This is a genomic window from Tritonibacter mobilis (assembly GCF_001681715.1).
Taxonomy (GTDB): Bacteria; Pseudomonadota; Alphaproteobacteria; order Rhodobacterales; family Rhodobacteraceae; genus Epibacterium; species Epibacterium mobile.
The window spans coordinates 1-52,509 of record NZ_LNWY01000032.1 but is presented as its reverse complement, the minus strand read 5'-3'; the positions used below and the strand labels follow the sequence as shown (position 1 = coordinate 52,509).

The window sequence follows — 52,509 nt, the reverse complement described above, 5'->3', positions numbered from 1 at the left end:
TTTTTTGGGGGGGCGCGGGACGGAATTTGGGGGGTTTTTCGCAAACGGCTGGGGTTGGCCCCCTTGAATTTTTGGCGCTGCGTTTGGCGCAGGGGGGGGGGGGGGGGCCGCCCCTCGGGCGCGGCCCCGCCCGGCCCAACGCTTCTTGTGATGCAGCCACAGGCTGCGTTGCAAAGGGGCGGGAGGACCCCGCTGTTTGTCGACCGGATCAAGGCGGCAGGGTGTTCAGGGCGCTGAAGCTGTGAAAATCACCCGTACAGTCCTCGCGTGTTTTGGTCGCGCCAAGTCGCCTGGGCATATTATTTACTGGCGTGTGCGGCAAAGATAGGCTATGCGCGCGGTTCACCAATCACGGAAAGTCCGGATCCATGTCCTTTACGCTCGCCATCGTGGGGCGCCCAAATGTGGGCAAGTCCACTTTGTTCAACCGTCTCGTCGGCAAGAAACTGGCGCTGGTCGATGACCAGCCCGGTGTCACGCGCGACCTGCGCGAGGGTGAGGCGCGGCTGGGTGATCTGCGCTTTACTGTCATCGACAGCGCCGGTCTGGAAGACGCCACCGACAACAGCCTGGAGGGACGCATGCGTCGCCTAACGGAGCGGGCGGTGGAAATGGCGGATGTCTGCCTGTTCATCATCGATGCGCGCGCTGGTGTGACCCCCACGGATGAGATGTTTGCCGAGATCCTGCGCAAGAAATCTGCGCATGTCATTCTCGCAGCCAATAAATCCGAAGGCTCCGCCGCCGATGCGGGTGTGATTGAGGCCTATGGTCTGGGGCTTGGTGAGCCGATCCGCATGTCGGGCGAACACGGCGAAGGCCTGAACGATCTTTATTCCGAACTTCTGCCCGTGTCGGAGAAATTCGAAAAACTCGCTGAAGAGACCGCGCCTGCCACCGACGTGGTGCTGGATGAGGACGAGAATGAGGCGTTCAACGAAGGCGAAGAGATCGCCGCAACACCCGTTCCGACCATGGAAAAACCGCTTCAGGTGGCCGTGGTGGGCCGTCCCAACGCCGGTAAGTCCACGCTGATCAATAAGATCCTTGGCGAAGACCGTCTGCTGACAGGTCCAGAGGCCGGGATCACCCGCGACGCCATCAGTCTTAAGATCGACTGGTCCGGAACACCGATGCGGATCTTTGATACCGCTGGTATGCGCAAAAAAGCCAAGGTGCAGGAAAAGCTGGAAAAACTCTCGGTCTCTGACGGTCTGCGCGCGGTAAAATTTGCCGAGGTCGTGGTGGTGCTGCTGGACGCAGCCATTCCGTTCGAGCAGCAAGATTTGCGTATCGCAGATCTGGCTGAACGCGAAGGCCGGGCGGTGGTTGTCGCCGTCAACAAATGGGATATTGAGGACGAAAAGCAGGAAAAGCTCAAGGCGCTCAAAGAAGCCTTTGAGCGGCTGCTGCCACAGTTGCGTGGCGCACCTCTGGTCACAGTTTCAGCAAAAACCGGCCGTGGTCTGGATCGATTGCATGCGGCGATTATGAAAGCCCATGATGTCTGGAACCGCCGTGTGCCGACCGCCGCACTCAACCGCTGGCTTGCGGGTATGCTTGAACAGCACCCGCCGCCGGCACCGCAAGGCAAACGCATCAAACTGCGCTACATGACCCAAGCCAAGACCCGTCCACCGGGCTTTGTGGTGATGTGCTCGCATCCTGATAAGATGCCTGCGAGCTACAATCGCTACCTCGTGAATGGCTTGCGCGAAGATTTTGATATGCCGGGCACCCCCATTCGCTTGACGCTGCGCGGGCAGGGCGACAAGAACCCCTACAAGGGGAAAAAGAAATCGACCCCATCGCGCCTGCGTAAACACATTGAGGGCCGTAAAAGCTGATCCCAGCTAGCGCGGCCCCACAGACAGGAGACCGCGCCACATGACATGGCCCTTTGTCTTTCAAGACCTCGTGCGGGAGTTCATCACGCTTTTTGTGGTGATCGACCCGGTTGGGACCATTCCTGTATTCTTGTTTGCCACGGCTGCAGTCCCCCAGCGGCTGCATCGCTCATTTGCACTGCGGGCGGTTTTGGTGTCGGCGCTGGTCTTGGGGCTGTTTCTGGTCTTGGGGCAGATCATTCTCGAAGGCATTGGGCTGCGCCTTGGTGCGTTTCAGATCGCGGGCGGGATCATCTTGTTCCTCTTTGCGCTCAGCATGATTTTTGGTGAAACCAAAGCCGCAAGCGAGATAAAAGAAGCCGAAAACGAGGATCTCTCTGGCGCTGTGTTTCCACTGGCGATCCCTTCGATTGCCTCACCCGGTGCAATTCTCGCCGTGGTGATCCTGACCGACAATCACTCCACCGGCGTGGTGGAGCAGGCGATGACGGCGGTTGTATTGCTCTTTGTACTGGCGATTACCTTTGTTTTGCTGTTGCTCGCCAGTAAGATACAAAAGCTGATCGGCCAGACCGGTGTCAGCGTGATCAGCCGGGTTATGGGGTTGATCCTTGCGACTGTGGCGGTGGATGCGGTACTGCAAGGGCTGGAGCAAATGGGCGTTCTTGCGCTGTCCACCCCTCCGGTCTGAGGAAACGACCCTACCGCACATACGGAGGGTGAGGCGCAGGCGGGCTTTTGCACAGCTGGTATTTATAGCTGTTCAAATACTTGTCATAGGGCGTATGCATATTAACTGATTGAAAGAGAATTTAATCCGATCCCGCCGTCACGCGGGCGTCACAGAGCGTATTTATGGGGTCAGGCATGGATCTGAGAGCCTACACACGCCAGTACACCGAGAAGGACAACCGGCTTGCCGCGTTGAGCTATTTCGGAACGTTCGCCGTTTATTTTGCGGCCCTTTATCTGGCGATTTCCTATTCACATCTTTGGTATGTGATGTGGCCTGCGGGCATTGTTTTTGCGTTCAGCGCAGTGCGTCTTTATGTGTTGCAGCATGACACTGGGCACCACTCGCTGTTTGAGACCCGTCGGCAGAATGAATGGGCGGGACATGGGCTTTCGCCTTTTACATTCGCCCCGTTTGAGGTGATGAAGCAGAACCACAACCTGCATCACGCCAATGTTGGCAACCTCGAACACCGCGAGACGGGTGAAATTCACACGATGACGGTTGGAGAATGGCAGCACGCCAATGTCTGGCAGCGGCTGCAATATCGTCTTTATCGCAACCCGTTTGTGCTGGTGCCGCTTGGGGCTGCCTTCACCTATTTTATCCGCTATCGCTGGCCGAAGAACACGCTTGAATTCGGTGTGATGCAGGTGGTTTTGCATAACCTCGCCATCATCGCGTGGCTCTACGCGCTCTATGCGATTGCGGGGGGCGAAGGGTTGTTGATCTGGCTCGGGTTTTCCTTCCTTGGCGGGATGATCGGGGTGTTTCTGGTATACCTGCAGCATAATTTCGAGGACACCTACTGGGACCGCCGCCCGGACCTCAACCCGCGTGTTGCGGCGCTTCAGGGCTCATCGTGTCTGGATTTCGGCTGGTTCTTTGATTTTGCCGTCGCCAATATCACGCTGCATGACATCCACCACTTTAACGCGCGTATCCCCAGCTATCGGCTACGCCAGTGCCATTACAACATGCCCGAGGAGATAGCTCCGCGTCGGATCAAATTCGGTGAAGCGATACGCGCGCTTGGGCTGAAACTCTGGGACGAGGATCAAAAGCGGCTGGTTCCTTTCCCGAGTTGAAGGGCGCGCGCCGCCTCGCAAGAGATGTTGGACATATCTCAAAAGCGAGTGCTAACCTCTGAAATTGATATTACTCAGGATGTTGCGAGGAATTACGAACGTATGACCCCAATTGTAAAACTCCCAGGCGTAGGACCTGCACTGGCAAAGGCGATGCAGGATCACGGTATTCGCTCTGTCGAGGATGTGGCCGCGCGATCCGAAGCAGAGTTGACGCAAGTGCCACGGTTGGGCGCTGCCCGCGCGGCGAGCCTCAAGGCAGCAGCGCAGAAGATGGCAACAGAGGGCGCGGCACCTGTGTCTGCGGCATCCAAACCGGCAGCCTCTCCAAGGCGCCAAACCACAGCCGCGAGAAAGCCACGCACAGCGCGTGCAAAACCCGCACCGGCCAAAGCCGTTGCTGCCGCCAAAGAGGCTGCGCAATCCGCCGTCAAAGCAGGTGCAAGTGCTGCCGCAGAGGATACGCGTGAAAGCGTGCACAGCGCTGTTGCCGCTGCCGAGGCTGCGCGCCTAGCGGCAGAAGAAAAAGCCGCCAAAGCTGAGGCCAAGGCCGCCAAAGCTGCCAAAAAGGCCAAAGCCTTGATGGCTGAATTTGCAGCCGCCAAAGAGAAAGCCTCCTCTAAAGCCGTAAAAGAGAAGAGCAAGGCGAAAAAGGAAATCGCCAAAGAAAAGGCGAAAGAGAAAAAGATCCTTTCTGAGAAGTCTGACGGTAAAAAGAAAAAGAGCAAAAACAAAAAGAACAAAAAGAAGAAAGACAAGTGATCGCGTGTTTGTCTCAAGCTCGGGCCTGATCCACTTGTTTTAAAAAGAAAAACCGGCGCTGTATGAGCGCCGGTTTTCTTGTTTGATGTATGCTTTGCCGCGCGAAGGTCAGGCCAGCGTGCCCTCAGCGGTGAGTGTCGATTTGCCGCCAAGGTAGGGCGCAAGTGCTGCGGGCAGTTTGACCGAGCCATCCGCTTGCTGGCCGTTTTCCAGTACCGCAATAAGACAACGCCCCACCGCAAGGCCAGAGCCATTGAGCGTGTGCAGAAACTCAGGTTTGCCGCCATCGGCGGGCTTGAAGCGCGCGTTCATGCGGCGGGCCTGGAAATCACCGGTGGTGGAGACCGACGAAATCTCACGGTAAGTGTTCTGACCGGGCACCCAGGCTTCGATGTCGAAAGTGCGGCGTGCGCCAAAGCCCATATCGCCAGTGCAGAGCACAACGGTGCGATAGGGAATGCCGAGTTTCTCAAGGATGCCTTCGGCACAGCCCAGCATGCGCTTTTGCTCGTCATCCGACGTCTCGGGATGCACGATCGACACCATCTCGACCTTCTCGAACTGGTGCTGGCGCAGCATGCCGGAGGTGTCTTTGCCAGCGGACCCGGCTTCCGACCGGAAGCACAGCGTATGTGCCGTGTAGCGGATCGGCAGCGTGCTTTCGTCGATGACGTCACCGGCGACCGAATAGGTCAACGGCACCTCAGAGGTCGGCACCAGCCACCAGCCGTTGGTGGTCTGATAGCTGTCGTCACCGAATTTCGGCAGTTTATCTGTGCCGTACATCGCCTCGTCACGCACCAATACGGGCGAGTTCACCTCGGTGAGGCCGTTTTCGTCCACATGGGTGTCGACCATGAACTGTGCCAATGCGCGGTGAATGCGGGCGACAGCGCCTTTCAGCACCACGAAGCGCGCGCCGGAGATCTTGGCGGCTGTCTCGAAATCCATCGCCTTGGCGACGCCTGCGATCTCGAAATGCTCCTTGGGTTCAAAATCGAACGCAGGCACATCGCCCCAGCGCTTCACCTCGACATTGTCGTCCTCGTCTGCGCCCTCGGGCACGTCCTCGGCCGGGCTGTTGGGGATGCGCGCCAGCATATCGGTGAGCTTTGCGTCCAGCTCCTTGGCCTCTGCCTGCATGGTGGCAACTTCGGCCTTTTTGTCGGCGACCTCGGCGCGCAGGCGTTCAAATTCCGCTTCATCGCCTTTGGCCTTTGCGGCGCCGATGGCTTTGGCGGCTTTGTTCTGATCGGCCTGCGCGGTTTCTGCCGCGAGGATCTTGGCGCGACGGGCTTCGTCCAGCTCCAGCACCTGAGAGGACAGGGCAGACTCTCCACGGCGGGCCAGGGCGGCGTCAAATGCGGCCGGGTTCTCGCGGATTGCACGGATGTCATGCATGGGTCTGCTCCTATGATGCAGTTTGAATCAGTGCCGTTAGCTATGCCCGAGCGGGGGGCGAAGGGGAAGGGGGCAGCGCCGACCCACGGTGATCTTGTGGCGGTTGCTGTGGCATAGGAGAGCGAAAAGCGCCCTGTGAGCAGTGAAAGCCTACCTGATCACGTCCGCCCCGCCTTGCAAAGCCCTGTGGCTGCGCATAGGTTCCACGCAAAATCCGGGGCCAAGATGGCCCCCAAAGACAGAAGGAAATACCCTATGGATGGTGGCGCAATCGCCCAGTTTCTCCCGCTGATCCTAATCTTTGCGATCATGTACTTCCTGCTCATTCGTCCGCAGCAGAAAAAGATGAAGCAGCATCAAAACATGGTTGAGGCCCTGCGTCGTGGCGATCAGGTGATCACCCAAGGCGGTGTGATCGGTAAGGTCTCCAAGGTCAAAGAAGACGGCGAGCTTGAAGTAGAGATCGCTGAGGGTGTGAAAGTTCGTGTGGTTAAATCCACCATTGCTCAGGTGCTGAACAAGACCGAGCCCGCATCCTGAGCCTCGCCTCGCACGCTACTGAAAAGGCAGGGTAATGCTGCAAATTGATACCTGGAAGAGGGTGCTCATCTGGCTGGTCTGCGTGGCCGGCCTTTTGGCTGCCCTGCCCAATGCGTTCTACACCCGTGTGGAACAATCCAATGACGCCTGGGCCCAAATTGAGGTTGAGGGCGAAACCCCTGAGCGTCTGACCGTGGCCGAGCAATGGCCCGAGTGGATGCCCTCGGGGCTTGTGAACCTCGGTCTTGACCTGCGCGGTGGCGCGCATCTTCTGGCCGAAGTTCAGGTCAGCGATGTCTACACCGCTCGGATGGATGCGCTCTGGCCCGAGGTGCGCAATGTCTTGCGTGATGAGCGCGGCACCATCGGCACGTTTCGCCGCATCCCCGAGGCACCCGCGGATCAGATTCGTCTGCGCCTGTCGGATGCTGCGGGCATGAGCCGCGCCCTTGAACTGGTGCGCGGTCTGGCCAATCCGGTGACCTCGCTCACCGGGGCGGGCGCTACCGACATTACCGTCAGCGGGCAGGGGGATGTGATCACCATTGCGCTTTCGGATGAGGAAAAACTCGCCTCTGACGATCGCACCGTGCGCCAGTCGCTTGAAATCATCCGCCGCCGGATCGACGAGGTTGGCACCCGTGAGCCCACCATCCAGCGCCAGGGCAGCGACCGGATCCTCATTCAGGTGCCGGGGATTGGGTCCGCCGCCGAGCTGAAAGAGATCATCGGCACCACCGCGCAACTGACGTTTAATCCGGTGGTGAGCCGTGGCTCTGACGCTGATGCCAGCGCGGGGATCGGCAATAAGTTGATCCCGTCGATTGATGAGCCGGGCACCTACTACACGGTAGAATCCGCGCCTGTGGTCACCGGCGAGGAATTGGTCGACGCGCAGCCTGCCTTTGATCAGAATGGCCAGCCTGCAGTGAATTTCCGCTTTAATACGGCGGGGGCCCGTAAATTTGGCGACTACACGGCGCAAAACATCGGCGCACCCTTTGCCATTGTGCTCGACGACGAGGTGATCTCCGCTCCGGTGATCCGCTCGCATATCCCCGGTGGCTCCGGCATTATCACCGGGAACTTCAGCGTTGAGGACAGCACCCAGCTTGCGGTGCTGCTGCGCGCGGGCGCGCTGCCTGCGGAGTTGCAATTCCTCGAAGAGCGCACCATCGGCCCGGAGCTTGGTCAGGACAGTATTGATGCGGGTAAGGTGGCGACTGTTGTCGCCTTTGCCGCCGTGCTGGTCTTTATGGTGCTGAGTTACGGTCTGTTTGGCTTCTTTGCCAATATCGCGCTGATTTTGAACATCGCGCTGATTTTCGGCGCGCTAAGCCTGATTGGCGGCACGCTGACCCTTCCGGGCATCGCCGGTATCGTTCTGACAGTGGGTATGGCGGTGGACGCCAATGTGCTGATCTTTGAACGCATCCGCGAAGAACTAAAGGCAGGGCGGGGTCCGGCGCGCGCGATTGACGAGGGCTACGCCAAGGCGCTCTCGGCGATCGTGGATGCCAATATCACCACCTTCATCACCGCCGTGATCCTCTTCGCAATCGGCTCCGGCCCGGTGCGTGGCTTTGCCATTACCCTTGGCCTCGGCATTCTGACCTCGGTCTTCACCGCGATTTTCGTCACCCGACTGATCATCGTGATGTGGTTCGAACGTCGCCGTCCCAAAACCATCGAGGTGTAACTGATGCGCTTGAAACTGGTACCCGAAGGAACCTCCTTCGATTTCTTCAGGCTGTGGAAGCTCTGGCTCGGCATCTCTGCCATGATGGTCGTGATCGGCTTTGCCTCCTTTGCGCTGCAGGGGCTGAACTTTGGCATCGACTTCCGGGGCGGCACCACCATCCGCACCGAGGCGACGCAGGATCTTGATATCGGGGTTTACCGCGATGCCATCGCGCCGCTGGAACTGGGCGACATCACTATCACTGAGGTGTTTGATCCGACGTTTGACGAAGATCAGCATGTCGCCATGATCCGCATTGAGGCGCAGGAAGACGGTGAGGCATTGTCCAGTACCGTTATCGCCGATGTGCAAGGCGCGCTGGATGCGGTTGCGCCGGGGATCAAGTTCATCTCGGTCGAAAGCGTCGGCCCGAAGGTTTCGGGCGAATTGGTACAGACGGCGATCATGGCGGTGGCTTTGGCCATCGGCGCGGTGCTTGTCTATATCTGGTTGCGGTTTGAGTGGCAGTTTGCCCTTGGTGCAGTGGCGGCGCTTGTGCACGATGTGATCCTGACCATCGGCGTGTTCTCCGAACTGCAGATCAAGTTCGACCTTGCGATCATCGCGGCCCTTCTGACCATTGTGGGCTATTCGTTGAACGATACTGTGGTGGTGTTTGACCGGGTACGAGAGAACCTGCGCCGCTACAAACAAAAGCCGCTGGCCGAGGTCCTGAACATCTCGATCAACGAGACACTGAGCCGGACAATGATGACCTCTGTGACAACATTGCTGGCGCTGATCTCGCTCTATGTTCTGGGCGGCGACGTGATCCGCGGGTTTGTCTTTGCGATGATCTGGGGCGTTGTGGTCGGGACCTATTCGTCGATCTTCGTGGCCTCCACCATCCTGCTGTGGCTGGGCGTAAAGCGCGACTGGACCAAGAACAACGACACCACAGGCAATCAGTTCGCCAATATCGACGCCTGATTGGCGCACTATGACCCTGAGACAGCCGCAGCGTGATGCTGCGGCTGTTTGCATTTCAGCAAGGTTCTATGTGCGGCGATGCGTGCTGGGGGCGCTGCCCCCAGACCCCCGGGATATTTGGGGTTAGAAGAAGCAGGGCTTCATCTTTTTCTAAATACCTCGGAGCGCGAGGCAGAGCCGCGCTTTCTCACTTGTTGGTTTCGAAGGTGGTATTGGCGTGATATTCAGAGGGGCGAACATGCTGACAGGAGATCCGCTATGCGCCTCAATGAAGTGGTCTATTCCGATGCCGTACCAATTGATGGATATGGTGCGGGATTCTTTCGCGTCGGTGGTGAGGTCAAGGACGGCGCTATCCTGACCGGGGCGAAGGGGACATCCACTTGGGGTGGGTATACCGATCAGGCGTCTTTGTTGGCGCTGGCGGGAGACGTGGATGTTCTGTTCATCGGCACCGGGGCTGAGATTGCGCATATCCCAAGTGAGCTGCGTCAGGTGCTGGAAGAGGCGGGATTGGGGGTTGAGGTGATGAACTCTCCCGCTGCCTGCCGTACCTATAATGTGCTTTTGTCCGAAGGCCGGCGTATTGCACTGGCAGCACTGCCGGTTTGATCTGGCGCAAGGCGGTGCGGGGCTATCGCTGCTTTTGCTGAGCCGTGATAAGGCGTTGGGCCAGAAGAGCAACAAATCGGAACAAACATGATTGCGGTCAGGGATCTTGGGGTAAGCCGGGGCGGGATGCCGGTGCTGGCAGGGGTGCAATTTGCGCTCTCGTCGGGCGAGGCGCTGGTGTTGCGCGGCCCTAACGGGATTGGCAAGACCACGCTGTTGCGCACGCTTGCGCGCCTGCAACCGCCGCTCTGTGGTGAAATCCTCGGGGACGTAGATGATATCGCTTATGCGGCCCATGCGGATGGGTTGAAGTTGACGCTGACGGTGGACGAAAACCTCGCCTTCTGGGCGCGGGTGTTTGGGGGCGGCGACCCTGAAGCTGCGATTAGGGCGTTTGATCTGGCTTCGCTGCGGGACCGTCCGGCTGGGGGGCTGTCTGCGGGGCAAAAGCGCCGCCTGTCCTTGGCGCGGCTGATGGTCACGGGGCGGCGGCTCTGGATTTTGGATGAACCCACCGTCAGTTTGGATGCAGCCTCCGTTCAATTATTTGCCTCGACCATTCGCAGCCATCTGGCGGCGGGCGGAGCGGCGATCATGGCGACCCATATTGATCTCGGGATCGAGGGGCGTGTTCTGGACCTTGCCCCGTTCAAGGCAAAGCTTCCGGCCTTTGATGCGGATGACGCGGGGGGCTTCTTGTGATCGCGCTGCTGGTTCGGGATTTGCGGCTGGCCTTTCGCGCCGGGGGCGGCTTTGGCTTAGGCCTTGCGTTCTTTTTGATCGTGACGGTGATGGTGCCGTTCTCAGTCGGGCCGAACTCCGACACGCTGTCGTTGATTGCGCCGGGGATCCTGTGGCTCGGAGCCTTGTTGGCGTGCCTGTTGTCGCTGGATCGCCTCTTGGCACTGGATTGGGAGGATGGCTCGCTCGATTTGCTGGCCACGGCCCCCTTGCCGCTCGAAGGTGTGTTGAGCATCAAGGCGTTGGCGCATTGGCTGACCACCGGGCTGCCGCTGGTTCTGGCTGCGCCTGTGCTGGGGGTGCTGCTGAACTTGCCTGCTGGCGGATATCTCTGGATCACGCTGTCGCTGTTGATTGGCACCCCGGCGCTGTCGGTGGTTGGCACCTTTGGCGCGGCGCTGACTGTGGGGCTGAAACGTGGCGGTTTGCTGTTGTCGCTTCTGGTGATGCCGCTTTATGTGCCGACCTTGATTTTTGGCGCCGAAGTCGCCCGCCGGGGAGCCTCAGGTATGAGCGTGGAAACTCCCCTGTTGATGTTGGCTGGGATTACTCTTGGCACCATCGCCCTTTTGCCCTTTGCCTCCGCTGCCGTGCTGCGCGTCAATTTGCGCTGATGGCGGTGATTGTGATGACCGGAAACAAGAGCTAGATAGCCACCATGTCGATCTGGGAATATGCCAATCCGAAGAAGTTCCTGCGCACCAGCGAGCGCGTGTTGCCAGCCCTCTGGGTGGCAGCAGGCGCATGTATTGTGGGCGGGTTGATCTGGGGATTCTTCTTCACGCCGGATGATTACCGGCAGGGCTCTACCGTCAAGATCATCTACCTGCATGTGCCCGCCGCACTGATGGCGATCAATGCATGGTTCATGATGCTGGTGGCCTCGCTGATCTGGGTGATCCGCCGCCATCACGTGAGCGCACTGGCCGCCAAGGCCGCCGCGCCCGTGGGCGTGGTGATGACGCTGATTGCTCTGATTACCGGCGCGATCTGGGGCCAACCGATGTGGGGCACGTGGTGGGCGTGGGATCCGCGACTTACCTCGTTCCTCGTGCTGTTCCTGTTCTACCTTGGCTATATCGCGCTGTGGGAGGCGATTGATAATCCCGACACTGCCGCAGATCTGACCTCGATTCTCTGCTTGGTGGGGTCGGTTTTTGCTGTCCTGTCGCGTTATGCGGTCAATTTCTGGAACCAGGGCCTGCATCAGGGGGCATCGCTGTCGCTTGATAAGGAAGAGAATGTCGCGGATGTTTTTGCCTTTCCGCTTTATGCCTGCATGGCCGGGTTCGGCTTGTTGTTTGTTGCGCTGGTGCTCTATCGCACTGGCACCGAAATTCGTGCGCGCCGGATGTCTGCACTGATCGCGCGGGAAAGGATGATGGATGCCTGATCTGGGGAAATATGCCGACACCGTGCTGTCCGCTTATGGGGTGTCGCTGCTGCTGTTGCTGGCGCTCTTGGTGATGACCTTGATGCGCGGCGCAAAAGTACGGGCAGACTTGAAACAGGTTGAGGAAAGGATGCGCCGCAATGGCTAAAATCTCGCCGATGATGGCTATTCCTGTCGTGGTGTTTGCAGCGTTTGTGGGCCTCGCCCTCGTGGGCATGGGACGTGAAGACCCCGAAAGCCTGCCCTCGGCGCGCGAAGGCAAAACCGCCCCGCCAGTGGCGCTGAATGAGTTCCCCGGCAAAGAGAATTTTGACGACGCCACACTGCGCGATGGTGAGGTCAAGCTGGTGAACTATTGGGCCAGCTGGTGTGGTCCTTGCCGCGCCGAACACCCCAGCCTGACGGCGCTCTCGGAAGAGGGCGTGCCGATTTACGGGGTGAACTACAAGGATCAGCTGGGCAACGCGCAGAGCTTCCTTGAGGAACTGGGCGATCCTTACGCTGCAGTCGGCCGGGACGAGCAGGGCCGGATGGCACTGGACTGGGGGCTGTACGGCGTGCCGGAAACCTATGTGATTGACGGCGAGGGCACCATCGTGCTGCGCTTTGCCGGGCCGATCACCAGCCGTGTGCTGGAAGAGACCATTCGCCCGGCGATGGAAAAGGCGGCGCAATAGGCGCGGTTACAACCTGTAACCGCCCGCGACAGTTAGGATCTCACCGGTGATGAAGCTGGCCTCGTCTGAGGCCAGAAAACGCACCGCCTTTGCGATGTCCTCCGGCGTGCCGGGGCGTCCAAGGGCGGTGTCCTTGACAAACAGTTGCGTTAAATCGTCGGAACGGGGCGCTTCGGGGACGTTGATCGCCCCCGGTGCCACCGCATTGACACGGATGCCCTGCGGGCCGAGCTCTTTTGCCATCGCCTTGGTCCAGAGATTGAGCGCAGCCTTGCTGGCCCCGTAGGTCGCCGCCCCGCGCGGTGGCAGATCCGCGTTCATCGAGGAGATATTGACGATCGCAGCCCCCGCACTCAGATGCGGCAATGCTGCCGTCAACAGCGCTTGGGGGGCGATGGCGTTTAACTCAAACACCTGCCGGTGTGCCTCGGCGTTAAAGCTCTCTATTGGGGTGCTACGAACAAGCCCGGCATTGTTAACGATGACATCAATGCGCCCAAAATGATCCATCGCTCGGGCCACCAGATTTTCGGCACTGCCATCCTGCAACAAATCACAAGAATAAGAGAGCACATTGCTCTGGGCCTCAAGATCGTCAGAGGGCTTTGTCTTTTGATAGGAACGCAGGACATTGTGGTCAGCGGCAAATTTTGCGGCAATTGCGCGTCCAATGCCATAGGTGCCACCCGTAATAAGGACCGTGCGTGTCATGAGGTACTCCTGCGTTGGGATAGACGCAGTGAACCCTCTACCGCTCAGTGATGCAAGCGGCCAACCGTGTTGATGCGTCAGGTGCCGAAGCGGCGCTGAAGTTCGGTGTCATGGGGCAACTGCCCGATGACCCCCATATCGACCGTATCATAGGACTGGGTGTCGATTTCACGACGCAGATAGCGGGACTGGAACTCCATCAAGGAGCCATCCGCGATAATCACATCCACATAGGCGTCAAAGATCTCTTTGTTTTCCCAGAGGCTTACGGATTTTATTTCACCGCCTTCCCGGTCGCAAAACAGCCGGGTTTCAAAGCAGCCCACGCGCTGGCGCTTCTCATCGCGCGCCAGAGCGGCTGCAAGTTCGAGAACTTCGTCGAAATTTTCCCGGTGCGGGTAATATCTGGTGAAGACAGCGATCATTTTGCGCCTCGCGTTTTGTCGCCTTAACTGACGGCATCCTAATACAATTTTCGTTATTCTTACATTACCAACGTAAACATAACGGAAAAGGGCGGCATCCTGTGCCGCCCTTTCAACATATCGCAAAGTCTGGATGCGTAGATCAGCTTTTTGCAAGCTTACGCAGCACGTAATGCAGCACGCCACCGTTCTCGATGTACTCGATTTCAGGCGCGGTATCGATGCGGCACTTAAGAGTGATGGTGGTCTTGGTGCCATCGCCATAGGTGATATCGCAGTCGACCTCTTGCAATGGTTTGACCGTTTCCAGACCGCGAATATCGACCGTTTCATCGCCCGTGAGTTTGAGCGATTTGCGTGTGTCACCACCTGTGAACTCGAACGGAATAACGCCCATACCCACGAGGTTGGAACGGTGAATACGCTCAAAGCTCTCTGCGATCACAGCCTTAACCCCCAAGAGCGCGGTGCCCTTGGCCGCCCAATCGCGTGAGGAGCCCGCGCCATATTGCTCGCCACCAAAGACCACCAGCGGGGTGCCCGCGTCCTGATGCGCCATCGATGCCTCATAGACCGAGGTCTGCGCACCATCGGGACCTTTGGTATAGCCGCCCTCAACACCGTCGAGCATCTCGTTCTTGATGCGGATATTGGCAAAAGTGCCGCGCATCATGATTTCGTGGTTGCCGCGACGCGAGCCATAGGAGTTGAACTCGCGCGGCTGCACCTGACGGTCCAGCAGGTATTTGCCCGCCGGTGTGGTGGTCGCAAACGAGCCCGCCGGAGAGATGTGGTCGGTGGTGACCATATCGCCAAGGATCAACAGGGGCTTGGCACCGACGACGTCCTGAATGGTGCCCGGCTCCGTGCCCATGCCCTGAAAATAGGGTGGGTTTTGGATATAGGTCGAGGCGGCGGGCCAGTCGTAGGTTTCGGCCTCGGTGGTCTCCACGCTCTGCCATTTCTCGTCGCCCTTGAAGACATCGGCGTATTTGGATTGGAACGCCTCGCGGGTTACGGTGGCTTCGACCAGATCGGCGATCTCCTTCTGGGTGGGCCAGATGTCCTTCAGGTAGACGTCATTGCCGTCCTTGTCCTGTCCCAGCGGATCACGCGCAAGATCGACATTCATGTCGCCCGCCAGCGCATAGGCGACCACCAGCGGCGGCGAGGCGAGGTAGTTGGCGCGCACATCCGGGCTGATGCGACCCTCAAAGTTGCGGTTGCCGGACAATACCGAGGTTGCGACCAGATCGCCCTCGGCAATTGCCTCGGAGAACTCTTTCTGGATCGGGCCGGAGTTGCCGATACAGGTGGTGCAGCCATAGCCCACCAGGTTGAACCCGATCGCATCCAGATGCTTTTGCAGCCCTGCGGCCTCCAGATAGTGAGAGACCACCTGCGAGCCCGGTGCCAGCGATGTTTTGACCCAAGGTTTGCGGTTGAGGCCCAGCTCATGCGCTTTTTTCGCCACCAGACCGGCACCGATCATCACATAGGGGTTCGAGGTGTTGGTGCAGGAGGTGATCGAGGCGATCACAACCGAGCCGTCACGCAGCGCGAATTCTTCGCCCTTAACGGGGTGGGACTTGCAGGGATCAATCGGCGCGGTCGGGGCAGGGCCCTCAGATGCCATGTCAACGGCATCCGCCGAGGCATCAACGCCGCGATAATCCGAAACCACTTTTTTGAAGGCCCCCGCTGCCGCATCAAGTGCGACATAATCCTGCGGACGTTTCGGGCCAGAGATCGCAGGCACGATGGTGCCCATGTCGAGGCTCAGCGTGTCGGTATAAATCGGCTCATAGTTTTCATCGCGCCAGAAACCGTTTTCCTTGGCATAGGCCTCGACCAGCGCGATGCGGTCCTCGTCGCGGCCGGTGTTGCGCAGGTAGCGAATGGTCTCATTGTCGATCGGGAAGAAGCCGCAAGTTGCACCATACTCGGGAGCCATATTGGCAATGGTCGCGCGATCCGCCAGCGGCAGATTGTCGAGACCCGAGCCGTAGAATTCGACGAATTTACCCACCACGCCCAGCTCGCGCAGCATCTCAACCACTTTCAGCACAAGGTCTGTGCCGGTGGTGCCTTCGACCATCTCGCCGGTCAGCTCAAAACCAACAACCTCGGGAATCAGCATGGAAATCGGCTGGCCAAGCATGGCGGCCTCGGCCTCGATACCGCCCACGCCCCAGCCAAGCACAGCAGCACCATTGACCATGGTGGTGTGGCTGTCTGTGCCCACCAAAGTATCCGGATACGCCACTTCCTCGCCGTTTTGATCCACATCGGACCACACGGTCTGGGCCAGGTATTCAAGGTTCACCTGATGGCAGATGCCGGTGCCGGGTGGCACCACGCGGAAGTTGTTGAATGCACCTTGGCCCCATTTCAGGAACTGGTAGCGCTCCATATTGCGCTCATATTCGCGGTCCACGTTCATCTGGAAGGCGCGCGGATTGCCGAATTCGTCGATCATCACCGAGTGGTCGATCACCAGATCAACGGGCACCAAGGGGTTGATTTTATTGGCATCACCGCCGAGGTTTTTGATCCCGTCGCGCATCGCGGCCAGGTCGACCACCGCAGGGACGCCGGTGAAATCCTGCATCAACACACGGGCCGGGCGATAAGCGATCTCGCGCGGGTTCTTACCGCCGTTTTTCGCCCACTCACCAAAGGCCTTGATGTCATCGGTGGAGACGGAAAAACCGCCGTCTTCAAATCGAAGCAGGTTTTCCAGCACCACCTTCAGTGCTGCGGGCAGTTTGGTAAAATCACCATATCCCGCATCTGTTGCTGCCGGGATGGAGTAGTATGAAATGGATTTTCCTTTCACGCTCAGCGTTTTGCGTGTCTTGGCTGTGTCCTGTCCGACGGTGATGGGCATGTTGGCCTCCCTCGTGAGTGCAATTAGGGACTTCGCTGCTGCTTGTCTGCATCATGCAGACATGTCGTTCAATAGTGATGACATAAGTGGATATAGTGTTGCATACCTCGGTATACAATAGGGTATTGGATTTGGTGACACCTCTTTCAAGAATGATTGATTGGCCATTGAGGCGGTCCGGGCGTACACCCGTAACCCTAACAATCTGATGGGCGACTCATGCGGCTTATTTCGCTTTCCTCTCTGATTTTCTCTGCAATTTGCGCAGTTTCCAGTCCCGTGGCTGCAGAACCGACGCCTGTGGTGGTAGAACTCTTTACCTCGCAGGGTTGTTCCTCCTGTCCGCCTGCGGATGAATTGGTCAAACGCCTGTCTGAACGTGAGGACATTCTGCCCTTGGCGTTTCATGTGGACTACTGGGACTATATCGGCTGGGCCGATGTTTTTGCAGACCCGGCCCACACCGACCGTCAGCGTGGCTATGCGCAGGTGGGGGGGCGCAACATGATCTACACGCCACAAATGATTGTTATGGGGCGCGAAGATGTTGTTGGGGCCGACGTGATGGAGGTCTCCGAGGTGCTGGGCAGTTATGTGGGTCAGAAACCCAAGATGCACCTGACGGTCGCACGCGACTCCGAAACACTGGCTGTGCGCGCGCCAGAACTTCCTGATGGGATGAGCGGGCAGTTTCGGGTGCAGTTGGTGCGCTACATGCCGCTCAAGCGGGTTGAGATCAAACGGGGGGAATTGGCAGGTAACACGGTTGATTATGCCAATATCGTAGAGAGCGTGCAGGTCCTTACGGATTGGACCGGAGCCGAGCCACTGGAGTTGTCCGTCGCATTGCCCGGAGATCTGCCAGCAGCGGTCTTGGTTCAGGAATGGCCCTTTGGCCCGATCCTTGCCGCAGCGCGGGCCGATTAACGCCTGTCGCGTTCACGCGATCGGCGCTGCCCGGTTGTTTCCTGAAAACCCGAGCCGCGCGAAACTGGCTTACTCTGTCGCGGAATGCTTTTGGCTGGTTTAGTCCTGATAGTCAGGGTGGGGCGTATCATGCATGGGTTTCCAGCGCCGATGTAGCCAGAACCACTGCCCCATATGATCGCGAATGCGCCGTTCCAGATCGTCGCAGACGGCTTGCGTCATTGTGATGGGGTCGGAATGTGCGATTTCTTCGGCCACAACCACATCGAAATCCATCCCGTTCTCGCGGCGGATGCCATAGATCGGGATAAAGGCAGCCTTGTATTTCAGCGCCAACTCCGCAGGAACTGTGGAGGTCAGCGCGGGGCGGCCGAAAAATGGCAGATATTGTCCGCCCATCGCGTGCATATCGGCGACAATGGCAATGTTTCCGCCCGCTTTCAGGTGCCGCACCATCTCGACCATGCCGCGTTTTCCCTGCTCAAACATCGGCTTACCGGTGGCGGAAATCGCTTTGACGTAATGGTCATTGAAATAGGGGTTGGCCATGCGGCGATAGAGCGACCCCATGTTGAATCCCATCTGCACCAGCTTTGAACGCGCGGCGTCATAATTGCCAAAATGACCGGTGACCAGAACCACCGGACGCCCCTCAGCACGGGCAGTTTCGAGCGCAGCAAGGCCGGGTCCGCTGATGTCAGCGGCCTTTGCCCGCTCCCAAAATGGGACCCCTGCATATAGCTCGGCCAATGTGCGCCCGACATTGTCCGCGACCTCATGGCAGAGACGGTCAACCTCCTGGCTGCTCAGATCGGGGCGGGTGTATTGCAGATTGCGGCGCACCCGTTTGTGAAACCCCACCAATGGTGCAAGTTTGCGCAGGGTCCAGCCCATGGCGGGCACCCGCCAGCGATAGGGGATGAGCTTGAGCGTGCCGATCAGCCCGCGCAACACCACATTACTGGCAAAGTACTTTGCACGCTGGGAAAAAGTCAGCTCTGACTGAGCTACAGGCATGGGGATTGGTGCTCCTGCTGGCGATATCGCAACGCCGGATCATAGTGGCCTCAGACTGGATGCACAAGAAACCGCAAATGAGAAACCCGCACCAAGGGGGCGCGGGTTTCAGGTAATCCGACCGAGGGAACAGACAGATTACTCTTCTTCTTCGTCCGACTTCAGTTCGATATCGCCGTTGACGACCATCTCGCGCAGCAGGTTGACGATGAGGCCAAAGGCAGCCTCGCCATCGGCGCGTTTCACGCGGCCCAGCTGATTTGCTTCTTCGCGCAGGTTGTTGGCCATGCGGGTCGACATGTTTTCCAACAGGAAGGTGACGGAGGCCACATCGTCTTCTTCGGTGGCAAAGGCGATGGCGGTGGTCAATTCCTGCGGTCCCAGCGCGCGCACCAGTTTCGGCACATCCATGGCCTCGACCTTTTGGGCGATGAGCGCGAAGGTGAAGATCGATTTGCGCACGTCGGTTGCAAATTCTTCATCCTCCTCATCAAGGGCGGTCAGCACCTCCTCGCGTTTGGCGGCGGCGGATTGTGTCAGGATCGCACCAACACGTTGGCCGGGCGTTTGCTCAAACGCCACCTGCGGCCGGGCCTCGATTTGAGACGCCAGCGACAGACCGATGCGATCCACCGTGTCGGGGGTGACATTGCTGGTCTGGCTCACCGCATAGGTAATGCGGCGCGCGAGGGGGCCAGGCAGGTGCTGCAGCATCTGAGCGGCCTTGGCGGTGTCGATCTTCGACAGCAGCACGGCCGCGACCTCGGTGCTTTCGGCCTTGGCCAGATCGGCGAGTTCCTCCGGAGGCAGCTTGCGCAGCCGCTCCCAAGGATCGCCAAACTGACGCACGCCGGCTTCTTTGCGCAGGCGGCTGTGGGTATGGCGGCTGATCTTACCTTCCATCGCGGTCAGCGCACCGGCGAGACCGTTAGGGAAGGAAAGCCCAATGTTTTCCAACTGTTCTGCAAATTCTGCGGCCACCGCATGCAACGTCTGGCGATCCACCAGACGCATTTTGCCCATCTGCTGCGTCAGTTCGAGCTGCAGATCGTCTGGCAATTCTTCAAGCGGTACGTCTGCGCCTTCGTTGAGAAGAAGGCGCACGACGATTGCGGCTTTGGCTTTGCCGCTCAAACCAGGGAGACCCCCGGAAAGAGCAGGTGCCGGTGCGGCTGGCGCGAAATCGCCAAGCCCCATATCCGGAGATGCCATGGGGAGCGCTAAGGCTGATGATTGTTCCATTCTTGAACCTTGACCCGAAAAGATTCTCTTTCTGTCAGATCACAAGATAGACCGTTAGCCGTAAAGAAAGCCTGAAGCTTAGTAGTTAACGGTGACTCCTGTTTGAATTGCTTGTCTCAGCGAGGTCTCAGCCCATGTTCCCTCGCCCCCGCGGGCCTTGATTTCTTTCCACTGAGCCAGCGCTTGCGCATATTGTCCTGTCTCAACAAAGCCTTGCGCCATATAGCTGCGGGCCAGGATATTGTCGGGGTCCTGCGCAATCGCGCGGGTGTAATACTCCGAAGCAAGGTCACTGCGACCCAATTTGCGATTTGTGAACCCCCAATAGGTCAGGACGCGGCTATCCGTCTGCTCTGGGTGGGCGGCCAGTACCGCCTGTGCGTCCTCAAAGCGGTCGAGATAGGCCAGCTCGCGCGCGGTCTCCAGAAGTTGCTGACCGTTCAGGGATGATTCTTCGGGTTTCACGCATTTCTTGGCCTCATCGTCCCAAACCCGCTTGCCCCAGCATTTCTTTGTGGTTTCTGAGGGTGTCGGCGGGGTGGTCGTGTCCCCGCCAGCCGCGAACCCAGCGATCGGCATGGAAAAGGGCAGGGCGAGAGCAAGGGCAATAGCAGTAAAGCGCATGAGGACCTCCTGTGGTTTCTATCAATGACTACGTCGAAAACCCGGGTGCTGCGCAAAATAAGTGATCACGATGGCGTGAAAACTCAGCGACGATTGTCACGGTGGCATCATGCGCAGTCTGAAAGATCGACAGAAGGAAATTTTTGATCAAATTATAGTGCCGGGAGGAGTGCTGAATGGATTTATCAATAGTGCGGGCGTCACCGCAGGATTTCAAAACCGTTGCGTGCCTTGTTCATGCGTTGCTGCAAGAACTCTCTGGAGGCAAGGCAACACCTATCGGTGAGCTTGAAGAGACCGCACAGGTCGTCCTGAGCAAACACGGGGTTTTCGCGCTTCTGGCAGTGTCCGAGGGGCAGCCGCTTGGGGTTGTGGTGCTAAATGAATGCGCGGCGATCTACGCGGGTGGAGAATTTGGCGAGATCACGGAGCTTTATGTACGCCCCGAGGCGCGCTCGCTTGGGGTGGCTGCGCGATTGGTAGAGGCGGCAATCGTGGAGGCAACGCGCCATGGTTGGCACCGGATTGAGGTCGGCGCGCCGCCGCAGCCTGAGTGGGCGCGCACGATGCAGTTCTATTTGCGCAACGGATTTGAAGAGGTCGGCCCGCGCCTGCGCCGCCGTCTGTAAGCCAATGAAAAACCCCGCCGGTAAGGGCGGGGGTTCAGATGCGCACGGGAGGACGGGGTTATTCGCCAAACACCCGCTTGAAGATCGTGTCGACATGTTTGGTGTGATAGCCCATGTCGAATTTCTCGTTGATGCCGTCCTCGCCCAAGGCGGCAACAACCTCAGTGTCGGCCAGCAGAAGCTCACGGAAATCGACGCGATCTTCCCAGACCTTGAGCGCGTTGCGCTGCACCATGGAATAGGCATCCTCGCGGCTGACACCGGCCTGTGTCAGGGCCAGCAGCACGCGCTGGGACATCACCAGACCCGGGAATTTGTTCATATTGTCGAGCATGTTTTCCGGGAATACCAGCATCTTGTCGATGACGCCCGCCAAACGGTGCAGCGCGAAATCGAGCGTCACGGTGGCGTCAGGGCCGATGCCGCGCTCCACCGAGGAATGCGAGATGTCACGCTCGTGCCAGAGCGCCACGTTTTCCATCGCCGGGATCACCGACATGCGCACCAGACGGGCGAGACCGGTGAGGTTTTCGGTAAGAACCGGGTTCTTCTTGTGCGGCATCGCCGAGGAGCCCTTTTGGCCCATGGAGAAGAACTCGGCCCCTTCGAGCACCTCAGTCCGCTGCATGTGGCGGATCTCGATCGCGATGTTTTCAATCGAGGAGGCAATCACGCCGAGAGTGGCAAAGAACATGGCGTGGCGGTCGCGCGGGATCACCTGCGTAGAAATCGGCTCCGGGTTCAGGCCCAGTTGTTCGCAGACGTGTTCTTCGACGCGCGGATCGATATTGGCAAAGGTGCCCACAGCGCCGGAGATCGCACCGGTGGCAATTTCCTCGCGTGCGGCGATCAGGCGTTTCTTGTTGCGGTCCATTTCCGCATAGAAACGCGCAAAGGTCAGACCCATGGTGGTGGGTTCGGCGTGGATGCCGTGGCTGCGGCCAACGCGCACGGTGTCCTTGTGTTCCAGCGCGCGTTTCTTCAGCGCCTCCAAGAGCTTGTCCATGCCGACCATCAACAGGTCCGCAGCGCGCGTCAGCTGCACATTGAAGCAGGTATCAAGCACATCCGAGGAGGTCATGCCCTGATGCACAAAACGCGCTTCTTCCGATCCGACATGCTCTGCCAGATGGGTCAGAAAGGCGATGACGTCATGTTTGGTAACGGCTTCGATCTCGTCGATGCGGGCGACGTCAAACTCGACGTCCTTGGCTTTCCAGACCGCCTCCGCGTTTTCGCGCGGGATCACGCCGAGGTTCGCCATGGCGTCGCAGGCGTGCGCCTCAATCTCGTACCAGATGCGGAACTTGGTCTCGGGAGACCAGACGGCAACCATATCGGGGCGGGCGTAGCGGGGGATCATAGGCAGCAGCACCTTTCAAAGACGGTGGAAGAGATGGCGCTCTCATAGACGAGCGATGCCCCGGCGGCAAGCGCCGCGCCGCCGCAGCGCGGCACCGCTGTCCAAAATCCCCGTCAGAGGCGTGGTGTGAGTCCGTCAAAGCAGGCTTTGTTCTCGCAATAGACCGGACAGGTCGCCAGTTGGTCATGGCGGGCCTGAAGATCACCGCAAGCCCCCTGCGCGAGGCAGCTTGCGCAGCGCGACACCATCTGCATCAGGCGGCGCGCCTCGCCTTCGGGGTCACGCGCCAGACGCGCGGCCTGATCTATGCCGAGCCGCTGGCTCATTCCATTGACGAGATCGGCGCTGTCACTCAGCTTGCGCATCAGTCCCATGGTGGGCATCCTCCTGTTGCTGGCTGTGGCAACCCTAATGAGGAACGCGCGCCGCGCCTTGATGTCGATCAAATGGCTGCGGCGTCGATGTCCTGACCTTCCTGAGACATATCGGGGAGCTTTGGCGCATCTTCCAGCCGTGTCTCGACCCGAGAGCTTTGTTCAAGGGTGCGATGCACCGGGCATTTGTCGGCAATCTCCAACAGTTTGGCGCGTTGCTCCTGATCCAGATCGCCCTGCAAATGGATCACCCGCATAAACCGGTCGATCTTGGCAGGACCAGAAGGGATCGCGTCCTGCGCGTGGACCTTGTCGTGACAGACCTCAACGCTGATCCCTTCCAGCAGCCAGCCCTTGCGCCGTGCATACATCCTCAGCGTCATCGACGTACAGGCCCCAAGCCCCGCCGCCACAAACCCATAAGGCGACAGTCCGCGATTGGTGCCGCCATAGGCTTCGGGCTCATCTGCCAACACATGATGGTAGGGGCCGTTTTGCACATCCTGCAAGAACCCCTCCGGGTCGGCCTCGGTGACGCGGATGACGCCTTCGGGTGCGCCGGGCGGGGGTGCTGGGGGCTTCATATCCACATAGCGCGTGGCCCATGTGGCGATCATGTCTGCGGCATATTCCGCATCGCAAGGATCGGTGATCAGATGGTCGGCGTCATCCAAGGTGACAAAGCTCTTGGGGTGGCGCGCGGCCTGAAAGATCTCGGCGGCATTGTCGATGCCAACGGTGGCATCGCGTGGCGCATGCATCACCAGCAGTGCGGCCCCAAGGTCTGCCACCGCTTCGCCAAGCTCTGTCTGGCGGATGTCATCGACAAACTCCTTACCGATCACAAAAGGACGCCCGCCGAGGTTCACCTCTGCCTGCCCGTCGCGATTGATCGCCTCAAGCGCGTCTTCGAAGTGATGCGCCACATGACCCGGATCAAAGGGGGCGCCCAGCGTCACCACGCTCTTGACCGATGGGATGCCTGCGCGTGCCCGCAAGACTGCGGCTCCCCCCAGCGAGTGACCGATCAGCATGTCGGGCGCCATGTTGCGGCTGGCCAGATAGCGCGCCGCCGCGATCAGATCCGCAACATTGGAGGTAAAGCTGGTATTGGCAAACTCTCCCCCGGAATGACCAAGGCCCGTGAAATCGAACCGCAACACTGCGATCCCCATGGCCGACAGTCGCGCGGCAATCCGCCGGGCGGCGGGGATGTCCTTGGAACAGGTGAAGCAATGGGCAAAAAGGGCGGTGGCCAGCACCGGCCCCTCGGGCAGGTCGAGGCGCGCGGCAAGGTCATGTCCGGCGTGGCCGGTGAAACTGATGCGTTCGGTGGGCATGGGCGTGGCTTTCGGGGCTTGGCTTTTATGGGTCGGCTTTCCTAAGGTGCGCCGACGTCAGGGTTACGGCAAGGCGGCTGTCACAACCGTCACGGGAAGGTGAAGGAGCGTCAAATGAATGTGCATGATGTGTCAGGCCAAGCGATTGCCGGCATTGGACGGTTTACGCCCTTGGATGCGCGCGACCGGGACATGTGGGCGCGCCTCGTGAGGTTCTGCGCAAATGAACCCCGCGCGTTTGAGCGCGACCCGCAGGTTGGCCATGTCACCGCATCTGCCTTCGTGCTGTCGCCGGACCTTACGTCGGTGTTGTTGACCCATCACGCGAAACTTGACCGCTGGCTGCAATTGGGTGGGCACTGCGATGGTATTCAGGATGCCTGTTTCAACGCCACCAAAGAGGCCTATGAAGAAAGCGGACTGTCCCACATTCGGCTGCTGACGCCCGAGGTCTTTGACGTCGATGTGCATGAGATCCCGGCCTCGGCCAAAGAACCGGCACATCTGCATTACGATGTGCGCTATCTTTTTGTGGCGGAGGCGGGGGAGCCTTTGGTGAGCGAGGAATCTCATGCGCTGGCTTGGGTGCCACTGGACCAGCTGGGCGAGGAGGCCGAAAGCGTTGCGGTTTTGGCGCGCAAATGGCCGCTCTGGCGGGAGCGGCTGGACCTGTGAAAGCCGTATTGAAACTGTGCCGCGTCGGGACTTGGGCGCTGTTGATCCTCAGCAGCCTCTCTCTGGCGGGCGGATTTCTGGGCGAGTTGCATCCGCTTGGCGATAGCCTTGCGGTCTTTCGCGTACCCTTTGCCGGGCTTGCGATGATCTGTGCCTTTATCCTGCGCCGCGATGCGCGCGCGGCCTTGCTGGGGGCGGTGGCGACAGGGGTGATGCTGGTCAATTGGCTGAACCATTCTCCCACAGCAGAGAACCCGACCGCGCAACAATTGACCCTCTATCAGAAAAACATGCTGTGGCGGAATGACGGCAACGAGAGCCTGATGGAGGCCATTCGCACCTCGGGCGCGGATATCGTCACGCTGGAGGAAATCTCTCGCGAAAATATGCCGATCCTTGGTGATTTGCGAACCGACTATCCGGTACAGCAGTTCTGCCCGTTTCGCCGGGTCGGAGGTGTCGCGGTGCTGGCGCGCGGCGTCACGGCGACCAACAGGCTCGCCTGTGCAGAGGACCTCGGGCTGGCCGCGATGGAGGTCGAGGGGCCAACAGGGCGGTTCTGGGTGGCGGCGCTGCATCTGCCGTGGCCATGGCCGCATGAGCAGGCCGAGCATGTGGACAGGGTGGTAAAGCGGCTGGAGACCCTAGACGGGCCGGTGATCCTCGCCGGGGATTTCAACGCCGTGGGCTGGTCCACTGCGGTGGCGCAGATCGGCGCGGCAGGCGGCATGGCGCGGGTCGGCCCCTTTGCGGCGACGTTTGATCTGCCGCCGCTGGGTTACCCCATCGGCATTGACCATGTACTGGCCCCGGGAGGCAAAGGCGAGATCGAGATACAGCCGAAACTCGCCTCTGACCATCACGGGGTTCTGGCCCATCTGCCATGGCCAGACGCGCCGCAGTGAGGCGCAGACATTATATCTGCCCCATGAGCGCGGGATCAAAGGGGTAGGTGGTCAGGTTCTCATATCCATCCTCGGTGATCAGAACCTGATCTTCGAGCTTGATAGAGAAATCGCCGCCGACCTCGCCCACCAATGCCTCCACGCAGAGCACCATCCCCGGCTCTAGCGGATAGTCAAACGCACCTACCACCGCTTGATCCGGGTAAGCCACCAAGGGCCATTCGTCACACAGCCCCACACCATGCATCAGGCAGCCGTATTTCTGCGCCTGATATTTCGCATCCAACACATGGGTGCCTGCCGTGAGCTCCGGGATCATTACGCCTGGTTTCAGCATTTCCATATTGGTCATGATGTGTTCATGCGCGTGCTGCATCGCATAGATCATGTCCGGGCGCGGCTTTTGATCACCGATCCACCAACTGCGCGAAATATCGACACAAATCCCGTAGCTGCCGACCAGATCGGTATCAAAGGAAATGATCTCGTTGCGCTGGGTGATGCGCGGGCCGCATTCCTGAAACCACGGGTTCGTGCGTGGCCCTGAAGCCAGCAGCCGCGTCTCGATCCATTCGCCCCCCCGGCGGATGTTTTCCGCATGCAAAACCGCCCAGATGTCATCCTCCGAGGTCTTGCCATCGCCCACATTGGCGCGGGCAAAATCCTCCATCGCCTTCACGGCGGTCTCGCAGGCATGGGACGCACAGCGCATGGCAAGGATCTCGTCTTTGCCCTTGATTGCGCGGGCCTTTTCGGTGACTTCCTCACCTTCCATGACCTCGAACCCCTGCGCCTCAAGTGCGCGCAGCCCGTGCAGCATGACCTTGTCCACCGCCAGACGCATATTGCCGCCGCCGTGTTCGCCAATCAGCACGCGGATCTCATTCGAGAGCGCATCGGCGGCCACATCAACCTTGTCGCCGCGGTCAAAGTAGAACAGATCCGCGCCGGAACGCTGTTCGCGCACCAAGGGGTTGAACGTCGACAGGAACGGCGAGTTCTTATAGTCCCAGATCGCCATGTAGCCATCCGCGCACAGTAGCAGCGCACGAAATGGGTTATGGGTGTTCCACAGCTGCATATTGGTGCTGTCGGTGGCGTAGCGGATGTTGAGCGGGTCAAACATCAGCAGACCGCCGTAGCCGCGCTCCACAATCGCCTGTGTCAGCCGCTGCCAGCGGTAGTGGCGCATGGCTTCCAGATTGGGCAGCTCCAGCCCCGCAGCGGCCCATTCCGAAAACGCCAACTGTGTGGGGCCAATTTCGATCCGGTCATTGTCATTGGCGCTGCCATCGCCCAACACGGACCCACGGCTGGGGTCGATCTTTCGACGATCACGGAAGTGTTCGTTCATCTTCGCCTCCCTGGCTCTTTGACCTCAGCCTGCCGGGGCTTGCGCGGCGTGGCGTTTCCAAATGCGACCCGGAGCATGTCCGTTTTGGCCGAATTCGCGGGACTGGCGTGTTTGATACAGCGGATGCGCTCGGAAACTGTACAGTCGTGCACAGTTTTGACAGCGGTGCTATGGCTAGCGCATGACAGAGATTCTCCAGACCTCCATTCCCTATAATCCGCTTGCCCCGCGCCCATTGCCCGGCATTCAGCCACTCAAGCCGGAGGATTGGCTTCGCTTTGACGCCGGGTTTGCCGCGCAGTTGGCGGAGCGGGAGCGGCTGTTGTGCGATCACCCCGATGCGGTATTGGCGATGGATGCAGGCGCCGCGCCCGCCGCGCAAGAGTTGCTCGATCATGTGCTGGCGGTGCGCTATGGCGCAGGCTCTGATGCGGACCATGTCATCCGGCCAGATGGTGTGAAGGTTGCGATCAATCGCGCCCAGCCGATGGAGACTTTGGGCCGGATTGCGCAGCAGGATTTCTGTATCTTGGAGAGGCCCGAAGACGGCGCAGAACATTTGCTGACGGCGGCCGTATTGTGTTTTCCCGCCAGTTGGACGCTGGCGGAGAAATTCATGAAACCGCTGCTGGCGATCCATGAGCCAGTCAAAGACTATGACGCGGGGATCGCACGCCGCGTGCAGCGGTTGTTTGACGGGGTGCAGGTGGGGCGGCCACTCTGGCGTTTCAACGCGCTGTGGTATGCGGACCCAAGCCTGCATCAACCAAGGTTGGAGCGTGATCCGCGCCCAACTTCCACGCCTGAAACCCAAAATTACATGCGCAGCGAATTGCAGGCGATTTACCGTCTACCAGAGACGCGCGCCGTGGTTTTTTCCATCCATACAACTGTGATGTCGCGTGCAGAGGTCCTGGCACAATGGGGCGCACGCTCTGAGGTGGAATCAAAACACCCGTAACCTGAGGGTGTTACGGGTGTTTTGCATGTTGTAATGGGTGTTTAGTTCACCGCAGCATTGAGCAGAACAGAAGATTCCAGAAACATCAGCGCTGCAAGCACAGCCATCATCTGCACGCTAAAGCGCATATCGCCGCCCCGGATCAAATTCACCGCAGCCGCAGTGATCCCGATCGGCAGGGAAAAGATCGCCATGATCGCGGTCAGCACCCATGCGCTTGCTGTGTTGGGATTGCAATTCTTGAAAGACAGGACGCCGGACACTTTGCGGCAAGCGGCAGAGAGATCGCTTTGCTTTGCCGGGGCACGTCGCTCGATCACGCGGTCACAGGCTACGGTCAGGCTGCCAAAGGTCTCATCAACCGGTGCAAAACGAGCGGCCCCGCGTGGGCAAGTCTCTGGCGTTTGCACAACATCCTCGCAAGCATCGCGTGCGGCATAACTGTCAAAGGCGGCAATCGGCTGCGCAATATACTGCACCGCACCAACCGGCGTTGCGCTCTGATCATCAACGGGCAGTTGAATATCACAGGCGATATCCATTTCAGCCACAGGTTCCGGGGCAAAGGCGGACAAGAAGGCCTCGCGCTCCAGCATGATGCCGGTATCGAGCCATTCGACCGTGGTGGCCTCCAGATCCGCAAGCAACGCCTGCATGGCGCGTGCGAGGATCATCTCGGTCAGTTCCGCGTCCACATGTTCGGGAAAGCGCGGGGTAAAGATCAGATCCAGATGACTGCGGCAGGGGGCACCATCGCTTTGACGCATGGGGTGCGGGCTGCGGCGGTGGCGAATGTCGACGATATAGTGGTCACATTCCAGACGGACGCGATGCGCGCGTTTGGTGTGAAACTGTTCCACCTCGTGACCAAATTCTTCGAGTGTTTGAACCACAAGTACCGAAGCCTTGGACAGTGCCGTCTCGTCACGCTCGCCAAAGCCGAGTTTGCCGCGATAGGCCGAAGCCGACACATTCTGTGTAGTCTGATCGAGCACCGTGAAATCCTCCATCGGTTGTGTTCACCAACAAAGGTAGACTCCGAAAACGTAGAAAATTGGGCGCGTTCGACAGTTAATTTGGCGTAAAATCAGAATCCCATATCGGAGGAGGCGGACGGTGTAAGTTGTTTCAAAACAATGGTTTATTTTGTGGTGTTTTCATGAGGTACGGGAAATGCGGCAGGAAATTGACGGCTCCCAGCCACATTGATGCCCAAGCCCTTACAATCTGACGACCTTGCTGTTGATTGTTCTTAACGCCCAGCGGTGAACAATCTCAGCCGTCGATCTGGCGTCCCATGATGGCGAGAGACTGTTGGTAAACGGTAGCGGCGTTCCATTGTTTCAGAACTTTGTAGTTGGGTTCGCCTTGTTGGTAGCCTTTGCCGGGTCTCCAGCCCTTTTGACGCAGGAAGTTTGCGGTTGAGGCAAGCGCATCGCCCATATTGTAGAAATCAACCCGCCCGTCACCGTTCCAGTCCTGACCATATTCTAGCGCATTGCCGGGCAGGAACTGCGTATGCCCCAGCTCGCCGTGCTTGGCGCCTTTGGTTGCCATGCTGATCGCGCCCTGATCCACCAGTTTCAGCGCGCCAATCGCGTGAGGTTCAAAGAACTTTGAGCGGCGGCAATCATAAGTCAGGGTCACGATGGACGAGACCACCTGACTGTCGCCCATATAGTTGCCAAAGGCGGTTTCCATGCCGTGAATGGCAATGAGCAACCCGGCAGGCACGCCATATTTGCGTTCCAGGGCTGCAAAAAACTCGGCATTGCGGGCCTTATGCTTGCGCCCTTGTGCGACGATGGTCGTGGCCCCGCGCACCTGCATGAATTTTTCCAGACTATAGCGAAAGCTCTTTTGGTTGCGGTCGGCGGCGATGGTGCCGGTGGCATAGTGCGTCTGCGCCAGCGCATTGAGCCCCGCCTGACGAACGCCCGCGCGTTTGGCGGTGCGGGCAAAATCCGCTTTCCACGCTTCAAACCCCGCTGACGTATTGCCGCAGCTGGCCGCAAGACCGGCGATGGGTGTTGCGATGGCGAGGCTGGCGGCAAGGCCAAAGGCCGCGAGACGGGAAGACAGCATAAAAGAACCCTCTGAAAATGACGGATGTCTAAAGCGAACTTACGTGGCAAAGGCGGGGCTTTCACCCTTTATTTGCGGGGAGCTTTGTTTAGAAGGCAGCATCTTGCGCAGCCAGCGCCAGCCCGTCGGCCACAGCCGTCATTGCGCGCTCTGTCTCGATCAATGCGGTGGGGCAGAGATCCTGAAGTGCTGCGCGGACCGCCATCAGCAACGCAGACCCGCCCACCATGACGCAGCGGTTGACGTTGCTAGGGGACACGCCGGCCAGACGCAGGGTCTCGGCGGCCTCATCCTGAATGTCCTGCACCATCTGCGCCAGCGACTGTTCGAGTGCGGCGCGGGGCAGGGCGGCGGAAAGCCCTGGCTCGACAATGCGCAAATCGATCTGCGCGGTCTCCTCGGTGGCGCCATTGGCGCGGATCTTCCCGGCCTCAGTCGCAAAGGCCAGATCATGGCCCAGCTCATCCTCCAGCACTTGCAGCAGACGGTTCAGGCCGCTGGGATCTTCGGCGTTCTGCGCCAGATCGCGCGCCGCGCGGCGGGTGTCGGGCCCATAGAGGAAGGGGATCATCTGCCATGTGGCAAGATCATTGAAGATCCGGTTGGGCGCTGGCAGGCTGCCCCCGCCAAAGCTGTTACGGATCATCGCACCACGCCCCAGATGCGGCATCACGTGGTCAATGCTAATCTGGCGGTCAAAATCGGTGCCGCCCAGACGCAGGCCATGGCTCGCTAGGATACGGGTGCCGCCGCTGTCGTCCTGCTCAAAGCAGGTGAAATCCGATGTACCACCGCCGATATCCACCACAAGACCGATGCCCGGATGCGGACGCGCGGCGCGCAGGGCGGCTTCGGGTTCATACATGAATTCCACATCCTGAAACCCGGCCTTTTGATAACAATGGCGCAGGTCTTCTTCGGCGCGGGCATTGCGGGCCTCGTCCTTGGAGTGAAATTTTACCGGCCGCCCCGAAAGCGCATGGGTGAACTCCAGTCGTGTTGCCGTCTCGGCGCGGGTTTTCACCTCGCGCAGGAAATGCGCGATGACATCGGAGAAATCCATCATCTCACCGCCCAAGCGGCGCTTTTCATAAAGGAGCGAGGTGCCCAGCAGGCTCTTCAGCGCACGCATGAACCGGCCCTCGTCGCCCTCAATCAGGGCGCGGGTGGCGCTGCGTCCGATCCGGCGTGTCTTGGTGTCGCTGTCAAAGAATACGGCGGTGGGCAGAGTGGTTTCTCCCGGCTCCAGTTCCACCAGCCACGGACGCCCTGCAACGGCCAGTCCTGCGGCGGAGTTGGAGGTGCCAAAGTCGATCCCCAACGTATGGGGGCGCGTTGTGCTGTTTGGATTTGTCTCAGTCATCTGCCGGGCCTCGCGATGGTCAAGGCGCGCAGACCTACAGCAAGGGTCGAGGCGTCTCAACCGTCAATTGATGATTTGACGAAGCACATAGCCCGGCGTGCGATCCGTGGGTGCAGCCCGTCCCTCAAAATGAAAAGAGCGCCCCGGTTTGGGGCGCTCTCTCGATCACTATGTCAGCCGGATCAGCAGCTGTAGTACATCTGATATTCAACCGGATGCGGGGTGTGTTCGTAGGTTTCCACTTCGTCCATCTTGAGGGCGATATAGCCTTCGATCTGGTCTTTGGTGAACACATCGCCTTGCAACAGGAAGTCGTGATCCGCCGCGAGGCATTCCAGCGCTTCGCGCAGGGAGCCACAGACGGTCGGGATGCCAGCCAGTTCCTCTGCGGGCAGATCGTAGAGGTTCTTGTCCATGGCTTCGCCGGGATCGATCTTGTTCTTGATGCCGTCCAGACCGGCCATCAGCAGGGCTGCAAACGCCAGATAGGGGTTTGCCGCCGGATCGGGAAAGCGGGCTTCGACGCGCTTTGCCTTCGGGGATTCGGTCCACGGAATACGCACGCAGCCAGAGCGGTTACGGGCGGAGTACGCGCGCAGAACGGGGGCTTCAAAGCCCGGGATCAGACGCTTGTAGGAGTTGGTGGACGGGTTGGTGAAGGCATTGAGCGTTTTGGCGTGCTTCAGGATACCGCCGATGAACCACAGGGCCTCGTCGGAGAGATCCGCGTATTTGTCACCTGCAAAGAGCGGCTTGCCGTCTTTCCAGATCGACATGTTGACGTGCATGCCGGTGCCGTTGTCGCCTGCGATGGGCTTGGGCATGAAGGTTGCGGATTTGCCGTAGGCGTGGGCCACATTGTGGATCACGTATTTGTATTTCTGCAGCTCGTCGGCCTGTTTGGTCAGGCTGTCAAAGATCAGACCCAGCTCGTGCTGGCAGGACGCAACCTCGTGGTGGTGCTTGTCCACTTTCATGCCCAGACGCTTCATGGTGGAGAGCATCTCGGAGCGCAGGTCTTGTGCTTCGTCAATCGGGTTTACCGGGAAGTAGCCACCTTTGACGCCCGGACGGTGACCCATGTTGCCGGTTTCATATTCGGCATCAGAGTTCCAGGAGGCGTCGGTTGCATCGACCTCGTAGGAGACTTTGTTGATGGTGTTGGAGAACCGCACATCGTCAAAGAGGAAGAATTCCGCCTCAGGACCCATATAGGCCACATCACCGATGCCGGAAGACTTGAGGTAAGCTTCGGCTTTTTCGGCAGTGCCACGCGGGTCGCGCTCATAGGCTTCGCCGGTGTCGGGCTCAACCACGGAGCAGTGAATGCAGATGGTTTTTTCCGCGTAGAAGGGATCCACATAGGCGGACTCGGTGTCCGGGATCAGCTTCATGTCGGAGGCTTCAATGGATTTCCAGCCTGCGATGGAAGAGCCGTCGAACATGAAGCCTTCCTCAAGGAAGTCCTCATCAATCTGATCTGAGATCAGAGTGACGTGCTGCAGTTTGCCACGCGGGTCGGTGAAACGGATGTCGACATATTCTGCCTCTTCATCCTTGATCAGCTTGAGAACTGCGTCTTTGCTCATTTGAAGTTATTCCTCCGTGAGAAACTTGGGTATTTCGGGATGTTCGTATGTGCCTTTCGCCGCAGATCCGGGCGAAAGGCAGATGATCAGAGCGCGTCGGAACCGGATTCGCCGGTCCGGATGCGGATCGCCTGTTCAATCGGGCTGACAAAGATCTTGCCGTCGCCGATCTTGTCGGTCTTGGCTGCGGCAACGATGGCCTCAATGGCGGCGTCGACTTGATCGTCGTCCAGAACCACCTCGATCTTTACCTTGGGCAGAAAGTCTACGACATATTCCGCACCACGATAGAGTTCCGTGTGGCCTTTTTGGCGACCAAAGCCCTTTACTTCGATGACAGAGAGACCTTGAACGCCGACGTCCTGCAGCGCTTCTTTCACCTCGTCGAGCTTGAACGGCTTGATGATGGCTTCGATCTTTTTCATGTCCGGGCTCCTCGCAACCTTGTCGAATGTGGTCAGATCATCTTCAAGTGATGGCCACAATGCGTAAGCCGAAGCAGATGCCACCGGAACCAGCAGATTTCGGCGGGTGCGCTTAAAATTTAAGCGGTGCGCTTAAAATATGTGCATATGTGAAACGGAGGGGTGAGATGACCGAAGTACTGACCGCAGAACAGATGCGCGCGATTGAACAGGCTGCGATTAAGAGCGGTGCAGTGAGCGGTCTGGAATTGATGGAGCGCGCCGGGCGCGGGGTGGTTGAGGCCATATGTGATAAATGGCCTGAGTTTTCCGTAGGATCTGTCGCAGGGGGCGCTGCCCCCCGGCCTGCGGCCGTCCCCCGGGATATTTCTGAAAAGCTGAAGCGGGCGGCCGTTCTCTGCGGGCCGGGCAACAATGGCGGCGACGGGTTCGTGGTGGCGCGGCTGCTGAAAGAGCGCGGCTGGGCGGTGAAGGTGTTCCTCTATGGTGACGCGGCGAAACTGCCAGCAGATGCCAAGGTGAATTACCAGCGCTGGTGTGAGTTGGGGGCGGTTCAGGCTTTATCCACGGTGACATTTGAGGGGGATCAGATCTGGCTGTTGACGGATCTGGTGGTGGATGCGCTCTTTGGCACAGGGTTGACGCGTGCGGTGGATCTGCCGCTCGTCGCGTTGGATGCGGAGCCTGCGGTGGGGCATACGCATCAGGTGGTGGCGATTGATCTGCCCTCGGGACTTTGTAGTGATAGCGGGCGGGTGATTGGAGAAGGTGCCGTTCAGGCGGATCTGACGGTCACCTTTCACAGAAGGAAATGCGGGCATGTCTTGGCAGATGGGCCAGAGTATTGCGGTTCGGTTGTGATCAAGGACATCGGGTTGGCGCCCACTGCGGAGGTGGGAGGCCAATCGCGCCCGGTCTGGAGGGATGCGCCCGATGCGGGTGTGCTGGCGAAGGGACAGGGGGCGCATAAATTCACCCACGGTCATGCGCTGATCTTATCGGGTGGGGCAGGGCGCACTGGGGCGGCGCGGTTGGCGGCGCGGGGCGCGCTGCGGATTGGCGCGGGGCTGGTCACGCTGGGGGTTCCGCCTTCGGTACAGATGGAGGTTGCGTGCCAGATCACCGCCTTGATGCTGCAACGCGTCGGGGAGGCTGGGGCACTGAGGGAGATCCTTTCGGACGATCGTATCAATGCGGTGTGTCTTGGTCCGGGCCTTGGGCAGGAGCGCGCGCGTGAGTTGGTTCCAATCGCGCTGCAAAATCATGAACGCGCGGTGGTTCTGGATGCGGACGCGCTCTCGGCGTTTGGAGACGACCCTCAGGCGCTGTTTGATATGCTGCACAACAAGTGCGTGCTGACCCCGCATGGCGGAGAGTTCGCGCGTTTGTTTCCTGATATTGCCCAGCGATTGGCGGAACCTGCCCTCTGCGGTCCGGCCTATTCCAAGCTCGACGCGACCCGTGAGGCGGCGCGCCGGGCGGGAGCAACGGTTTTGTTCAAAGGTGCGGATACGGTTATCGCGGAGCCTGACGGAGCCTGTTCGGTCTCGGCGGCAATCTACGACCGATCAGCTCCGTGGCTTGCAACGGCTGGGGCGGGGGATGTTCTGGCGGGGTTTATCACCGGACTGTTGGCGCGTGGGGTTGCCCCTCATGAGGCCGCCGCGACGGCTGCGTGGTTGCATGTGGGATGTGCGCGCAGCTTTGGCGCGGGACTGATTGCGGAGGATTTGCCAGAGCAACTGCCGAAGGTGTTCAGCGATCTGGGGATCTAAGCCTGCGGCTGCAGGGCCGCGTCGAACCCATGCGCTGAGAGCACCTCCATACCGCGTACATAGAGGACAGAAGGTGCCTCCAGCCAGATCTGCACGCAGTTGATCTGATGCATGCCATCATCAGTGATGTATTGATCGTCGATCAAGGCTGCGGCCTGCACATATGCCTCGTGGCGGCCAAAGAGCGCCTCTGCACGCCAGTCCCGCACAAGCACCAACTGGCGAGCGGGCAGCACCAGATCCTGTTCCGGGCGATCCGTTCCCAGGGCTTCGGCGGCAAAGCGTACCATGCGGCTACGCTCCGTGCGGCGTGTGATGTCGCGGATCGACAGGATACCCTTGTCGCGGGTTATGACATCGTCGCAGCTGCTCAATTGGGCTGCGGCCTTATAACCCTTGCGCGTCAACACCTCTGCCGTCGCCTCAACGCCGCTGAGTGGGCGCAGACCAGAAGGCATGCCCAGATCAGACCCTCCGAGAGGAGACTGCAATTTGGCATATGACATGGGTGGACCTCCGGTCGCGATGCATCTTTCATCACCTGAGCCATAAATATGGCGAAAGAACGTCGCAGATGAGGTGCATCTTGGCGCGGGTATGGTAAACTCTGCGCGAGTAAACCATGCATGTCGGAACGTCTTGCAAGTCATTCTGCATTGGTATACTGCCGCATACAGCAAGCTTGACGCGGCTCGCCAAGAGTGTTTGCGAACCCGTTTCAGGCTTTTTCTTACACAGAATCGTCGGGACCGTCATGAGCTTGTACACAGACTACCTAAAAGAGATCGAAACGCGTAAGGGCGAAGGGTTGCACCCCAAACCCATTGACGATGGCGCGCTGGTTGCGGAGCTGATTTCGCAGATCAGGGACTCTGGCAGCGAGCATCGTGAAGACTCTCTGAAGTTCTTTATCTACAACACCTTGCCCGGCACAACGAGTGCAGCAGGGGTGAAGGCTGCCTTCCTTAAGGAGATCATTCTCGGCGAGGTCGAGGTGGCGGAGATCACGCCCGAGTTTGCGTTTGAGCTGCTGTCGCACATGAAAGGAGGCCCCTCGGTTGAGGTGCTGCTGGATCTGGCGCTTGGTGATGATGCAGCCATCGCGGCGCAGGCGGCGGATGTGCTGAAGACACAAGTCTTCCTTTATGAGGCGGACACCGACCGGCTTGAGGCGGCGTTCAAGGCCGGCAACGCGATCGCGCGTGAGATCCTTGAAAGCTACGCAAAGGCTGAGTTCTTTACCAAGCTTCCCGACGTCGATGAAGAAATCAAGGTCGTGACCTATATCGCGGCCGAAGGCGATATCTCTACCGACCTTCTGTCCCCCGGCAATCAGGCGCACTCGCGCTCGGACCGTGAATTGCACGGCAAATGCATGATTTCTGAGGCGGCGCAAAAGGAAATCGAGGCGCTGAAACTGCAGCACCCCGACAAGCGTGTGATGCTGATCGCGGAAAAAGGCACCATGGGCGTGGGCTCGTCCCGTATGTCCGGCGTGAACAACGTGGCACTCTGGACCGGCAAACAAGCCAGCCCCTATGTGCCGTTTGTGAACTTTGCGCCCGTGGTTGCGGGCACCAATGGCATTTCGCCAATCTTCCTCACCACCGTGGGCGTGACCGGCGGCATTGGTCTCGACCTCAAGAACTGGGTCAAGAAGGTCGACAGCGACGGCAAGGCGATCCTCAACAATGACGGCAACCCGGTGCTGGAGCAGAAGTATTCGGTTGAAACCGGCACCGTTTTGAAAATCGACACCAAGAACAAGATGCTCTTGGACGAAGACGGCAAAGAACTGGTGGATGTCTCCTCTGCGTTTACTCCGCAGAAGGTCGAATTCATGAAGGCGGGTAGCTCTTATGCCATCGTCTTTGGCAAGAAGTTGCAGACATTTGCGGCTGAAACCCTCGGCATCGAGGCACCGCTGGTCTTTGCACCGGCCAAAGAAGTCAGCCATGAGGGCCAAGGCCTGACTGCGGTTGAGAAAATCTTTAACCGTAATGCGGTGGGCAGCACGCCCGGCAAGACCCTGCATGCGGGCTCTGACGTGCGCGTGAAGGTCAACATCGTCGGCTCTCAGGACACCACTGGCCTGATGACGTCGCAAGAGCTGGAGGCCATGGCGGCCACCGTGATCTCGCCAACCGTGGATGGGGCCTATCAGTCCGGCTGTCACACCGCGTCGGTCTGGGACAAGAAGGCACAGGCCAATATTCCGCGCCTGATGCAGTTCATGAACAACTTTGGCCTGATTACAGCGCGTGACCCCAAGGGCGAATATCACGCGATGACCGACGTGATCCACAAGGTGCTCAACGACATCACCGTGGATGACTGGGACATCATCATTGGCGGCGACAGCCACACCCGTATGTCCAAAGGCGTGGCCTTTGGGGCGGACTCCGGCACCGTGGCGCTGGCGCTGGCAACCGGTGAGGCGACCATGCCGATCCCCGAGTCGGTCAAGGTGACCTTCAAGGGTAAAATGGCCGATCACATGGACTTCCGCGATGTGGTGCACGCCACGCAGGCGCAGATGCTGAAACAGCACGGCGACAACGTGTTCCAAGGCCGCATCATAGAGGTCCACATCGGCACGCTGCTGGCGGATCAGGCGTTCACCTTCACCGACTGGACCGCAGAGATGAAGGCCAAGGCGTCGATCTGTATCTCCAATGACGACACCCTGATCGGTTCGCTGGAACTCGCCAAGAGCCGTATCCAGATTATGATCGACAAGGGCATGGAGAATGAGGCCGGCACCTTGCAGGGTCTGATCGACAAGGCCGACAAGCGCATTGCCGAAATCCGCTCTGGCGAGAAACCGGCCCTGTCGCCGGACGATAGCGCCAAGTATTTTGCAGAAGTGGTGGTTGACCTTGATCTGATCGACGAGCCGATGATCGCGGACCCGGACGTCAACAACGAGGACGTCTCCAAGCGCTACACCCATGACACCATCCGTCCGATCTCTTTCTATAAGGCGGAGAAAAAGGTGGATCTGGGCTTTGTGGGCTCCTGCATGGTGCATAAGGGCGACATGAAGATCGTGGCTCAGATGCTCAAGAACCTTGAGAAAGCCAACGGCAAGGTGGAGTTCAAAGCCCCGCTGGTGGTGGCAGCGCCGACCTACAACATCATCGACGAGATGAAAGCCGAGGGCGATTGGGAAATCCTGCAGAAGTATTCGGGCTTTGAGTTCGACGATTTGTTCCCCAAAGCGCAGGCGCGGACCGAGTATGAAAACATCCTCTATCTGGAGCGTCCGGGCTGTAACCTCTGCATGGGCAACCAGGAAAAGGCTGCCAAGGGCGACACCGTTCTGGCCACCTCAACCCGCCTGTTCCAGGGCCGGGTCGTAGAAGACGCCGCGGAAAAGAAAGGCGAGAGCCTTCTGGCCTCGACCCCGGTTGTGGTGCTCTCGGCCATCCTGGGCCGCACACCCACCATCGAGGAATATAAAACCGCTGTGGAGGGCATCGACCTGACCAAATTTGCGCCTCCCGTAGAGAAACCGGCAGGCACGCGCTCAGCGCATTTCTAAGACGCATCCCGCAGCGGTACAGATCTATGCCCCGCTGCACCCCTGTTGGTGCAAAATAAAATAAGAGATGGGCGGCTTCCTCAGTAAGCCGCCCGTTTTGCATTTTGCCACCACCCGAAACCGATCTGCGGTTCAAGAACGAAATCGAGCGAAAATTGTTCGATATGTGAAAGTCTCTGCTGTAATCGTAAATATACCGATATGCTGCCGTTAAATGGCGGGATATCGATGGATTCATGAAGTCTAAAGGCATTTCCGCTTAGTTTTTGAGCGAAAGTTAGGTGTGCCGCTCTGTTTTGCTGTCTTGGGCGGGTTGATAACGAGGGACCAAGAATGTTGCGTTTGAGTAATCTCAAGCTTGGCTTGAAGCTGCCAATTTTGATCGCTTTGCCAGTGGTGGTAATTGTTCTGGCTTCTGGGGCGATGCAGCTATCGCAGATGAGTACCACGGTTGATAAGCAGCTTAAGACTGCATACTCCGGTTTTGTGTCGGGCCGCAAAAATGCGTTGGAATGGTGGCTTGAGGAGATCAAGGCCGAGGTGACTGCGCTCTCCAGCAGCTATGCCATTCAGGCCGCCACAGCGGATTTTTCACGCGCCTGGCAAGAGTTCGAGGGCGACCCGGCCGAGGCACTGCGCAATCTCTATATTTCTGATAACCCCAACCCGTTGGGCAAGAAGGATGAGTTGGTCTCTGCAAAAGATGGCTCCACTTGGACCCAATCGCATCAGCGCCATCACGTGGGGCTGCGGTCTCATCTGCGCGCGCACGGCTATTACGATTTGTTCCTCTTCGATCTTGAGGGCAACCTGATCTACTCGGTCTTCAAAGAAGATGATTTTGGCCTGAATTTTGAGACTGGAAAATACAAGGACAGCGGGCTGGGTGAGGTTTTTCGCAAAGGGCGCAGCTTGGAAGCTGGTGAGTTCTACATGACCTCGCTTGCGCCATATGCTCCCAGCGCGGGCGCTCAGGCGATGTTCATGTCGACCCCGGTTTTTGAAAATGGCGAGATGCTGGGCGTGTTGGCGGTGCAATTCCCACTGGATGGCATCATGCGCCTTCTGTCTCAGTCCGAGCAACTCGGAGAGACCGGTTTTGTCTATCTGGTGAACGAACAAGGGCTGTCACTGACGGAATCACCTCGGGAAGGTGGGTTTGCCGCCTATGAGCAACTCCCTGCGCGCGAGCAAATCACAACCGCACTGTCTGGTGAGGCGGGCTACTTCGATCCAGCAACCGGTGTTCTTGGCGAAACTGTTATTGCCGCTTCCGATAGCGTGTCCATTCCCAATGGCACCCAGTGGGGGCTGGTGTTTGAGATTGACCGTTCAGAGGCCATGGCCGTGGTCAACGCAACAACACGTAACGCATTGATAGAACTGGCTATTACCCTCGCACTGGTGGTCATCGCGTCCTATGTCGCGGTGCGCGGAGTCGTGAAACGGCTGGAGCGTCTTGCAGCCCATGTGCAGGAGCTTGCGGATCAGAACTACAACGAGGACATTTCCGGCTGCGATCAAGGCGACGAGGTTGGTTTCATTTCCAAAACGCTCGTGCATCTGCAAGAGCGCTTGCAGGAAGGTGCTGCCGCCAAGGATCGCGAGAAGGTGATCCAAGAAGGCAACGAGATGGTTGTCCGCACCCTGAGCAAGGCACTGATGAACCTCGCCAAAGGCGACTTCCGCAACAAAATCCTCGAGTTCTTTCCGGTTGAACATAAAAAGCTGCGCTACAGCATCAATGACGCGATGACTGAGCTGAGCGATGTGATCGAATCCGTGCGTGACATCGCTGAGAACATCTCCAAAGGGGCCGTCGAGGTGAGCGCATCGGCAGATGATCTGTCTTCGCGCACAGAAAGTCAGGCCGCGACACTGGAGCAGACCGCCGCCGCGCTCGAAGAGGTCACCTCAAGCGTGAAATCTGCCAATGAAAATGTCATGAGCGTCGAATATACAGTACGCGAGGCGCGCGGCATGGCTGAGGGCAGTGGCGCTATCGTGCAAGAGACCATCGATGCAATGAACGGTATTGAGGAATCTTCGCAAAAAATCAGCCAAATCATTGGCGTGATTGACGATATTTCCTTCCAAACCAACCTCTTGGCGCTCAATGCTGGGGTTGAGGCCGCTCGTGCAGGAGAGGCCGGTCGTGGCTTTGCCGTGGTGGCGTCTGAGGTGCGCGGCCTGGCGCAGCGCTCCTCTGAGGCCGCGTTGGAGATCAAGGCCCTGATTGAAACCAGCGGGCAGCAGGTTGGGCGCGGTGTGCAGATGGTGGGAAAGACCGGCGATGCCCTCACGCAGATTGTGGATCAGGTGAAACATATTTCTGGTCTGATCGAAGAGATCTCCAAGTCTTCGCAGGAACAATCCACGGCGCTGACAGAGATCAATATCGGCATGTCTCAGCTGGACCAGGTGACCCAAGCCAATGCGGCCATGGTTGAGGAGAACACAGCCGCCGCGCATACGCTGCGTCAGGATTCGGATCGCTTGGCTGAATTTGTTGGCCGTTTCCGCACCCAGAACCAGTCCGGCGAAGGCGAGGCGCCGCCAGCACTGCCCGCTCCCGCGTCCGCTGCACCTGTCTCAGCGACGGATGCAGGCGGCTGGGATGATGGTGAGATCATCGATGCGCACGCAGAGCCGGGCAGCGCAGCAGAGGACCACGACACCGCGCCCGAACCCATGCGCGCAAATGATAAATGGACAGACTTCTAGCGCGTGTTGAGCGTTATCATCCGACCTTTCCCATTTGACTTCGTTCCAATGGGAAAGGTCGGTTTCGGTCGCGTGGATGCGAAATACGATCGCTTTGAAACGGTGGGCGGCGGAGTGGGGGGCCGTTTTCCAAAGAGAAGCCATTCCGGGGTGGCGTAATTGCCGCAGGTTGAAAATCCAAAAAAATCGATGAAGCATAAAAACGCATTCAATACCCGCTGCCCCGGACGAGGAAAATGTCGGATAAGCGCGACCAGTTATTTCTGACCTATCGATCAAGACAAGATGTCTATTTCCGATAACCTTATGAATAATATACGTTAAAATGGATAGCACACCATGGCGATGTGGAGCCGTACTTTACCTTCCCTCAAAGAGGGCGCCTCACATCGCCTAAGCCTGAGGTTTGCTCACCGTGAAATCGAGTCGCAGCAAAAGCGACAGTCCTTGGCGGGCTTTTGAAATGCATCGGCATCACAATAAACAACGGTGATGCACGCTGGACGTGCGTTGTGACAAAGGCTAATCTTTGGCGGACCTTATGGGGCACCGGAGTGTTAACAGAACGCTCGAATTCACCGGCCAGAGCGTTTCATGCGCTCGTAAGTGCTGGTTTCAGTCAAACGAGAATTGGACGGGCGGTTCAACGTAGACCATGACAGAAAATAACATCACGCCGCTTACGCCTGCGGTCAAAGATCCTCAGCGCAAAATCGGTAAGGTAGATGAAAGATTCTACATTGTCGGTGTGGGGGCCTCTGCGGGGGGACTTGACGCGATTAAGCAATTGCTCTCGCGGGTTCCGGCAAATTTCCCGCATAGCTTCGTGGTGATCCAGCATCTGTCGCCGGATTACAAATCGCTGATGACTGAAATTCTTGGCCGCGAAACTCAGCATAAGGTGGTCGAAGTCGAAGATAATATGCGCGTCGAGCCGCATCATATCTATGTCATCCCGCCGGGCGCCAATATCGTTATTCAGGGCACCGAAGGCGACGTCGATGAGCGTGCCGTGATCCAAGATACCGAAGCATCGATAACCGAGGCAGAGGTGGAGGGGCTTCGATTTTCGTTGGTGTCACCGCAACCCAGACCGGCGCTCAACCTGCCTGTCGACATCTTCTTTTTGTCGTTGGCGGAGGCGGTGGGCGAGCGGGCCATCGGGGTGGTTTTGTCGGGTACGGGGTCGGACGGAAGTCGTGGGCTGCGCTCGATCAAGGATCGCGAAGGGCTGGTGATCGCACAGGAGCCTGCAACCTGCGGGTTTGACGGTATGCCCCGTCAGGCGATTGGTACGGGATTGGTGGATCAGGTTCTTCAACCAGATGATATCGTTGAGGAAATCGCAAGGTTCATTGAGCTGCGCAACCACGGTATCTCTGACGTTGACGAGATGTTTGTCGGCGCGCAGGACACCTTTCGGCTGATTTTAGAGACGGTCAGCAAACAGGCAGAGATAGATTTTGCCCTTTATAAGGAACCGACCCTCAAGCGACGTATCGCGCGGCGGATGGGGTTTTTGGGCCTCTCGAAAATCCGCGATTATTTGGATTACCTCGGCGAACACCCCGGCGAAGTGGAGCTTCTGTACCGGGAGTTTCTGGTCGGTGTGACAAATTTCTTTCGCGATCTGCATGTCTGGCAGGCTATGGAGACGCGGGTTCTCAAACGTCTGTTTGAGGAAGGCGACACAACTGCGCCCCTGCGGGTCTGGTCGGTGGGCTGCTCCACCGGGGAGGAGGCCTATACGCTTGCGATGTTGCTGCAGAAATTCCGGGATGATCACAAGATCGAACGAGATTTCCGCGTCTATGCAACGGACGTCAACGAAAACTCCGTCAACACGGCAAAGCAGGGGATCTATCCGGACCACACGCTTGAAGAGATTCCGCTCATTTATCGTGAAGCGGGCTATGTGACGCATCATCCCGGCACCTTTGCCATCGCGCCCAAAATCCGCGCGCAGATCGTTTTTGCGGTGCATGACATCACCCTTGATCCGCCCTACACGCGCACCGATTTAATCGTTTGCCGTAACCTGTTGATTTACCTCAGCCCTGATGTTCAGGCCAAGGTCATGGTCAATTTCTCCATGTCGCTCAGGATGGACGGTTACCTGCTCTTGGGCGCGGCAGAGACACCGGGCACCGACGGGGTTCGGTTTGATTTCTTCATGGGGAAGGAGCGGATCTATAAAAACAAACGTGTTGCACAATCGGGGATCGGTCGTGGCAAGCTAACAGCGCAATTGCCTGCGCTTGGCATGTTGCCGCGGGCGCGTCGAATGCTGTCGGCGGGGCATACGTTTCAGGATGATCTGAGCTCGCTCTTTCAGTTCTCTCTGGAGGCCAGCCAGACCTCCGTATGTATCGTCGACCCAACGGCCACATTGCTGAAAACATTCGGGAATATGCAATCTATCCTGCAAATCCCCGAAAGTGGTTTTTCGACCAATATCTTTGAGCTTTGCGATGACAGGTTGCGCAGTTCTGTGGCCCTGGTGATGCGCGGCGCTGAGGATAAAACCACCGCCCAAGCGGCGGACATGCGCCTGATTGAAGAGGATCAAGTGCGCACGGTTTCGATTTCCGGGCGCAAGATCATGTGGGAGGGGCATACCTCTGCCATCGCGCTGTTCATTCGTCAAACGCTACAGAGCCTGCCGAAAACCGATGTTGATATTGATCGCGAGCAACCCCGAGAAGAAACCCGCGCCTATATCCAGCATCTTGAGGGCGAAGTGCGCTCCCTGCAGGAAATGCTGGGGGTGACGGCGCAGGATCTTGGTGCCTCGAACGAGGAACTGCAGACCGCAAACGAGGAGCTGATCGCCGCCAACGAAGAACTGCAGGCCAACAACGAAGAAACCCAGAGCATCAACGAAGAACTGCACACGGTGAATACCGAAAACATCGAGCGGATCGCCGAGTTGGAGCAGGTCAATGCGGATGTCGACAACCTCCTTGAGACGGCTGCGCTTGGGATTTTGCTCTTGGACAATGACATGTGCATCCGGCGGTTCAGTGCCGGGGTGACCCGGTATCTTGATCTCAAGCACAGCGATGTGGGCCGCCCGCTAGAGAGCTTTGCGACCTCGCTCTTGCCCGAGGCGGTAAGCCTTCTTGTGGATGATGCGAGCCTTGCCCGCGATCAGGGTGAAGAGACAGAACGCGAATTGCGCCGCCGCGATGGTGGGTTTGTGCAAACACGTGTGCGCCGGTTTACTCGCCAGCGTGGCGAGTCTGATGGCGTGGTGATCACACTGTTGGATATCACCGACAGCAAACTGCTCGAGCAAGAAGCGCGGCGCCAGAGCGAAATCCTCGCCAGCGTGCTGGAAAGCGAAGAGGCGGGCTATTGGGATTGGAATATCCCTGATGAACAACTCTACATAAGTCGCCGTTTTGTCGAGCTTTTGGGCTTTGCAGCCGGGGAGCTGGCCCCCAAGCCAGAAGCATGGTTCGCCCTGATCCATGACGAGGATCGCTCGCGGTTTCATGAGGCTTTTGATGTTCATGTGCGTTCGCGCGGACAGGTACCTTTCTCGGTCGAGGTGCGCTATCTGACCAAGGATGGCGGGGTGATCTGGGTCAAGAGCCGGGGGCAGGTGACGGATTGGAGCGTTGATCACCGTCCGTTGCGCATGATTGGCGTGCATCAAAACGTCACCGATCTGCGCGAACGCGAGGACGACATTCAAAAGCGGGCCAATGAAATCCGCCGTTTTGCCTTTATATCAGCGCATGATCTGAAACAGCCGCTCAACACGGTTGAGAGCAGCATTGAGGCGTTGCTGGAAGAATTGCCCGACACGCTGGACGCCGATGCCCAAGAGCTTGTCGAGTTCCTGACCCAAGGCACACGCCGCCTGAAGGGGCGGGTGGATGCCATTCTGGATTACGCCCGTTTGCAGGATCGCACCTTGGAGTTTGAGCCATGCGAACTCACCGGTCTTGCAGAGGCCAGTGTTACTGATCTCAAACACCTCGTGAGCGAAGCGGAAGCAGAGGTGCAGATTGAGCCGCTGCCAGCCGCCCTATGTGCGCCGGAGCTGATTTCACGGGTGTTGCAGAACCTGTTGAGCAATGCGCTCAAATACCGTGATCCGGCGCGCCCCTGTCGCATTACCATTGCGCCCTTCGCGGCCCCTGATGGCAAGGTTGGCGTGCGGGTGGACGACACCGGTATCGGCATCGCACCCAAAGACCGTGGCAGTGTTTTCGAACTCTTTACCCGTCTGCACGTAGAATCAGAGATCGAAGGCAGCGGCCTTGGTCTGGCAATGTGCGAAAAGATCATTTCCATGCATGGTGGCACGATCGAGGTGACTGACACGGAAACGGGGGGCGCAAGCTTCCGCTTTACCCTCTCTGCAACATGAGCCGGACGGAGCACATGAGCACCTCAAAGCCTAAGATCCTTTTGATCGATGATTGCGACGCGGATCGGTATTTTTTCAAACGCAACCTGCGCAAGGTTGCGCCGGATGCCGAGGTGGTTGAGTTTGTCTATGCCGAGGATGCGCTGCGGTATCTGAAAACGCCGGGTCGTGATCCGGTGGATATCGTATTTGTCGACATCAACATGCCCCGGTTGGATGGGTTTCAGTTTGCGGATGCCTATCATGCGCTCTATCCGGAACTGAAGGGACATGCCCGCCTGTTCGTTTGCTCATCCTCCATCAACCCTGCCGACCGGCAGCGCACCGATGACCACCCGGTCATCGATGGATTTTGCGAAAAGCCGGTGACGCGCGGGGTTCTTGGCGAGCTGCTCTGAGATGCGGGGCGCGGGTGGTTTGAAACAAGCGCTGCTCCTCTTATTCGTTTGGGTGTCGAGCATTTTCTGGGTGCTCCCTGTTCAGGCCCAGCCTCAGTATGACAAAGTTGTAGTGCCCTGGGGCAATGTTCCTCCATTGTCGATGATGGGGGACGATGGGGAGCCTACCGGGTTCGCCATTGAACTTGCACGACTATTGGCTGAGGAGGTTGGCTTCGAACTGGAGTTCCAGTTCTATGGGCCGATACCCAAAATCGCCGCAGCGCAAGCGACTGGCGAGACTGACATGCTGGTTGGAGTTGGGCACGGCCCGGCGTTTCGCGAGACCAACCTTGCGTCACAGACGATTTCAGAGGTTCAGGTCCGGCTGGCCGTTCCAGTTGAAAACGCCGATGATTTCGACCCCAACAATCTGAGTGGCGTTCGCATTGCTGCGGTGCCGCCAACAATTGCCTCCAATCCCGATCTGTTTCCCGACGCAACCGTGGTCGAGCAACCCGGTTTGGAAGCTGCGTTGGTGACTTTGCTGAGCGGCGAAGTGGATGCTCTGTCTTATCCGGTCAACGTTCTTTTTGCCCTGACCCGTGCAACGCGCACCGATGGTCGGATTGCCTATGTCGGTGATCCTTTGGTCAGGATCGACCGTGTGGTTATTGTGCACGAAAGCCGCGCAGAACTGCTGGAGCCGATCAATAGGGCTCTGCAGAAGTTTGAAGAAAACGGGACGCTGGAAGAACTGCGGATCAAGTATCTTATTTCTAACCCAGAACCGGTGCCAGATGTGCTGACCGTTGGTGTTCATCATGTGCCGCCATTTGTGTCGATCGGGGATGATGGCACGCCCGGCGGTTTTGGGATTGAGGTGCTAGAAGATCTGGTGGATCTGGCGGGGTTGCAAATTCGCTACCAGCGCATCACGGACGAGGAATTCGGGCAGGGCCCGCGTGAGGGCTCAGTGGATCTGATCCCGATGATGGCGGTCAATCCTACGCGTGCGGAACGGATGGATTTCACCTTCCCGGTGCACCGTGTCCCCTTCAACATATTTACTCTGCGGGAGGTATCGCTTGAGCCGCAGGTCTTGGACGATCTGGTCGGGCTGCGTGTTGGCGTCGAAAGCGGCAAGAACGCAGCACAGCTGGCAGAACGCCACGGGTGGCTCGATATTGTCTATGCGGATGGCAAAGATGGCATCATGAACCTGCTCCTGCAGGGGCAGGCCGATGCGGTGCTGACAACCGGAAGAGCCTTTTGGACCCATCTGGAGGCCGAGGGCCAAGAGGAGAAGTTCCGCAGCAGCACAGAGCCGTTTTATGTCTCAGAATCCGGCCCGGCCCTGCGATTGGGTCTGGGGGAGGTCCGTGAACGGCTGAATGCGGTGATCCCGGCCTACCTGATCTCAGAGGAATATGAGGCCCTGCAGGCCAAATGGTTTGGGCGCGCGCCGTTCTGGACGCCAATGCGCCTCAGGCTGGTCGGGGCGGCGGTCTTGGTGCTGGTGCTTACGGCACTGGGTTTTGGCATCTGGCAAAAATTGCAGCGCTCCCGCGCGCAGGAACGCCAGGCTCGGCTGCTGCAACACTCCCGCCAGCTTGAGGTGCTGGTGGATGAGCTGGAGCGTTCGAACCGTGAACTGGACAGCTTTGCCGATATTGCATCCCATGATCTCAAACAGCCGCTGCGGGGTATTCACTGGCAGGTGCAGGCCCTGCAAGAGCGCGCAGCCCATGCCCTGCCTGAAGAAGTCAGCAGAATTCAGCAACTCTGCGCGCAGATGGAGGCCACGATCTCTGCTCTGCTGGCCTCGGCGCAACATCGGGGCAAGGGCAGCGACCGCGCCGATATTGATACAGGCGTTCTGGTCGATGAAATTTGCACTGACCTTTCGGAACTGATGGAGGCCACCGGCGGCGAGGTGCAGGTGGAAACCGCCATGCCCATGGTGTTTGCAAGCCGCGCCAAGGCAAAGGTTGTGTTTCAAAACCTTATCGCCAATGGCTTGATTTATAATCAGTCCTCCACGCCAGTGGTGAAGGTGGGGTATCTGAGCGAGGGCAGCACCGATGCCAGCGGCCTTTTGCATGTGTTCTACATTCGCGACAACGGCACCGGCATCGCGCCCGAGGATCAGGGGCGCATATTCCTGCCCGGGGTCCGTGGCCAGAATACCGGAGAACGCGTGCTGCCCGGCGCAACCGGAAGTGGACTGGGCCTTTCCTTTACCAAGGAAATCGTAGAGAGTTACGGCCAACTGATCACATTTGAAAGCGTACCCGGACAGGGCACCACATTCTTCTTTTCGCTCCCCAATGCGAAGGGCGAGAGCGCGGGCGATGTGGTCGATCATGCAGGACTGGTGGAAGCAGAATGACCAAGATTCTAATAATCGACGACAGCCCGGAAGACACCGAGATGCTGCGCCGTTTTTGTGAACAACTGCGGTCGAGCTCGATTGAAACGGCGCCCAGCGGCAGCGAAGGGGTGGCGCGGTTCGAGAAATGGCGCGCCGATTGTGTGCTGCTGGACTACCACCTTGCTGACAACAACGGTCTCTCTGTTCTTGCGGCGCTAAAGGCCCGCGATCCCTATGTGCCGGTGATTGTTCTGTCGGGCCGCGGCAGCGAAGAACTGGCGGCGGCTGCGATGAAGGCGGGGGCCACGCGCTATCTCACCAAACGCGGGCTGTCGCTTGATATGCTGCGCACCGCGATCGAGGCTTCGATCCGCTGGATGCAACATGCGGCCATGACCCAGCAGGGCTAAGTCGCGCGCGTTTCAAACCCTATCACAGACCACGATAAAGACGTCTCATCCACGGCTTGGAGGGGACGTTTTCCTGCTGTGCGCGCCCAATACTGTGACGGATGCGCGCATCTCTTGAGCCGTACTGGATCGACATCTTGATTCGACAATGATCACGGAATTTTGCGCGCAGCATTGCACAGAGCGAATAGCAGAGTGTTGAAAAAATCTAATTTCGGGGGTTGAAAAATATCCTCTGAATTCCTTGGGGTTCGCCTGAGTGAGCAGAATAATGCCGCTATTACAGCGCCTTCCGAAATGTGAACTGACCCGTTCACCTGCGCTTACTTTCAAGTCCTTTCATCAAAAAACTTACATGGTAGCTCCGATGGCAGTCGGGTCCGGGGATGGAGGATGTCCGGCTGACCTTTGAATGATCATGAGCACCAAAACCCTTGCGGTGGGCTCCAGCGCCCTTGCGCTGTCAGCCCTCCTTGCCGCTCCCGCAGTTGCGGGCCCCACCTACACATCTGACAATGGTGGCTCCTTCCGTTGGTATGGCCAGCTCAACTTGACCTATCAGGGTTATGACGACGGTCAGGAAGACTACAACCGCCTCGTCGACAACGCCAACTCTGGTTCGCGCGTTGGCTTCTGGCTGGAACAGCCCTTTGGCGAGAACACCCTGAAGTTCCGTTTTGAAACCTCTCTGTCGCTGCGCGGCTCGGATGGTGTGAACCAGAACGGCCAGGGCGACATCACCGACTGGACCCGCAGCGATCTGCGTCACGTCGACCTGCAGTGGCACACCCCGCGCTACGGCACCTTCTCTATCGGTCAAGGTTCCATGGCGGCTGATGGTGTCACTGGTATCGACCTTTCGGGCACCGGTGTAGTTGCAGGTTCCGCCGTGGCGGATGCTGCAGGCGGGTATTTCCTGCGTGACACCGCAGGCAACCTGACCGGTATCGAAATCGGCGACGTCTTCTCGACCTTCGACGGCTCGCGCCGAGGCCGTATCCGCTATGACTCGCCGGAATTCTCGGGCTTCACCGTCTCTGCCTCTTATGGTGAGGACATCCTGACCCGCGATGCCGACACCCAGCAGTACGATATTGCCCTGAACTACATGAACGAAGATCTTGGCGATTTCACTGTGGCCGGTGCGCTGGCTGTTAGCTGGACCGAGAAGGGCGGCTCTGAAGACACCCGCGACACCATTGCCTCTGCCGCCGTTCTGCACGAACCCACTGGTCTGTCGCTGAGCGCTGCAACCGGTGACCGTGACACCGGTGGTAACTACGGCTATGTGAAGCTGGGCTACACCGCCAACCTGATCTCCGTTGGTTCCACCTCCTTCTCCGTCGACTATTATGACGGCTCGGATCTGGTCTCCACCAACGACAGCGCAGAATCCTTTGGCATTGCTGCGGTTCAGAAGTTCGACAAGCAGAACCTTGAGGCCTATATCGCGTATCGCGAATATTCCTATGACGATGCTTCAGCGACCAACTATCAGGACGGCTCTGCCATCCTCGCTGGTGCGCGCTGGAAGTTCTGATCCAGAGAATATACGGGCGATGCCGGTGCGAGGGGTTTATACCTCGTGACCTACTTGTGCTTGTGTCATCCGCATAATGCTGCGCCCTCCGGTCACTGGCCGGGGGGCGTTTGCATGTCCAATGAGGCAAAACCCGCCATTCAGGGGCGAAAATCGGGTGAAAAAGCCCCTTTGAGGCGCTTCCTGAGCGGATCGAGGCTGATGCCCCTTGCACCGCGACGCGCAGGCCAATAGAAGGCCTCAAATTGTCTGGGGGCGGAGCCTGCGCGCGCGCCCCGAATCTCTATGGGGAATATGATGCAGGTCACTGAAACTCTGAACGAAGGTCTGAAGCGCGGCTACGCGATCACCATTCCGGCAACCGAGCTGGAAGAGAAGGTCAACGCGAAACTGGCCGAAGCGCAACCCGAGATCGAGATGAAGGGCTTCCGCAAGGGCAAGGTTCCGATGCCGCTTTTGAAAAAGCAGTTCGGTCCCCGCCTTATGGGCGAAGTCATGCAGGAAGCTGTCGATGGTGCGATGAACAAGCACTTCGAAGAGTCCGGCGACCGTCCGGCGCTGCAGCCCGACGTCAAAATGACCAACGAAGACTGGAAAGAGGGCGACGACGTCAACGTCGAGATGTCCTATGAAGCACTGCCCGCGATCCCTGAGGTCGACGTGTCCGGTGTTGAGCTGGAAAAGCTGATTGTCAAAGCAGAAGACGCAGCCGTGACCGAGGCGCTGGAAAACCTCGCGTCCTCCGCACAGGAATTCGAAGCCCGCGAAGAGGGTGCCGTATCCGAGGATGGCGATCAGGTTGTGATCGACTTTGTCGGCAAAGTGGACGGCGAAGCGTTCGAAGGCGGTTCCGCCGAGGATTACCCGCTGACGCTGGGCTCCAACTCCTTCATCCCCGGCTTTGAAGAGCAGCTGGTCGGTGTGAAGTCCGGTGAAGAAAAAGACGTCACCGTGACCTTCCCAGAAGAGTATGGCGCAGAGCACCTCGCGGGCAAAGAAGCCGTGTTCTCCTGCACCGTCAAAGAAGTCAAAGCCCCCAAAGCGGCCGAGATCAACGACGAGCTGGCCAAGAAATTCGGCGCTGAAGATCTGGACCAACTGAAAGGTCAGATCTCCGAGCGTCTCGAAGCAGAATATGCAGGTGCCGCTCGTCAGGTCATGAAGCGCGCCGCCCTTGATGCGCTGGCCGAGCTGGTCTCCTTCGACCTGCCGCCGAGCCTCGTTGAGGCAGAAGCCAAGCAGATCGCACACCAGCTGTGGCACGAGGAAAACCCGGACGTTCAGGGCCACGACCACCCGGAAATCGAGCCGACCGACGAGCACAACAAGCTGGCCGAGCGCCGCGTGCGTCTTGGCCTGCTGCTGGCCGAGATGGGTCAGAAAGCCGAAGTCGAAGTGACCGACCAGGAAATGACCCAAGCGATCATGCAGCAAGCACGCCAGTATCCGGGTCAGGAACGTCAGTTCTTTGAATTCATTCAGCAAAACGCTCAGATGCAACAGCAACTGCGCGCGCCGATCTTTGAAGACAAAGTCATCGATCTGGTGTTCGATCAGGCCAAAGTTTCTGAAAAAGAAGTGTCCAAAGAGGACCTGCAGAAAGCTGTTGAGGCGCTGGAAGAAGAGTAACTTCCACACCTTTGAAGTTTTGAAAGGCCGCCCCTCGGGGCGGCCTTTTTATATTGCGATATACGCAACCTAAAATATCTCGCGCGTCAATATTTTGACAGCTCAGAGATGCCCGTGCATTATGGATTTAGGCCAATACGTCTTTGGAATCTGGCGCCATCAATAATGCTGCGCTTGTTTCATCAGAAATACGAAAAACGCCTAAAGGCTATGGTAGAAAGGAAAAATTAACACTCCACTTTTTGGCGATCTGATTTTGCTTTTCAAAGAAGCGGGGTGTCCATGGGAATGACGATTGCGGGGAAGAAATTAAATTTTTTCCCTCAAAATATTTCTCATTGTGGGCTTCAACTTTCCTCGCGAAAATTTCATTAGGTCATGTTGACAAATG

General features: G+C 58.4%; 44 protein-coding genes and 1 pseudogene. 28 read left to right on the top strand and 17 right to left on the bottom strand.

From position 1 onward, the window contains the following. Positions 1 to 368 precede the first annotated feature (368 nt). From der to UB90_RS23175, 5 genes and pseudogenes are all read left to right on the top strand, one after another. A complete protein-coding gene (der, locus tag UB90_RS21520) occupies positions 369 to 1,847 on the top strand; it encodes a ribosome biogenesis GTPase Der (protein WP_005651488.1) in 1,479 nt (492 codons plus the stop codon). 40 nt (positions 1,848 to 1,887) lie between these two features. Continuing rightward, positions 1,888 to 2,538, top strand: coding sequence for a MarC family protein (locus UB90_RS21515; protein ID WP_005651485.1), 651 nt, complete (start codon positions 1,888 to 1,890; stop codon positions 2,536 to 2,538). Between the two features lie 176 nt (positions 2,539 to 2,714). Continuing rightward, positions 2,715 to 3,668 carry a fatty acid desaturase gene (locus UB90_RS21510; protein WP_065324895.1) on the top strand — a complete coding sequence of 318 codons (954 nt, stop codon included), beginning with the start codon at positions 2,715 to 2,717 and terminating at the stop codon, positions 3,666 to 3,668. A 24-nt stretch (positions 3,669 to 3,692) separates the two neighbouring features. Further along, a pseudogene (locus tag UB90_RS23285) lies at positions 3,693 to 3,881 on the top strand (helix-hairpin-helix domain-containing protein); the annotation flags it as partial. Between the two features lie 261 nt (positions 3,882 to 4,142). Beyond that, positions 4,143 to 4,430: a hypothetical protein gene (locus UB90_RS23175; protein WP_227512176.1), complete on the top strand. Its 288-nt coding sequence runs from the start codon at positions 4,143 to 4,145 to the stop codon at positions 4,428 to 4,430. A gap of 108 nt (positions 4,431 to 4,538) precedes the next feature. On the opposite strand, the gene serS is transcribed toward UB90_RS23175, so the two are convergent. Then, complete coding sequence (gene serS, locus UB90_RS21500; protein WP_065324868.1) at positions 4,539 to 5,831, bottom strand: serine--tRNA ligase; 1,293 nt, start codon at positions 5,829 to 5,831, stop codon at positions 4,539 to 4,541. Between the two features lie 255 nt (positions 5,832 to 6,086). Between serS and yajC the strand changes: the two genes are divergently transcribed. The 9 genes from yajC (at position 6,087) to UB90_RS21455 (ending at position 12,465) form a co-directional block, all read left to right on the top strand. Continuing rightward, entirely contained in the window at positions 6,087 to 6,371 is a 285-nt protein-coding gene (gene yajC / locus UB90_RS21495; RefSeq protein WP_005651476.1) for a preprotein translocase subunit YajC, read from the top strand. Positions 6,372 to 6,405: 34 nt separating this feature from the next. Then, positions 6,406 to 8,070 carry a protein translocase subunit SecD gene (secD, locus tag UB90_RS23170; RefSeq protein WP_065324869.1) on the top strand — a complete coding sequence of 555 codons (1,665 nt, stop codon included), beginning with the start codon at positions 6,406 to 6,408 and terminating at the stop codon, positions 8,068 to 8,070. 3 nt (positions 8,071 to 8,073) lie between these two features. Next, on the top strand, positions 8,074 to 9,042 hold the full coding sequence (gene secF / locus UB90_RS23165; protein ID WP_005651473.1) for a protein translocase subunit SecF: 969 nt from the start codon (positions 8,074 to 8,076) through the stop codon (positions 9,040 to 9,042). 258 nt (positions 9,043 to 9,300) lie between these two features. Beyond that, on the top strand, positions 9,301 to 9,654 hold the full coding sequence (locus UB90_RS21480; RefSeq protein WP_065324870.1) for an Mth938-like domain-containing protein: 354 nt from the start codon (positions 9,301 to 9,303) through the stop codon (positions 9,652 to 9,654). Positions 9,655 to 9,741: 87 nt separating this feature from the next. Continuing rightward, entirely contained in the window at positions 9,742 to 10,356 is a 615-nt protein-coding gene (gene ccmA / locus UB90_RS21475; RefSeq protein ID WP_065324871.1) for a heme ABC exporter ATP-binding protein CcmA, read from the top strand. Continuing rightward, positions 10,353 to 11,009 carry a heme exporter protein CcmB gene (gene ccmB / locus UB90_RS21470; RefSeq protein ID WP_065323645.1) on the top strand — a complete coding sequence of 219 codons (657 nt, stop codon included), beginning with the start codon at positions 10,353 to 10,355 and terminating at the stop codon, positions 11,007 to 11,009. Before ccmA ends, ccmB begins: the two co-directional genes overlap by 4 nt. Before the next feature lie 44 nt (positions 11,010 to 11,053). Continuing rightward, positions 11,054 to 11,788: a heme ABC transporter permease gene (locus tag UB90_RS21465; protein ID WP_005626506.1), complete on the top strand. Its 735-nt coding sequence runs from the start codon at positions 11,054 to 11,056 to the stop codon at positions 11,786 to 11,788. Continuing rightward, complete coding sequence (ccmD, locus tag UB90_RS21460) at positions 11,781 to 11,936, top strand: heme exporter protein CcmD (RefSeq protein ID WP_005626503.1); 156 nt, start codon at positions 11,781 to 11,783, stop codon at positions 11,934 to 11,936. Before UB90_RS21465 ends, ccmD begins: the two co-directional genes overlap by 8 nt. After that, on the top strand, positions 11,929 to 12,465 hold the full coding sequence (locus UB90_RS21455; RefSeq protein WP_065324872.1) for a DsbE family thiol:disulfide interchange protein: 537 nt from the start codon (positions 11,929 to 11,931) through the stop codon (positions 12,463 to 12,465). Before ccmD ends, UB90_RS21455 begins: the two co-directional genes overlap by 8 nt. Before the next feature lie 6 nt (positions 12,466 to 12,471). On the opposite strand, the gene UB90_RS21450 is transcribed toward UB90_RS21455, so the two are convergent. From UB90_RS21450 to acnA, 3 genes are all read right to left on the bottom strand, one after another. Further along, entirely contained in the window at positions 12,472 to 13,176 is a 705-nt protein-coding gene (locus UB90_RS21450; protein ID WP_065324873.1) for an SDR family NAD(P)-dependent oxidoreductase, read from the bottom strand. Between the two features lie 77 nt (positions 13,177 to 13,253). Beyond that, positions 13,254 to 13,601, bottom strand: a complete 348-nt coding sequence (locus tag UB90_RS21445) for an antibiotic biosynthesis monooxygenase (RefSeq protein ID WP_065324874.1) — start codon at positions 13,599 to 13,601, stop codon at positions 13,254 to 13,256. A 142-nt stretch (positions 13,602 to 13,743) separates the two neighbouring features. Then, on the bottom strand, positions 13,744 to 16,491 hold the full coding sequence (gene acnA, locus UB90_RS21440) for an aconitate hydratase AcnA (RefSeq protein WP_065324875.1): 2,748 nt from the start codon (positions 16,489 to 16,491) through the stop codon (positions 13,744 to 13,746). 219 nt (positions 16,492 to 16,710) lie between these two features. On the opposite strand from acnA, the gene UB90_RS21435 reads away from it, so the two are divergent. Beyond that, on the top strand, positions 16,711 to 17,418 hold the full coding sequence (locus UB90_RS21435) for a DUF1223 domain-containing protein (protein ID WP_065324876.1): 708 nt from the start codon (positions 16,711 to 16,713) through the stop codon (positions 17,416 to 17,418). Between the two features lie 99 nt (positions 17,419 to 17,517). Here UB90_RS21435 and UB90_RS21430 read toward each other — a convergent pair whose 3' ends face one another. The 3 genes from UB90_RS21430 to UB90_RS21420 form a co-directional block, all read right to left on the bottom strand. Next, positions 17,518 to 18,435, bottom strand: coding sequence for a lysophospholipid acyltransferase family protein (locus UB90_RS21430; RefSeq protein ID WP_065324877.1), 918 nt, complete (start codon positions 18,433 to 18,435; stop codon positions 17,518 to 17,520). A gap of 138 nt (positions 18,436 to 18,573) precedes the next feature. After that, positions 18,574 to 19,677, bottom strand: a complete 1,104-nt coding sequence (locus tag UB90_RS21425) for a flagellar motor switch protein FliG (RefSeq protein WP_009178907.1) — start codon at positions 19,675 to 19,677, stop codon at positions 18,574 to 18,576. 78 nt (positions 19,678 to 19,755) lie between these two features. Then, the gene (locus tag UB90_RS21420; protein WP_065324878.1) at positions 19,756 to 20,301 is read right to left on the bottom strand and encodes a tetratricopeptide repeat protein; all 546 of its coding nucleotides are present in this window, start codon (positions 20,299 to 20,301) and stop codon (positions 19,756 to 19,758) included. Positions 20,302 to 20,477: 176 nt separating this feature from the next. Between UB90_RS21420 and UB90_RS21415 the strand changes: the two genes are divergently transcribed. Beyond that, entirely contained in the window at positions 20,478 to 20,930 is a 453-nt protein-coding gene (locus UB90_RS21415; protein ID WP_065324879.1) for a GNAT family N-acetyltransferase, read from the top strand. Between the two features lie 58 nt (positions 20,931 to 20,988). Here the strand turns inward: UB90_RS21415 and purB are convergent, their stop codons facing one another. From purB to UB90_RS21400, 3 genes are all read right to left on the bottom strand, one after another. Further along, positions 20,989 to 22,293, bottom strand: coding sequence for an adenylosuccinate lyase (gene purB / locus UB90_RS21410; RefSeq protein WP_065324880.1), 1,305 nt, complete (start codon positions 22,291 to 22,293; stop codon positions 20,989 to 20,991). Positions 22,294 to 22,406: 113 nt separating this feature from the next. Further along, complete coding sequence (locus UB90_RS21405; RefSeq protein WP_065324881.1) at positions 22,407 to 22,667, bottom strand: DUF6455 family protein; 261 nt, start codon at positions 22,665 to 22,667, stop codon at positions 22,407 to 22,409. A gap of 68 nt (positions 22,668 to 22,735) precedes the next feature. After that, positions 22,736 to 24,007 (bottom strand): bifunctional alpha/beta hydrolase/OsmC family protein, encoded by a 1,272-nt coding sequence (locus tag UB90_RS21400; RefSeq protein WP_065324882.1) that lies wholly within the window; start codon positions 24,005 to 24,007, stop codon positions 22,736 to 22,738. Positions 24,008 to 24,121: 114 nt separating this feature from the next. On the opposite strand from UB90_RS21400, the gene UB90_RS21395 reads away from it, so the two are divergent. Both UB90_RS21395 and UB90_RS21390 read left to right on the top strand, forming a co-directional pair. Beyond that, entirely contained in the window at positions 24,122 to 24,682 is a 561-nt protein-coding gene (locus tag UB90_RS21395; RefSeq protein ID WP_065324883.1) for an NUDIX hydrolase, read from the top strand. After that, complete coding sequence (locus UB90_RS21390) at positions 24,679 to 25,587, top strand: endonuclease/exonuclease/phosphatase family protein (protein WP_227512175.1); 909 nt, start codon at positions 24,679 to 24,681, stop codon at positions 25,585 to 25,587. Before UB90_RS21395 ends, UB90_RS21390 begins: the two co-directional genes overlap by 4 nt. A gap of 10 nt (positions 25,588 to 25,597) precedes the next feature. Here the strand turns inward: UB90_RS21390 and dddP are convergent, their stop codons facing one another. Beyond that, positions 25,598 to 26,941 (bottom strand): dimethylsulfonioproprionate lyase DddP, encoded by a 1,344-nt coding sequence (dddP, locus tag UB90_RS21385; RefSeq protein WP_065324885.1) that lies wholly within the window; start codon positions 26,939 to 26,941, stop codon positions 25,598 to 25,600. Between the two features lie 181 nt (positions 26,942 to 27,122). On the opposite strand from dddP, the gene UB90_RS21380 reads away from it, so the two are divergent. Next, positions 27,123 to 27,902: a heme-dependent oxidative N-demethylase family protein gene (locus tag UB90_RS21380; protein ID WP_065324886.1), complete on the top strand. Its 780-nt coding sequence runs from the start codon at positions 27,123 to 27,125 to the stop codon at positions 27,900 to 27,902. 41 nt (positions 27,903 to 27,943) lie between these two features. Here the strand turns inward: UB90_RS21380 and UB90_RS21375 are convergent, their stop codons facing one another. From UB90_RS21375 to UB90_RS21355, 5 genes are all read right to left on the bottom strand, one after another. Beyond that, positions 27,944 to 28,897, bottom strand: a complete 954-nt coding sequence (locus tag UB90_RS21375; RefSeq protein WP_227512174.1) for a hypothetical protein — start codon at positions 28,895 to 28,897, stop codon at positions 27,944 to 27,946. A 280-nt stretch (positions 28,898 to 29,177) separates the two neighbouring features. Continuing rightward, on the bottom strand, positions 29,178 to 29,987 hold the full coding sequence (locus UB90_RS21370) for a lytic murein transglycosylase (protein WP_065324888.1): 810 nt from the start codon (positions 29,985 to 29,987) through the stop codon (positions 29,178 to 29,180). Between the two features lie 88 nt (positions 29,988 to 30,075). Beyond that, entirely contained in the window at positions 30,076 to 31,350 is a 1,275-nt protein-coding gene (locus UB90_RS21365; RefSeq protein ID WP_065324889.1) for an Hsp70 family protein, read from the bottom strand. Between the two features lie 182 nt (positions 31,351 to 31,532). Continuing rightward, positions 31,533 to 32,939, bottom strand: a complete 1,407-nt coding sequence (gene glnA, locus UB90_RS21360) for a type I glutamate--ammonia ligase (protein ID WP_005635258.1) — start codon at positions 32,937 to 32,939, stop codon at positions 31,533 to 31,535. A gap of 86 nt (positions 32,940 to 33,025) precedes the next feature. Next, positions 33,026 to 33,364: a P-II family nitrogen regulator gene (locus tag UB90_RS21355; protein WP_005635254.1), complete on the bottom strand. Its 339-nt coding sequence runs from the start codon at positions 33,362 to 33,364 to the stop codon at positions 33,026 to 33,028. Positions 33,365 to 33,531: 167 nt separating this feature from the next. On the opposite strand from UB90_RS21355, the gene UB90_RS21350 reads away from it, so the two are divergent. Beyond that, positions 33,532 to 35,139, top strand: coding sequence for a bifunctional ADP-dependent NAD(P)H-hydrate dehydratase/NAD(P)H-hydrate epimerase (locus UB90_RS21350; protein ID WP_065324890.1), 1,608 nt, complete (start codon positions 33,532 to 33,534; stop codon positions 35,137 to 35,139). Here the strand turns inward: UB90_RS21350 and UB90_RS21345 are convergent. After that, entirely contained in the window at positions 35,136 to 35,645 is a 510-nt protein-coding gene (locus UB90_RS21345; RefSeq protein ID WP_065324891.1) for a Hint domain-containing protein, read from the bottom strand. The two genes, UB90_RS21350 and UB90_RS21345, sit on opposite strands and share 4 nt — an antisense overlap. Before the next feature lie 248 nt (positions 35,646 to 35,893). On the opposite strand from UB90_RS21345, the gene UB90_RS21340 reads away from it, so the two are divergent. The 8 genes from UB90_RS21340 to tig all read left to right on the top strand — a co-directional run bounded on the left by UB90_RS21340 (position 35,894) and on the right by tig (position 52,118). After that, positions 35,894 to 38,683 carry a bifunctional aconitate hydratase 2/2-methylisocitrate dehydratase gene (locus UB90_RS21340; RefSeq protein WP_065324892.1) on the top strand — a complete coding sequence of 930 codons (2,790 nt, stop codon included), beginning with the start codon at positions 35,894 to 35,896 and terminating at the stop codon, positions 38,681 to 38,683. 438 nt (positions 38,684 to 39,121) lie between these two features. After that, a complete protein-coding gene (locus UB90_RS21335; protein ID WP_227512173.1) occupies positions 39,122 to 41,407 on the top strand; it encodes a methyl-accepting chemotaxis protein in 2,286 nt (761 codons plus the stop codon). A 655-nt stretch (positions 41,408 to 42,062) separates the two neighbouring features. Continuing rightward, on the top strand, positions 42,063 to 45,788 hold the full coding sequence (locus UB90_RS21330) for a chemotaxis protein CheB (RefSeq protein ID WP_065324894.1): 3,726 nt from the start codon (positions 42,063 to 42,065) through the stop codon (positions 45,786 to 45,788). Between the two features lie 14 nt (positions 45,789 to 45,802). Next, positions 45,803 to 46,186 (top strand): response regulator, encoded by a 384-nt coding sequence (locus UB90_RS21325; protein WP_005608684.1) that lies wholly within the window; start codon positions 45,803 to 45,805, stop codon positions 46,184 to 46,186. A gap of 112 nt (positions 46,187 to 46,298) precedes the next feature. Then, positions 46,299 to 48,557, top strand: coding sequence for a transporter substrate-binding domain-containing protein (locus UB90_RS21320; protein ID WP_227512172.1), 2,259 nt, complete (start codon positions 46,299 to 46,301; stop codon positions 48,555 to 48,557). Continuing rightward, positions 48,554 to 48,949, top strand: coding sequence for a response regulator (locus UB90_RS21315; protein ID WP_005608680.1), 396 nt, complete (start codon positions 48,554 to 48,556; stop codon positions 48,947 to 48,949). Before UB90_RS21320 ends, UB90_RS21315 begins: the two co-directional genes overlap by 4 nt. Positions 48,950 to 49,367: 418 nt before the next feature. Continuing rightward, positions 49,368 to 50,489: a porin gene (locus UB90_RS21310; RefSeq protein ID WP_065324897.1), complete on the top strand. Its 1,122-nt coding sequence runs from the start codon at positions 49,368 to 49,370 to the stop codon at positions 50,487 to 50,489. Positions 50,490 to 50,786: 297 nt separating this feature from the next. Further along, positions 50,787 to 52,118 carry a trigger factor gene (gene tig / locus UB90_RS21305; RefSeq protein WP_039983830.1) on the top strand — a complete coding sequence of 444 codons (1,332 nt, stop codon included), beginning with the start codon at positions 50,787 to 50,789 and terminating at the stop codon, positions 52,116 to 52,118. The last annotated feature ends 391 nt before the right edge of the window (positions 52,119 to 52,509 follow it).

Excerpts from the sequence above, each read along its gene's own strand:
- der (WP_005651488.1), top strand. The coding sequence starts at position 369 with ATGTCCTTTACGCTCGCCATCGTGGGGCGCCCAAATGTGGGCAAGTCC.
- UB90_RS21515 (WP_005651485.1), top strand. The coding sequence starts at position 1,888 with ATGACATGGCCCTTTGTCTTTCAAGACCTCGTGCGGGAGTTCATCACG.
- UB90_RS21510 (WP_065324895.1), top strand. The coding sequence starts at position 2,715 with ATGGATCTGAGAGCCTACACACGCCAGTACACCGAGAAGGACAACCGG.
- serS (WP_065324868.1), bottom strand. The coding sequence starts at position 5,831 with ATGCATGACATCCGTGCAATCCGCGAGAACCCGGCCGCATTTGACGCC.
- yajC (WP_005651476.1), top strand. The coding sequence starts at position 6,087 with ATGGATGGTGGCGCAATCGCCCAGTTTCTCCCGCTGATCCTAATCTTT.
- secD (WP_065324869.1), top strand. The coding sequence starts at position 6,406 with ATGCTGCAAATTGATACCTGGAAGAGGGTGCTCATCTGGCTGGTCTGC.
- secF (WP_005651473.1), top strand. The coding sequence starts at position 8,074 with ATGCGCTTGAAACTGGTACCCGAAGGAACCTCCTTCGATTTCTTCAGG.
- UB90_RS21480 (WP_065324870.1), top strand. The coding sequence starts at position 9,301 with ATGCGCCTCAATGAAGTGGTCTATTCCGATGCCGTACCAATTGATGGA.
- ccmA (WP_065324871.1), top strand. The coding sequence starts at position 9,742 with ATGATTGCGGTCAGGGATCTTGGGGTAAGCCGGGGCGGGATGCCGGTG.
- UB90_RS21465 (WP_005626506.1), top strand. The coding sequence starts at position 11,054 with ATGTCGATCTGGGAATATGCCAATCCGAAGAAGTTCCTGCGCACCAGC.
- ccmD (WP_005626503.1), top strand. The coding sequence starts at position 11,781 with ATGCCTGATCTGGGGAAATATGCCGACACCGTGCTGTCCGCTTATGGG.
- UB90_RS21455 (WP_065324872.1), top strand. The coding sequence starts at position 11,929 with ATGGCTAAAATCTCGCCGATGATGGCTATTCCTGTCGTGGTGTTTGCA.
- UB90_RS21450 (WP_065324873.1), bottom strand. The coding sequence starts at position 13,176 with ATGACACGCACGGTCCTTATTACGGGTGGCACCTATGGCATTGGACGC.
- UB90_RS21445 (WP_065324874.1), bottom strand. The coding sequence starts at position 13,601 with ATGATCGCTGTCTTCACCAGATATTACCCGCACCGGGAAAATTTCGAC.
- acnA (WP_065324875.1), bottom strand. The coding sequence starts at position 16,491 with ATGCCCATCACCGTCGGACAGGACACAGCCAAGACACGCAAAACGCTG.
- UB90_RS21435 (WP_065324876.1), top strand. The coding sequence starts at position 16,711 with ATGCGGCTTATTTCGCTTTCCTCTCTGATTTTCTCTGCAATTTGCGCA.
- UB90_RS21430 (WP_065324877.1), bottom strand. The coding sequence starts at position 18,435 with ATGCCTGTAGCTCAGTCAGAGCTGACTTTTTCCCAGCGTGCAAAGTAC.
- UB90_RS21425 (WP_009178907.1), bottom strand. The coding sequence starts at position 19,677 with ATGGAACAATCATCAGCCTTAGCGCTCCCCATGGCATCTCCGGATATG.
- UB90_RS21420 (WP_065324878.1), bottom strand. The coding sequence starts at position 20,301 with ATGCGCTTTACTGCTATTGCCCTTGCTCTCGCCCTGCCCTTTTCCATG.
- UB90_RS21415 (WP_065324879.1), top strand. The coding sequence starts at position 20,478 with ATGGATTTATCAATAGTGCGGGCGTCACCGCAGGATTTCAAAACCGTT.
- purB (WP_065324880.1), bottom strand. The coding sequence starts at position 22,293 with ATGATCCCCCGCTACGCCCGCCCCGATATGGTTGCCGTCTGGTCTCCC.
- UB90_RS21405 (WP_065324881.1), bottom strand. The coding sequence starts at position 22,667 with ATGGGACTGATGCGCAAGCTGAGTGACAGCGCCGATCTCGTCAATGGA.
- UB90_RS21400 (WP_065324882.1), bottom strand. The coding sequence starts at position 24,007 with ATGCCCACCGAACGCATCAGTTTCACCGGCCACGCCGGACATGACCTT.
- UB90_RS21395 (WP_065324883.1), top strand. The coding sequence starts at position 24,122 with ATGAATGTGCATGATGTGTCAGGCCAAGCGATTGCCGGCATTGGACGG.
- dddP (WP_065324885.1), bottom strand. The coding sequence starts at position 26,941 with ATGAACGAACACTTCCGTGATCGTCGAAAGATCGACCCCAGCCGTGGG.
- UB90_RS21380 (WP_065324886.1), top strand. The coding sequence starts at position 27,123 with ATGACAGAGATTCTCCAGACCTCCATTCCCTATAATCCGCTTGCCCCG.
- UB90_RS21370 (WP_065324888.1), bottom strand. The coding sequence starts at position 29,987 with ATGCTGTCTTCCCGTCTCGCGGCCTTTGGCCTTGCCGCCAGCCTCGCC.
- UB90_RS21365 (WP_065324889.1), bottom strand. The coding sequence starts at position 31,350 with ATGACTGAGACAAATCCAAACAGCACAACGCGCCCCCATACGTTGGGG.
- glnA (WP_005635258.1), bottom strand. The coding sequence starts at position 32,939 with ATGAGCAAAGACGCAGTTCTCAAGCTGATCAAGGATGAAGAGGCAGAA.
- UB90_RS21355 (WP_005635254.1), bottom strand. The coding sequence starts at position 33,364 with ATGAAAAAGATCGAAGCCATCATCAAGCCGTTCAAGCTCGACGAGGTG.
- UB90_RS21350 (WP_065324890.1), top strand. The coding sequence starts at position 33,532 with ATGACCGAAGTACTGACCGCAGAACAGATGCGCGCGATTGAACAGGCT.
- UB90_RS21345 (WP_065324891.1), bottom strand. The coding sequence starts at position 35,645 with ATGTCATATGCCAAATTGCAGTCTCCTCTCGGAGGGTCTGATCTGGGC.
- UB90_RS21340 (WP_065324892.1), top strand. The coding sequence starts at position 35,894 with ATGAGCTTGTACACAGACTACCTAAAAGAGATCGAAACGCGTAAGGGC.
- UB90_RS21335 (WP_227512173.1), top strand. The coding sequence starts at position 39,122 with ATGAGTACCACGGTTGATAAGCAGCTTAAGACTGCATACTCCGGTTTT.
- UB90_RS21330 (WP_065324894.1), top strand. The coding sequence starts at position 42,063 with ATGACAGAAAATAACATCACGCCGCTTACGCCTGCGGTCAAAGATCCT.
- UB90_RS21325 (WP_005608684.1), top strand. The coding sequence starts at position 45,803 with ATGAGCACCTCAAAGCCTAAGATCCTTTTGATCGATGATTGCGACGCG.
- UB90_RS21315 (WP_005608680.1), top strand. The coding sequence starts at position 48,554 with ATGACCAAGATTCTAATAATCGACGACAGCCCGGAAGACACCGAGATG.
- UB90_RS21310 (WP_065324897.1), top strand. The coding sequence starts at position 49,368 with ATGAGCACCAAAACCCTTGCGGTGGGCTCCAGCGCCCTTGCGCTGTCA.
- tig (WP_039983830.1), top strand. The coding sequence starts at position 50,787 with ATGCAGGTCACTGAAACTCTGAACGAAGGTCTGAAGCGCGGCTACGCG.